This window comes from Chryseobacterium sp. MHB01 (assembly GCF_034651565.1).
Lineage (GTDB): Bacteria > Bacteroidota > Bacteroidia > Flavobacteriales > Weeksellaceae > Chryseobacterium > Chryseobacterium nepalense.
The window spans coordinates 173,015-230,685 of record NZ_JAYEDA010000006.1 but is presented as its reverse complement, the minus strand read 5'-3'; the positions used below and the strand labels follow the sequence as shown (position 1 = coordinate 230,685).

The following is a 57,671-nucleotide window of genomic DNA, read 5'->3' as shown; positions in this document are numbered from 1 at the left end:
TCAGCATGACAGACCCTAATACTAAATGTTCTATTTAATAGAAGTTTTAACGCCGAAGCATTTACAATAAAAAATCCTCATCGTTTGATGAGGATTTCACATTTATTTAATTGTCTGTGTCTGCAGTTGAGGTCCTGAAGCGACTAATTTCTTAGCTTCTTCAGAATTGCAGTACTGTTCAAAGTTTTTGATGTATTTTGCAGCAAGATCTTTTGCTTTTTCTTCCCACTCTTCAGCATTGCTGTAAGTGTCTCTCGGATCAAGGATTCCTTCAGAAACATTTGGCAATGATGTAGGTACTTCCAGGTTCATAATCGGAATTCTTGTCTTTGGAGCATCTTCAATAGAACTGTCAATAATAGCATCAATAATTGCTCTTGTATCTTTTAAGGAGATTCTTTTTCCGGTTCCGTTCCATCCTGTATTTACCAGATAGGCTTTCGCGCCGTGCTCTTTCATTTTACCAATCAGTGTTTTGGAATACATGGTAGGGTGCAATGTTAAGAATGCTTCTCCGAATGCCGGTGAGAAAGATGGTTCCGGTTCTGTAATCCCCCTTTCCGTTCCTGCTAATTTTGAAGTATATCCGCAAAGGAAATGGTATTGCGCCTGATCTTCATCCAATACTGAAACCGGAGGCAATACTCCGAAAGCATCAGCAGAAAGGTAAACAATCTTCTTGGCATGTCCTGCCTTTGAAGGTAAAACAATCTTATTGATATGGTAAATAGGATATGATACTCTTGTATTTTCCGTAATAGAATTATCCGTATAATCTGAAACACCGTTGTTTACAACTACATTTTCAAGAAGTGCATCTCTTTTGATAGCCGCAAAAATATCCGGTTCTTTTTCTTCAGAAAGATCAATCACTTTTGCATAACATCCGCCTTCATAGTTGAAAACGCCATTGTTGTCCCAGCCGTGTTCATCATCTCCGATAAGATATCTTTTCGGGTCTGCAGATAAGGTTGTTTTCCCTGTTCCGGAAAGTCCGAAGAAAAGAGCAACATCTCCTTCTTCGCCTACATTTGCCGAACAGTGCATAGAAGCCATACCTTTTAACGGAAGGTAATAATTCATCATGGCAAACATTCCTTTTTTCATTTCACCGCCGTACCATGTTCCTCCGATGATCTGAAGTTTTTCGGTAAGGTTAAACATGATAAAGTTTTCAGAATGTAATCCCTGCTCTTCCCAGTTCGGGTTTGTTGTTTTCGATCCGTTGATTACCGTGAAATCCGGTTCTCCGAAATTTTGCAGTTCATAATGAGAAGGACGGATAAACATATTCGTAACGAAATGTGCCTGCCACGCCACTTCCATAATGAATCTCACTTTTAACCTAGTATCTGCATTGGTTCCGCAAAAAGCATCCACCACATAGATTTTTTTGGAGGTTGAAAGCTGATCGAGCACTAATTCTTTACAAGACTGAAAAATTCCCGGTGTTGTTGGCAGGTTTACTTTACCGTCCCAGAAAATTGTATCTCTCGTAACATCATCCTGAACAATGTATCTGTCTTTAGGTGAACGACCTGTGAAAATTCCTGTTTTTACTGATACTGCACCAGATTCCGTAAGCTCAGCTTTCTCAAAGCCCTGATTTTCAGGAGAAACTTCCGCCTGATACAATTCTTCGTAAGAAGGATTGTAAACGACTTCATAGTTTCCTTTAATCCCTAATTTTTCTAAATCCTGGATGATTTTAGCGTTTTTCATTTTACTTATATTTTCTATTTCTTTTTTGGGTTTAACAAAATTAATATTAATTAATTGTTAAAAGTGGTTTAAATATAATGATATAAGTCAGAATGGCAAATAAAAAAACAACTTTATAATCCATTGATTACAAGCTTATTATATCCGACCATTCAAAAATAGTGTTAAAATCTTTTCCCCAAAAATAGTCCTTAAAGCCGTCAAATTTTGAGCTCATTACAAAATCTCCGCCCCATGCGCCCAAACTTTTAACAAAAACAGGACAATCTGCGAAAAAACGGCCTTTAACTGCAGGAATTTCAAGAAAATCCGATATTTTTTGCTCATGAATCAACATTAGTTCAGAAAAATTTTCCAATTCTTTGCATAACAAAATTTTTCTTGTGAGATCCGAAAATTCATCAACGAGTTTTTGTGACTTATTTTTTGACTTGTATAAATCGATTCCTTCCCGGCTGTCCTGCTTCTGATTCAGATGAATAAAAATAAGCTCATTTTTAAATGAAGGATTGAAATTTACCTTTTCATATTTTATCTCCGGTTTATTCTGATAAAGCACCGCAGATCTCTCTTTTGCCACGGCAATATCATAACCGCTTCCGCCAAGACTTATCGTATTTAAGGTAAAAGGATTTATACCCGCCCATTCGGCAAGGTTGTTCATTAAAGTAGAACTGCTTCCCAGTCCGTAGTTTGCCGGAAACTGAAGATTCGTTGTAAGGTAATAGGTAAAATTACTTTTAAATTTAGTTTGAGAAAGTAACTGAACATTTTTTAATGTTTTTAAAATGAATTCAGCACTTGCGGGAATATTGGTTTCCACGATCTGCCAGTTTTTATAATCGATGACCGCTTTTAACCAAGGTTTGTTCTGATGGTAAGCTTCCCAGAAAACAAGGCATTTCCCATCTTTTTCTTCTTTAAAAGAAAACTCTTGTCCCAGCCTGGTAGGTACCGCTAAGACAAGAGCTCCGTCCATTGCGAAATATTCTGAAGTAAGCATCAGCTTTCCCGGTGAAAATATCTCGCCCATGATTGTATTTTTTAGACTGCAGACGCAACATCAACAGTGCTGTCTATTTTTTTGATCAGTCCCTGCAACGTTTTTCCCGGGCCTACTTCTACAAAGTTAGTGGCACCATCTTTAATCATATGCTGTACCGACTGTGTCCATTTTACGGGACCTGTAAGCTGCGCAATCAGGTTTTTCTTAATTTCATCCGGATCAGAAACTGCTGTTGTAGTAATATTCTGATACACAGGAATGGTGGCTTTTCTGAATTTTGTCTGCTCAATCGCAGCGGCAAGCCTTTCTTGTGCAGGCTGCATCAAAGGAGAGTGGAAAGCTCCGTTTACAGGCAATAATAATGCTCTTTTTGCTCCTGCTTCTTTTAATTTTGCACATGCTTCTTCAACGGATGCTGTTTCACCTGAGATCACCAATTGTCCGGGACAATTGTAATTGGCAGGCACAACGATCCCGTTGATCTGGGAACATATTTCTTCTACTTTGGCATCTTCAAGACCAAGGATTGCAGCCATAGAACTCGGATTGGCATCACAAGCTGCCTGCATGGCTTTTGCTCTTTCAGAAACCAGTTTCAAACCGTCGTCAAAAGATAAAACACCATTGGCAACCAATGCGGAAAACTCTCCTAAGGAGTGCCCTGCAACCATTTCTGCTCCAAGACCGTTCACTGCTTTTAATGCAGCTACGGAATGTATAAAAATTGAGGGTTGGGTAACTTCGGTTTTCTTAAGATCATCATCCGTTCCGCTGAACATGATAGAAAGGATATCGAATCCTAAAATTTCGTTGGCAGATTCCATCAGATCTTTGATGTCTTTTCTAGAATCATACAATTCTTTTCCCATTCCTACGAACTGAGAACCCTGCCCGGGAAACACAAGTGCTTTCATCTATTAATTTAAATATTTTTGCAAATATAAATATAATGTTAATAATATTCTCCAGAAGTAATCAGATGATTTACGGAACCAGTCTGATGACACGATATCCCGTATTCACATAAGCTCCGTTTGCTTTTGATTTCACAAACTCAAACTTGGTCGCCAGCTGTGTCTGAACTTTATTTATTTGTTTAAAAATCTCACCTTTTTTGTTTTCACGGGTCAGCATATCGTTAACGACATCAAAACCGATGATGGCATATTTTGGAGGCGTTTTGCAATATTTGCTTTTATAGGCTGCCAGAATTTCCTTTTCAAAATTTCCTTCCGTATTGATTTTTCTGTCCATGAGATAAACCAGGTTTGCCAGAGCGAGATCATCTACTTTTTTCTCAAATGCAGGAACAGAATGCATACTGAACGCTTTTACGCCCTGAACTTCTTTAGACAATGCAATAACCCTGTTGGCAAAAGCTTCACCGGTTGCATCGTTTTCACTTGCAAGAATAGCAATTACGGGAGCCGACTGTCCGGTCATCATATTCTGGTCAAGCTGAATATCCGAAGCGGAAGTTACAATAGTAACGTTAGGGTTCTTCAACATTTTCTCAAGGCCTGCTTTTATGTAGTTGGCATTTTCCTTTTTAGAATCAGCAAGGACATATATTTTCTGATCAGAATAAGCGGCTTTAACCTCTTCTACAATTTTATCAGCATAGGTCTGATCGTTTGTCTCAATGATAATAAGATTGCTGTAATTGTATAATTCCGGAGAATTGGCAAAAGGCGCTACAATCGGAATTTTTTGATTTTTTGTAAAGTCAAGGACATCTACCACATTCGACTTAAAGAATGGGCCGATAATAAGATCGGTATTATCCGGATTTATCTGTGTCAATGAATTCCTGAAAGATGCTTCATTTCCGGAATCTACGATTTTCACATCCAATTTTTGCCCGTTTCCGGCATTTCTTTCAATGGCAAGTTTTGCTCCGGTAAGGAAGTCAAGAGCCATTGTTCTGTATTGGGTTTCTCCGGTACTGTATCCGAAAGGTAACATTACGACAACGCTTAATGCATCTCCGTTTTTCTTCACATACGCAGGATCAAGCTTTTTAATTTTTAAAACCATTCCTGCTTTTAATCCACGGGATAATTCAGGATTTAATGCAATTAATTCATCAATAGAGATTCCGAATTTATTGACAATAGAAAATACCGTATCTCCCTGTTGGACAGTGTAGGTCACATAATCATCAGCGGCAGTAGTGCTGTTTTTTGAGGAGATTTCGTTTCCGGAATCCATTTTTGCTTTTGAATTTTTTGTTTCTTCAAAAACATCTGCACCGGATGCATTTCCGTTTCCTGATTTTTTAACTAAAATTTTCTCGCCAGGTTTCAGACCTTTCTCTTCAAGTCCCGGATTTAAGGCGAAAAGCTCTTCTCTGGTAAGATTGAACTGCTTAGCAATTTTATAATAATTATCTTTCTGCTGAACAGTATATTCCCCTTCTGAAACTGTAACAGCAGGTTTTTCCACTGTCTTTTCATCAGATTTCGCTATTGAAGCAGAAGCTGTGGTCTGCTGGCCGGTTCCGTATTTTTTTATACTTTCAAGAGGCAGGGTAATTTCATCACCGATCTTCATATGAGATTCAAGATCGGGATTCAGTTTTCTGAGATCGGTTTCTGAAATCCTGTATTGTTTTGTAATTCCGTAAATGGTCTGTTTCGGCTGTAGAACAATTTTCCCCAGCTGTCCGCCAGCGGCAGGTTTTGTAGGAACATTCATTTTTGATGAAGATCCCGTTTTATCGTTTTTAACCGTTAAAACTTCTCCGATTGCGATCTTACCATCCTTTACAGAAGGATTAAGCTTCAGCAATTCATCAACAGTAAGTCCGTATTTTTTAGCAATATTATAAGGAGTATCGCCTTTTACAACGGTGTGCGATTTCTGAGCAGACACCCCCAAAACCATGCATAAACTGGACAGAATAAAAAACCTCTTTATCATATTGGATCATTATATTTACAAAAATACTTCTTTAAAATTAAATGGCAAGAATTATTAATTTAGACTCGTCAATTTGCATTTCTTCTAAACAAGTCTCAAGCCATGCATTGCCGTGATCTGCAAAAAAGACACTGAAATTATATACTCTTTCCTGCCAGTTTTTGGAAGGATGTACATCCAGAAACAGATTTTCGAGTCTTTCAAGCATTTCTCTCTGCTTAATTTTTTCAGCATGAAGGAGTCTTTTTTTCATTCTTTTAAAAGATTTCATCTGGCGCACTTCTTCTGCTTTTACCATATTTCCAAAAGACTTTTCGGTGGTTTCCGCAACTGCTTTCAAGTCTGAAAACTGAAGCATTAGCTGGCTTTCTTTTTCTTCCAGAAATCTTAAGATCTTATTATCATCTAAGATTTTATTGTTGGTAATTGCCGTAAAATTCTGAAAAAAATCTTCTGTTTTTAATGCAAGCTTTTCAATTTTCCCTAATGTCTTTTGGTTTAGAAATAACATTGAATTCCTTGGAATCAGGATTGGAAACGGCAGATTAATTTTTTTGAAATAATCCTTCAGTTCCAGCCAGTACATGATTTCAGCATTACCTCCGATGTAAGCAAGATTGGGCAAAATCGTTTCCTGATAAACGGGACGCATTACCGCATTTGGGCTGAATTTCTCCGGGTTATTTTCAAGTTCTTCGAGAATTTCTTCTTTTGTAAACGTTCTATTTTTATCAACAATGATATATTGATTCCCGTCAAAATCAATCCTATCTCTGGTATCTGTAAGATAGAAAAGATTAATTTCCCGGGGATTGACCTGAACTTTACCGTATTTTTCAGTTAAGAAATCTATTTTTTCCTTTGATTCTTTATACAAACTGAAATTCAAAAGCTCATCTTTAAATGTTTCTTTCATTTGTGTCTTCAGCTCCTTCGAATCTCCGTCAAGGATCAGCAGGCCAAATTCTGAAAACAGGCGATTGACCAATATCTGAATAGCCTGTGTTAAAGTATTGCCTGCTTTATAGGCTTCTTTCAGCATTAAAATCAATTCGGTTCCAAAAACAAAGTCTTTGAATTCTTTCTCAAATTCTGAAATGAAAAACGTATCACTTAAAGGAATTCTTCCTACCGCTCCACCGGATTTTTCATTAATTTCATAATAGTTGTTCTCCGTTTTAAAATGATTGATTTCTGCAAAATCGTGATCTTCTGAAGCCATCCAATATACAGGAACGAAATTGAATTCCGGAAAACTGTCTTTTAAAAAAGAGCAAGTTTTAATAGTCTGCAAAATTTTATACACAAAAAAAACAGGTCCTGAAAAGAGATTCAGCTGATGTCCTGTGGTAATTGTAAATGTTTTTGTATGCCTTAGACTCTCTATATTTTGTTTTTGCTTCGGTGAAAGAGTAAGATCTGAAAGCTGTTTTTCCAATGCTGCAACAAGAATTTCTCTTTGCCCTGAAGTAAAGGAGCTCTGTTTTTCATGGATCTTCTTTTCAAAGTGAGATAAAGAAAATGTATTCTCTTCAAAACCTTCAATATTGTGATTTAAAAAATCCTTTACCAATTTCGGGATACTGACGATATCCTGAAAAGATATTTTGTTAATTGTTTTCAACCTGACTGAATTTTAGTTGAACAAATACCATACTATCCCGATATTCAACCTGAAATCATAAGTTGGATAACTTGGGAATGCATATGCTTTATTATGTGAAATTACGGTTCCTATTTGCTGGCCTTCGATGAAAAAGAACATTTTTTTAACTTTCATATTAAAATAAAGGTCAGCAATTGGCTGTCCACCAATCGAAAAAGAGCCTGCTCCCGGCAGAATATATTCATTAAGAATCGGGAAATATTCTCTGGACGCAAATTTTGAGAAATAATAGACTTTTATACCGGTCTGTATTTCGGCTGCATTTTTAAATGCTTTCGCCTGATAAAAGAAATTGGCACGTCCGATAAATCCCGGCAACGGCAGAAGATCTTTGTTTGTGAGCACGTTCTGGAACTGCAATCTTGTATTTAAATGAAAATTTCGGTAGCTGAATGTTGCATCACCTCCGATCTGGGAAATATTCACGGAGCTTCCGCTTTGCTTAGGCATCGCTGCCATATCAAAATAAGTGTAGTTTTCAATTCTGAAATAATTGGCAAATAATTCGGTTTTGAACCATTTCAGATTGAGACTTCCGCCGGCTTCCATTACCGTCTGGTTTTTTGCATCCTGAAAATAGTAATTGAAATTATTATAAATTGAAGTATTCAGAAGATAATTAAACGAGGGGTATGCTGTTTGAAAATTAAGTTTTGCATTAACAAAATAATCTTTTACCGGCTCGAATTTCAGACTGTTTGCCGTTCTCAGATAACTTCCAAACTGGGTTCCGTTGGAAAATTCCAAAAATGAATTGAGCTGAAATTTATCAAACAACCTGATCTGCAAATTTCCTACAGCCCCAATCCTGTTTTCTTTGATTTCCGTAGGAATTTCGAGCAAAGGCAGAACGACCTGGCTTGAACCTAACTTCAGCATTTGATACCGGACTCCCGCATCAAGCTTAAATTTTTCATTATCCCAAACCAAGCTTACTGTATTGCTGAAATTATCTGAATATTTTTTTGAAGACAAAGGACCGTCTGCAACAAGCTGTTGTGGCGCCTCATACCAAAATGCTTCCGGCGTGTTCTGGGTATAGTAGTACTTATTTCCCTGATGAGAAATGGTATGTCTAATTTTAAAAGGAATTTTCTCAGAATTAAAAGGGGCAAACTGATGCGTCAGATAATATCTGCGGTGCGAAAACTGAGAACTGGAGGATGCCAGATTTACCTGCATATTCTGTCTGTTTCTGGAGTCACTGTTGCCATTCTGGAAAAGGCTGTCTACTGCAATCCCCCCATTTTCCTGGTTATTAACATTCTGATGGAGATAATGGGCAAACAATTCATAATTTCCGCTTTTGGAAACATAGTGGCCGGTAAACAGGGTATTGTTATTGGAAGCCAGGGAGTTCCTATATACTCCCTGAGATCTTAACCCACTATATTCCAAAGAAAAATTAAATCTTTTCCCGATATTCTGAGTATAGGTAGATTTTAGAGCCGCCCCGTTTTTCATGGCATTATGGTAAATGAATGTTGCTGTGGGGGTTTTTACATCGTAATAGTGAATATCATTAATGCCCAGTATACCATAAGACTTGTTGGTTGGTAAAAGTGCCAGGTTTTGTTCAGCATTTAGCTCATAAGAGAGTGGGTTGAATCCCGCTCCAATATTAGCAACCTGAACTCTTCCGAAGTTGTCCCTGTTGTTGTATTGCGAAAAGATATAGGTTTTGTCAAAAGTCATTACCGTATCAAATACTTTTTTTTCTGCAAATTGTGTCTGATATAAATAATCATTGATGGTAGGCTTAAATATTTTTAGGGAATCTTTTGTTCCTGAATCAATGACCAGGGTATCTTCTCCATTCTTAGAAAGCTGGTTTGCATCGGTCTTATTTTTGACCTGAGCGTTTATGGTAAGGCTGAAGAAGAGTATGATTGAAAGTATATACTTCATGTGTTGATTTTTATACAAAAATGCAAGTGCAGATTTGGTAAGGCAAAAATAAGAAATAATGGGGAATAAAAAACCCGCACTTAAAGTACGGGTCAAAAAAGAATAATCGTATTAAAATGATATTAATAGCCGGGGTTTTGTTGGATATTGCTATTTGCATTTAACTCACCTTGAGGGATTGGCAATGCCCATTTATTATTGCCTGCAAAAGGAAAGTTTGCTGGGTCTGCGCCCGGAACATTCCAATATTGCGAACCATAATCTAGAATACTTCTATCAAATTGTGACACACCAGCTAATGAATAAAGACGTTTCAAATCAATAAATCTATGCCCTTCAAAAGCTAAATCCTTTCTACGCTCATCTAAAATAGCTTTGAAGGCTTGCGTTTGTGAAGTCGGTATCGGAACAACAGGAGCGGTGGTAAATCTATTATTAACAACTGTTTGTAATGCATTTTTAACGCCTGTAAAATCATTTGCATTGGCTCTTGCTTCTGCCTTTATAAAATACATTTCAGACAACCTTATCTGTATAAAATCCGGATTAAATCCGCTTGTTGCTGTACTGGCAGAAGCTCCTCCTGCTTTAAACGGAACTAAAATATCTGTATTTCTAATATCCGCAGAAGCGGTAGGATTAGCATCTATCAAAGAACCTAGCGTTGAGGTATTGGGTCTTACAATTATACCTAATCTCGCATCATTTGGCGTCGCTATTAAAAACTGATATAAACTTCTACTGACTTCATAGAAAGGTGAACCATTCCTAGCATTAGCAACAGAAACCCAACCATTATGAAGATTTGTAGCTTGAGAATTCTGTTGAGCAGTTCTTCTTAATTTAAATATCACTTCTGTATTACCACTGGAAGTGTTTGTATGATAAACAGTAGTTAACTGAGCAGCTGTAGCTAAACTAATTCCGGATGAACTAATAACCTGATCTGCCCAGATTTCTGCATTTGTATAATCGCCTTTATAGGCATAAGCCCTAGCTTTTAAAGCTCTAGCTAAATTTGCAGATGGATACCACGAAGCATTAGAATATGCTGTAGCAGTATTTGTTGAATAAATTGAAAGTGCAGTATTTAAATCTGAGTGTATTAAAGAATAGAATTGAGCGTTAGTAGCCCTGTTTGGAGTTTCGGTGGTGGCAATCACTTTGTCCGCTAAAATACCAGCTAAAGCATTGTCATCTTTTAGATTAGGAGAAAAATATGCCATAATTTTAAGATGCGCCAATGCTCTTAATACATAAGCTTCAGCCTTGCTTCTATTTAAAACCTGTTGATCAGCCGCAGATAAAGCTACCACTTTATCCACATTTTCAATTACTCTATTAACTCTTGCCAGTGCAAAATAGTTTGCATCCCATATATTATCTGGTGCAGATGAAGATGGATTTAAAGCAAAAACAAAATATCCATCAGAACCAGTCCTTCCTTGCCCTCCATTATTGGAACCTAATGCAGCTTCATCCGTAAAAATTGAAACGAAAGAATATTCATCTCGATTCATCATCAAGTTCATGGAAGAATTAATTAACCTTTGCACATCCGTACTGCTCTGTATTGCTACATCTTCTGTAACAGCTCCTGGTGTAAATGGTTCAAGTTTATCATCAGTTGCACAAGAATTTAAACCAATGATGGTTATTGAAATATAAAAAAATATCTTTTTCATCTTATTTAATTAATATTATTAAAATTTAACATCAAATCCCAAAGTGAATAATCTTGCAGTAGGATATTGATAATAATCTGATAATCTAGAGCTTTCAGGATCATAGCCTTTCCATTTAGTGATATTAAATAGATTCTCTCCCTGTAACGTGATACTCATATCTTTTATAAAGGTTCCCGAAAGAAAAGATTTTGGTAATCTGTACCCTATTTGAGCATTTCTAAGTCGTATATAAGATGCATCTCTTAAAAATCTATCAGAATTAGCAGCAGCAGCATAGTTTGTTGCATTTAGTGAGGGTATATCTGTAATTTGCCCAGGTGTAGTCCATGCATTTTGTAAATCAGTACCTACAACATATTGCCCAATATTACCCACATCATATAGATTCTCTTCATCAACATCAAATCTCCAAACTTTAAATGCGTATGTAAATGTTGTGGATGCAAAAAAACCTTTATAACTTACGTCAAATCCGAAGCCACCAGTATAGCGAGGATATCTGTTTTTACCTTGTGCAGATCTGTCGGATGCTAATGGATTTTCTGTAACATTGCCATTAATATCTTTAAATAACAAATTTCCATTTGTTGAATTAACACCTACATAATTATATACAAATGGCTCGTATAAAGACCCCCCATTTTGAGTTACGTATGTATAACCTGCACCATCAGTAAAGAATAACTTACCATCATTTGCCACAATACCATCTACGACATTCTTATTATAAGCCCCATTTCCTCGTAATGTTAAAGTAAAATCATTATTCTTAATCAGATCATACGCTATGTTTATCTCATATCCTTTGTTAGTAATTGTAGCTTCCGAATTTCTTGTTAATACACTATTACCAGATGCAGAAGTAATAGGAGCATCAATAAAGAGCTTTTCAGTCTTTCTATTATAATATTCAAATGTCCCTCTCAATCTATTCTTCAACAATTCAAAATCTAATCCTATATTATACTGCTTTGTAGGTTCCCATTGCAAATCCGGATATCCTAAGTTCAAAGCATATCCTTGTCCCCCATTGTATGTATTATTTGTAATTGCATAGGTATCTAGATAAGCAGGAGGAATCAATCCTGCATAAATTGTTCCGTCTACAAGTCTCTCATTTCCAGTAACTCCATAAGAACCTCTTATTTTCAAAAGGTTTATCCAGTCAACCTCCTTCATAAAAGATTCCTCATTAATATTCCATCTTGCCCCAACAGACCAAAAAGTACCCCATTGTTTGCTATCACTAAATCTATTGGATCCATCTCTTCTAATAGTAGCCATCAAGCCATATTTGCCGGCAAAATCATAATCTGCAATTGCAAAGTATGAAATAAGTGTCCTTCTTAACCTTGTGGCTGTTGTTGTGGGACCATAAAAATCATTTGCAGTAACATCCGCAACATAGCCTGCTCCAGTATTTGGAATAAATGTTTTTGGATCTAATCCTCTTTGTCTTGTATTATTTGCTTCAACAGTAGAGTAGTTATATTCAAAATTACCACTAACACCAATCGTATGATCTCCTAATTTTTTGTTATAGTCTAACTGCCATAGATTATTATAAATGAATTCTCTTCTATTATTAATATCTTCAAATCCGTTAAAATTTCCCCCTTTAGTAGAAGATATACCTGGCGTAGAGGAAAATAACAATCCATTAAAAGAATCTGGGTATTCAGACTGATAGAATCTAGTACTTAAATATTGTCCATTTAATCTTGTTCTAAGTACTAAATCTTTCATTATATCATATGAAAACTCTGTTGCTACATCTACTCTTGTTTCATCAGTTAGGTTATCATAAGTATTTAATTTATCTATCAGCATAAAAGGTGTTGCTGATAATCCTGGCGAATTATTATAGAAATCATAGGTCCATTCAGAACCTGCATAATCATTTGGATTTAAATATGGAGCCCCTAGAAATGCACCCGTTACATAATTTCTGTTAATTGCTCCAGATCCTAAACTTGTTGCTTCGTTATTTTTAGAAAAACCAACTGAAGTATTAATCTGATATCTAAAACGATTATCTATTGATTTTCCATTGATATTATTTCTTACCGTAAACCTTTTAAGACCTGTCGTTCTCAAAATACCATCCTGTTCCAAATAACCTAATGAAGTGTATGAATTTATTTTTTCACCTGAGCTCTGAATAGCTAAATCATGTGATTGCATTATAGAAGGTCTGAAAAAGTATTTAACCCAATCCGTATCAATATTCCAAGAATTAATTTCCGCATCTGTTAAGCTTGCACCCAATCCTGCTCCAAATTGTTGCTCTATTTTAAGTAACTCTTTTGCATTCATGTAACTATATTTCGGCTGTTGCATAAATCCAACGCCAAATTGATTAGTATACCTAAAACTGGTTTTACCTTCTCCAAATCTTCCTTTTTTTGTTTTAATAACAATAACTCCGTTTGTACCCCTATTTCCATATTGAGAAATTGCAATAGCATCTTTCAAAACTTCTAAACTTTCAATATCATTAGAGTTAATTGATCTAAAATTATCACTGTTGGAAGGAAAACCATCTATTACATATAGTGGATCACTACTTCCATTATAAGTAGCAACCCCTCTTATTACAACTGCAGGCTTTGCACCGGGTTGACCAGAACTTGCCGTAATATTAACTCCTGCTAGTTGCCCTTGTACAACATTTAAAAGATTCGGATTGGGTCTTTTTTCAATAGTTTCGTTCGTAACAGCTGAAACAGCTGAAACAGCTTTCTTCTTTGTTGTTTGTTTGTAGCCCACAATCACAACCTCGTCAATTTGTTTTTCTTGGGGGATAGTATCCTTTTTAGTTTTTTGCGCCAAAAGCATCTGCCCTCCTATAAAGGACAAAACACCTGCACTTAATACACGTAATTTCACATTCATATTAACAAATTTTAATATTTAATGGGACAAATATGTTAATAAATATTAAAATCACCAAACCAAATAAAGTTACAACTAATTGAATTACAGTATTTTAAATTAACCTAAATACAATGTTTTAATTCAAAATATCAACCCATAATAATTTTTTAAGAAAAAAATTTTCATGAAAAAAAATTATGAGTGTACTAATTTTTAGGAAAAAAATTATTTAGAATAATTCTAAATTTAAAATAGCTATTAAAATCCATATAATATCTTCAATTGAAATCAGAGAAATTTATACGGATCTAAAAATAATCTCAGCCATATTAAAACTTTACTTCAATATTTTTCGTAAATGAAATTGTTATAATATGCTTGCCTATCTATATATGAGAAAATTATTTAGCATTAGATATCGCTTGCATTTTATAATAGAAGAATAATTATCAGTTTTCATTACAATAATATTTATTGCCATGTAAAATCGAAATCAATTAACAGATTGCTATCTATAAAATAATATATACGCATATTTTTAAAAAAACTGTAAAATATATTCATAATTTATTATATATTAGCTCATTTAATTTAATTTCATAATCTATGAAAAGTAGAAAACTATTATTTGCTTATGTATTTTCCTCAGCATCGTTCTTTTTAGTACATGCTCAAAGTACAGAAGATCGAGAAAAAATTGCAACTTATTCTAATAAAGAGGCTAATGCCCTATTAGAGAAAAAAATAAAAGATGAGAAAATTCAGCGTGATCTTAGACTGTCTCGGTATTTAAGTCAAAATCCCGGATTTTCAAAAAAAATCAGTCTGCCTAATGATGGAATCAAAGAACTGATTGATGTTTTACCAAATGGAGAATTGATTTACGCTCAAACAGATAATTCAGGCGCCGCCACTACAGCCAGAGCTACCAGGCTTTATAACGGAGGAAGCCTTGGAATTAACATTCAAGGACAGAATATGGTTGCAGGAGTTTGGGACGGAGGAAGCGCTCGCACTACCCATCAGGAGTTCGTGGTAGGTGGAAATTCAAAGCTTATTAATATGGATGGCGCTGCTATGGCAAATCATGCCACTCACGTTACCGGGACAATTTGCGCACAGGGTATCGTTGCTGATGTTCGCGGAATAGCATTCAATGCTTCAGTTCGTAATTATGACTGGGATAATGATTTTGCCGAAATCCTTTCCGAAGCTTCTGGTGGCCTGTTGGTTTCCAACCATTCGTATGGTACTGGTTCTTTGGGTAGTTTATGGTTCTTTGGTGCTTATGATTCCAGAGCTCGAACTTTTGATGAAATCTGTTTTAACAATCCTTATTATCTTCCGGTAGTTTCAGCAGGAAACAGCCGAAACGAAATTGATGCTCCGGCATCGACACAGCTTGGAATTAAAGGAGGATATGATATGATATTCGGACATGGAAATGCAAAAAATGTTATGACTGTTGCGGCAGTTGGGCAAGTATCAAATTATGTTAATGCAACCAGTGTTATCATGTCCACTTTTAGCAGCTATGGACCATCAGATGATGGAAGAATAAAGCCGGATATCTCCATGAAAGGAGTTAATGTGGCTTCTACTCTTTTTACATCAGATACAGCTCTAGGATACATGTCTGGAACGTCTATGGCATCTCCCGGAGTAACAGGCGTTGTATTATTATTACAACAATATTATAATCAACTGTATTCAAGCTATATGAAATCTGCTACCGTAAAAGGGCTGATCTTGCACACTGCAGACGAAGCAGGAGCATGGCAAGGGCCAGATTATGAGTATGGATGGGGCTTAATAAATGCAGAAAGAGCAGCAATTGCCATACGAGACAAAAACTCTACCACTTCTACAAAAAGTGTAATAGAAGAACTTTCTCTAAACAACGGGGCTACTTATACCAAAAGCATCACAGCAAGTGGCACAGGCCCATTAAAGGTTTCCATATCCTGGACAGATCCTCAATCAACGTTGATTAATACAAACACTGTGGATCCAACTACAAAATACCTGGTAAATGACTTGGATATAAAAATTACTAAAGACGGTGTTACCTATTATCCTTGGAAAATGCAGGGGATGTCTGCACCTTCGGACGTTGCGACCAACACCGGTACTAATAACGCCGATAATTTCGAGAGAATTGATATTAACAATCCATCAGGAACCTATACCATCACGGTTACCCACAAAGGTAGTCTGGTAAATGGAAGTCAGAATTTTTCTTTAATTGCAACGGCACCTACCCTTTCTACCTTAGGGACTGGTGAAGTTAAAGAAGGTGAAAAAGTGAACTTTTATCCAAATCCGGCCAAAGATTACATTTACATCAATGAAAAGGAAAACAACATAATGGTAACTATCCATGATATTTCCGGAAAAATTATATCAAGATCTGCTTTGGTAAACAATAAACTAAACATCAGCAGTTTAACAACCGGAAATTATATTGTTACGTATACTACTAAAAACGGAACAAAGAAAAGTTTCAAATTCATAAAAGAATAAAAAGAAATAATTTTCTTTTAAAAAGACTGTCTCTTTCGGACAGTCTTTTTTTTGTGACAAACATCATTGCACTATAGTTCTGTTTAATATGTTATACAGACCCAAATAATGGATCAGTATACTTATCTATGTCTTATCTATAGAGATCAGTTTAAGCAGTTAAAAAAGAGCCAAAAGTCATACAACTTATGATAAATACCTGGATCAATATTATTATAAGAATGTTTTATAGAAGCTCTAAATGCATTTAATATAGATTAAATTTAGGTATATGTGCTGGAAGGATTTTATACATATTCAGCTGATCAGAAGGAAGGATAATTCATTTTATAGAACCGTAATGTACTATAAAATATTTACACCTGTACAGAAAAATTACACATACACAAATTCAACAGATTACGAAGCTATTAAATCAGTCATCTACAGCATGGGACAAATGTTTGTAACGGGAGAATATGTAAATTAAAGGCTTTTAAACAAAAAAAAATCATTCCCGGACAAGCCGGGAATGATTTCTAAATTATATTATTTACCTAATTAATTAGGAACAAATTTTACAATCCTGAAAATTTCTCTGTTTGGTTACCATAAGATCCAACTCCTTGGATATAGTAATTAATATACAATGTCATCTGTCTTGTACAAGGATTGAATGTAGAAACCTGTGTAGCATCAGTAGATGGTTTTGCAAATATATATCCGTTATACTGTGGAACAAGATATCCTGTACTTTGATCCGGAACGGAAACAACATACGTAGTTGGATTATAGTTTAGTACTAAATCGATTCCGAAATCCCAGAAATCTTTAACCAAAAGCTGGTTAGCCACTGCCGGATTTTCTACAATCTCATATGCTCCACCAGGTCCTGCATTCCACCATGTTGCCGTATTTGAGAAATCTCCAACGAAATAAGAGATAGGACAAGTTAATGAAACATTTAATGTAAATTCATTATTAAATGCTGCAACTGGAAGAGATGAAGATTCTAGTCTGAAAACAGCTTTCTTACCACTCTGAGTTGCTCCTGTTTCTAAAAGTTTAACAACGAATTTACCCATTGTTTCACCGTTAGAAATCTCATCAGTTCCATTTACAATCTGGAAGTCTGTTCCTAATACTGCAGTTGATTTAGACTGATCAAATACCAGTTTTACCTGATGGCTTCCTTCAACACCTTTAAGAACCCCGTAGTTAATATCATAGTTTAATGAATTAGTCCCTGCTACTACGAAAGCACTTGAACTTGTTCCTTTATTAAACTGTACAAATGAATCTCCGTCATAGTACATCTCTTCTTCTTCTTTACAAGAAGCAAAAAGGACTGCTATAAAAAGAAATATTATTTTTGAAAGATTTTTCATAACATTATTATTTTAAAGATTAATACCCAGGGTTTTGCTGAATAGATGGATTACCTAAAATTTCAGCAGACGGGATAGGCAATGTAAATCTGTAGTCTGTGATATTTAAAGTAAGTGGAGTATTAGGATTGAAATCGTCATTAGCATTTCTATCAATACTTACACCTGCTTCACCTCCAAGTCTTTTTAAGTCAATATAACGGTGACCTTCAAAAGCAAGTTCTGCACGTCTTTCTGTTAAGATATCTCTAAGAGCATCTGTTTTTGTAGCATATACCGGAAGTGGTGCAGTAGTATTAAATCTTCTTGCATCTCTTACCGCTTTGATGTAATTAGCAGCTGCTACATAACCCGCAGGAGTCTGTGCTTCACATTCAGCAAGGATAAAATACATTTCTGATAATCTGAACACTTTAATATCGTTTCTCAAAGGAGCGTTCGTTTTACCAGGATATTTGTCAATAATATAAACTCCTTGCGCAGGTACTGATGTAGGATCAATAAACGCATATCTTCTGATATCAGCTGAAGTTCCGGCAATTGCAGGGTTTGGTACATTAAGTACATTGAATAAATTTAATCCTACAGTCCATAGTGGAGAACCTGATAAGTTCGTAGTATTGGTAGTATAAATACCAGCAATATTACCTCCAGTTCCGTTTACCGGTCTGCTTAACGTGAATAGATTTTCACCGTTATTAAGATCTGCCCACAATCTTCTGTATGGGTTGGTAGGAGCAGCTGCATAAAATGCAGTATTCCATGTTGCACTTCCCGGAGTTCCAGTTGGTACCGGCGTAGAAGTTGTTAATGACACCCCTGAAGTAGACAATACATTTTGAGCATATTGTTTAGCCAATGTATAGTTCTTTCTGTATAAATACATTCTTGCTCTGATCGCATTAACCAATGTTTTGCTTACAAAGAAAGGGAAATTGTGTGATGAAGGTGGTGCTAAATTAGCTTCAGCAAACTGTAAGTCACCTTCAACAAAAGACCAGATAGCACCATTATTGCTTCTTGGTAACTGCTCCTGAATTTGAGGAACTCTGTCGATTAAAATTACCCCTGTAGCATTATTATCAGCCATATTTGGAGAGAAATAAGTCTCAAGGTTCAAATAAGCAAGCGCTCTGATTGTTCTTGCTTCTGCAAGGATGTTATTATACTGAGCCGTTTCTGAAGCAGCAGGAGTAATCTTCTGAGCAGCTTCTATTAAACGGTTTACTCTGTTGATACTTGTATAATTTTGTTGCCAGATAGCTGTTGCATATCCATCTCCCGGAGTCAATACATATCTGTAAAGTCCCTGATCCTGCCCTGTATTACTAGGTCCTACTTTTAATTCGTCTGTGAAAACAGAAGAAAATTTAATCTGGTTTGTGATATCCACACTCGTATATACTGATCCCAGTAAATACTTCTCCAGATCTCCTGTAGTTTTAAAAACAGTCGCATCATTAAGCTCCCCTTCCTGTACAATGTCAATAGCATCTTTACATGATACTAAAACAGTGCAAGCGAAACATACTGTTAAAAATTTATAAAAAATATTTTTCATTTTAATTTTATTAATTACTGTTAATTAAAAGTCAATATTAGCTCCTAAAGAAACGGTTTTCATGTTAGGATAAACTGACGTTGAAGTTGCGAAAGTTGGTTCCGGATCAAATCCTTTCCATTTTGTAAGTGTTAACAAGTTTTCAGCCTGTAAGAATACTCTAACCCCTCTGATTCCGCTGTTAGTAAACATTTCACTAGGAACTTTGTAGCCTAACACAACATTTTTCAATCTAACAAATGAAGCATCCTTCAAGAATCTGTCTGAGTTTCCGTTATAAGCAAAGTTTGTTGCAAATAAAGAAGGTACATTTGTATTGGTGTTTGTAGCTGTCCAAGCATTCAATAGATCTCTGGATACGTTATATCCGTCAACAGTAGTTGCATCGTATACATAGTCTAACTGGTTGTCATACTTGTATGCTCCCTGCTGATAAGAGAAGTGTACGTCTAAAGTAAATCCTTTATAAGATGAATTTACACCGAAACCTCCGATCCATTTTGGTAAGTAGTTTTTACCGGTTGCTCTTGCATCTCTGTTGATATCAGGAGTTTCAGTAACGTTCCCGTTGATATCTAAGAACAATAAGTTACCATTACTTTGGTTTACCCCTACGTAAGGAACCATATACCACTCGCTAAGTTGTCCTCCTACTACGTTTCTTAGACTTCCTGTAGTGTCATCTTTTAACAAATCAGTAAATTTACTCTTGTTATATGCAGTGTTAGCATATACTGACAATTTGAAATCTGAGTTTCTTAATAAATGATATTTTACACTGAATTCAACCCCTTCGTTTTGAAGTTTACCGTTATTACCGTTGATAGAATATAAACTGGTAATGGCAGAAATATTAATTGGGTTGAAAAGCTTATCAGTCATTTTCTTATAGTAATCTACACTACCTTCCAATCTTCTGTTTAAGAACATGTAATCTAAACCAACGTTGAACTGGCTGATTTCTTCCCACTGGATATCAGGGTTTGCAATTGTTCCTGTGTAGTATACGGCATTAACGTTGTTATATCCTAAACCAATTGTATTTGTATCTCTAACAAGGTTAGTTCCAACAAGTAATGGGTTTGATCCATAAGTAGCAGCAACTACGTTAGCATTACCGTTGGTACCGTAAGAAGCTCTTAACTTCAACATATCGATATTAGAACCTTGCATGAAGTTTTCTTTATCAATATTCCAACGTCCTGCTACTGACCAGAAAGTTGCCCATTTGTTATCTCCTACGAAACGGTAGCTACCATCTCTTCTTACTGTTCCGGATACACCATACTTGCTTGCATAGTCATAATCAAAAGTACCAAAATACGCCAAGGCTCCGGCAGTGATTTTAGAAGCACTGTTAGAAGGATTGTAAATATTTGGTGTCGCAGGGTTAAATGCTACCCAACCTGTACCGGCTCCAAATGACCAGTTTAGTGGGTTTAATCCGTTCTGACGTAAAGAAGTTGCTTCATAGTGAACCTTCATGTAATCTAAATAAGCACCTACTTCAAACGTATGATCTCCGAATGCCTTTTTATAATTCAAATTGGTAATTGAACTGATCGTGAAGTCTGTTGATTTGATGTTATCTTCAACCCCACCGAATTCAGTACCGTTACTGTTTGCAACAACTAATGCCAGGTAAGACCAAGGAGCTCTTGCGAAAATTCTCTGGTTATACTTGTAATCAACCCCTGTTCTGTTACTAACTGTTAAATCATCAGTTAATTTATAAGATACTGAAGCGTTGGTTATAATGCTGGTTTCTGTAAGCTTATTTGGAAGCGTACCTTTCAAGATATCCTGTAAAACGTATACGTTGTTACCGTTGCTGAAGTCTGATCCAATGTTATTCAAAAGATCCTGACCATTAGCATAAAGACCCGGCGCCAACGTCGGCAATCCTACGATAGAACCTAATAACGGGTTCTGGATTACGTTAGAAGTAATATCTGTTCTTGTTTCTTCTTCCAACTGATGTCTTCTTGAATATCCTAAACCGATATTTACTGAGTAATTAAATCTGTTATCTTTTGATTTACCCATTAAGTTGTTTCTTAATGTAAATCTTTGGAAATCAGTTGTAGGTACAATACCATCCTGCTGCATGTATCCAACAGATGTATAGTTGCTCAGGTTTTGTCCTCCTGCAGAGATCTGAACGTCATGACTCTGAGTAATACCTGTTCTGAAGAACTGTTTTCTCCAGTTGGTGTTGATTCCGTAATTAGCAATCTCTTGAGGCGTCATACCGGCACCCATTCCGATTCCTGCACGATTCTGAATCGTTAGCAACTCCTGAGAGCTTGCCATATCGTATTTTGTCTGCGGCAGGAAGCTTGTTCCAATAGTTGTATTATATGAAATATCGAATCTGCTTCCGTATCTTCCTCTTTTAGTATTGATAATAACTACCCCATTCGCACCTCTGTTACCATAGATTGATGTTGCAGCAGCATCTTTAAGAACAGAAGAACTCTCAATATCATTAGGGTTTAAGTTACGGAATTGAGTTGCATTGGAAATCATACCATCAATAACATATAATGGATCAGATTGAGATGTAATAGAACTTACCCCTCTAATAATAAGGTCCATTTTTGCAGAACCCGGAGATCCTGAAGTAGAGCTTACACTAAGACCAGCAACCTCCCCCTGCATTGATTGTAGAAAAGAAACATTGGGTCTGTTTTCCAATCTTTCTCCAGAAATCGTTACCGTAGCGGTTGAGTTTAGTGGTTTAGTTTGTGTTTTACTATACCCTAATACTACTACTTCTTCAATATCCGAAGTCCTTGGAACAGTATCAGTTACCTTTTTGGTTGATTGTGCCATTGTTAGTTGCCCTCCTATGAAGAACAATACTCCTGCACTTAGCACTTTTAGTTTACCATTCATTATTAACAATATTTATATTATGGTTGCAAATATGTTAATAAATTTTAACAACTGCAATATTTTAATATTTAATATTTTTTTTAAATATCTTTACATATATCGCAAAGATAACAACTTATTAACACAAATGATAATAATACATAATTGATTACCGATTAAAAATAAATGAACATTATTATAATGGAATTTAACACATCCAGGATAAGAGAAATAAAATTATTTAGAACTATTCTAAATTTTATTTAACATAAAAAAAGCCCGCTCTTTTTCAAAAGCGGGCTTTTTATCTCTATTGGGTGATTTTTATTTTAGCTTCTTTTTAACAGCTACTTCTTCGTAAACCTCCAGAATATCACCGGTTTCTATGTCATTATATCCTTTAAGATTTAATCCACATTCGTATCCTTTTGTGACTTCTTTCACATCGTCCTTGAAACGTTTTAAACTTTCAAGCTCACCATCGAATTTCACAATACCATCTCTCAGTAAACGTACTTTGGACTGTCTCGTAACTTTTCCTGTAAGAACCATACATCCTGCAATAGTTCCCACTTTGGAAATTTTGAATACTTCACGTATTTCTACATTACCGATTACCTGCTCCTGAATTTCCGGAGAAAGCATTCCTTCCATTGCTTCTTTTACCTCATCGATAGCTTTATAGATTACAGAATAGGTTCTGATCTCGATTTCTTCTCTGTCTGCAAGATCTTTGGCATTAGCACCGGCTCTTACGTTGAATCCGATAATAATCGCATCAGATGCTGCCGCTAAGTTAATATCAGATTCTGTGATCTGACCAACCCCTGAGTGAAGAATTTTAACACTGATCTCTTCTGTAGATAATCTCTGTAACTGGTCAGAAAGTGCTTCTACCGAACCGTCCACATCACCTTTAAGGATAATATTCAATTCTTTGAATTCTCCTAGAGCAATACGTCTGCCTAATTCTTCAAGAGTCGTATGTTTTTTAGTTCTGATTGATAGTTCTCTCTGTAGTTGTTCTCTCTTGTTGGCAATTGCTTTACCCTCACTTTCATCAGCATAAACCCGGAATTTATCACCTGCTGTAGGTGCTCCATCCAGACCTAAAATAGTTGCCGGAATGGAAGGACCTGCTTCAGAAAGATTTTTACCCCTTTCATCAAGCAAAGCTTTTACTTTACCGTGATTTTTACCTGCAACTACATAATCTCCAACTCTTAAAGTTCCGGTTTGCACCAACATCGTTGCCACATAACCTCTACCCTTATCAAGAGAAGCTTCAATAACAACTCCGTTTGCAGAACGATCAGGATTTGCTTTTAATTCAAGTAATTCGGCCTGTAATAAAACTTTCTCAAGCAATACATCCACATTGTTACCAAATTTAGCTGAAATTTCCTGTGCCTGAACATTTCCCCCCCATTCTTCTACCAGGATATTCATCCCCGAAAGCTGCTGACGGATATTATCAGGATTTGCATTCGGCTTATCAACTTTGTTGATGGCAATAATCATTGGCACCCCTGCAGCCTGTGCATGGGAGATTGCTTCTTTTGTCTGAGGCATTACATCATCATCAGCAGCAATTACGATAATTGCAATATCAGTAACCTGTGCACCTCTCGCTCTCATCGCCGTAAACGCTTCGTGACCCGGTGTATCTAAGAATGTAATTCTTTGTCCGTTTTCCAGTTTCACATTATAAGCACCGATGTGCTGTGTAATTCCTCCGGATTCACCGGCAATTACGTTGGTTTTTCTGATATAGTCAAGTAAAGATGTTTTACCGTGGTCAACGTGACCCATTACGGTTACAATCGGAGCTCTTGGAAGAAGATCTTCTTCAGAGTCGATTTCCTCTTCTGCATCAGATTCTCCAAGATCAGCATCTGAGAATTCAATTTTATAACCGAATTCGTCTGCTACTAATAATAAGGTATCAGCTTCCAGTCTCTGGTTCATCGTAACCATAACTCCTAATGAGAAACATGCAGAGATTACTTCTGTAGGAGACACGTTCATTAAACTTGCCAATTCACCAACCGTGATGAATTCAGTTACCTTTAATGTTCTGTCTGCTGCATCAATTTCCTGCTGACGTTCGTCCTGCTCTCTACGGAAGTTCCTTTTATCTTTTCTGTGTTTTGCAGATTTGGATTTACCTCCTTTATTCGTAAGTTTTTCAAGGGTTTCCTTGATTTGGTTTTTTACTTGTTCGTCAGTTAATTCAACAGGCATCGTTCTTTGACCAGGTCTGTTTCCGCCTTGTCCGCCTCTGTTGAATCCACCTCTGTTTCCTCCTTGGCCGCCTTGTCCTTGAGGACGGTTTTGACCACCTTGATTATTGTTTCCAAAACGGTTTCCACCTTGGCCACCTTGTCCCTGAGGACGGTTTCCTTGTCCGCCACCCTGGTTATTGTTTCCAAAACGGTTACCGCCTTGTCCACCCTGACCCTGGTTACGGTTTCCACCTTGACCCTGGCCTTGTCCTTGCGGACGGTTTCCCTGACCCTGGTTATTACCTCCCTGTTGGTTATTGTTTCCACCTTGTGGGTTTTGTCCCGGCTTCTCAATTCTTTTTCTCTTCTTTTTAGCACCTGCGCCTTGTTTAGGAGCAAACTGCGTTAAGTCGATTTTTTCCCCAACGATTTTAGGTCCGTCAAGCTTTTGGTAAACGGTTTCAATTTTTTGAGGTTCCTGGGATTCCTCCTCTGCTTTTGCAGGTTCTGTAGGTTTTTCCTGAACTGGTTTTTCTACAGGCTTTTCAGCAACAGGTTGCGGAACTTCTTTTACAGGTTCTGCAGGTTTAGCTACAGGTTTTTCCTCTTCTTTTTTATCTTCTGTTTTCGGTTTGTCTTTTTTCACGGGTCTGTTTCGGGACTCGATCTGAGACAAATCTATTTTATCCAGAACTTTGAATTCCTGCTTTTCAGGTGTTGCTTTAACTTCAGGAGCAACTTCTTTTTTCTCTTCAGCCACAGGTTCCGGCTTTGGAGCAGGAGTTTCTTCCACTTCAGGTTTTTTAGCCTCTAAGTCTATTTTCCCTAAAATTTTAGTTTCCGGTTTATTAGCTTTAGCTCTTATTACTTCAGGGGTTTTCTTTTCTTCAATTTCCAGTTTTTCTTCCGGAACTTTTGTGATCACCACCTCATGGGAAGCCTTGCGCTGTTCGCCGTCCTTGGCAAACTCAGCCTCCAATGCAGAATATGCCGCTTCTTCTAATTGAGCGTTAGGATTGCTTTCAACCTCAATGCCTTTTGACTGTAAAAATTCTACTAATCTGGACATGGAAATGTTGAATTCCTTAACCGCTTTATTTAATCTAATTTTTGGCATCTATATTATTTACTGTTTTTTAATTCTTAAAATTAAAGTATTTCTTTTTTACTGTTTATTAAAATTTATTTACAAATCTTAATCTTCAAATTCTTCTCTCAGAATACGTTTCACTTCTTCAATGGTTTCCTCCTCAAGATCTACCATATTCAATAAACTTTCAGTTTCTTTATCCAAAACCGATTTTGCAGTGGTAAGACCCACTTTCTTGAATTCATCAATAATCCACTGATCAATATCGTCATTGAATTCTTTCAGTTCAACATCATCATCTTCACTGGCTTCTCTGTGTACATCGATCTCATAACCTGTCAGCCAAGAAGCAAGTCTGATATTCTGACCTTGTTTTCCGATTACTTTGGAAATCTCTTCAACCGGAGTGTATACTAACGCATACTGTTGTTCCTCGTTGATGTCAATTTTATTGATGGTAACATTTCCTAAAGCTCTCTTTACCAAAATTTCAGGGTTTTTAGACCACTGGATCACATCGATATTTTCATTTCTCAATTCTCTTACCACACCGTGAATTCTTGATCCCTTCACCCCTACACAAGCTCCTACCGGATCAATTCTGTCGTCGTAAGCATCTACTGCAATTTTTGCTTTCTCACCAGGAATTCTCACTACTTTTTTCAAAATAATCGTTCCGTCCTGGATTTCAGGAATTTCCAGTTCTAATAATTTCTCAAGAAATTTAGGTGCAGTTCTGGAAATAATAATCTGTGGTTTTGACCCTTTGAAATCTACTGTTTCTACAATAGCTCTGATATTTTCTCCTTTTTTAAAGAAATCGGAAGGAATCTGATTTTCTTTGGGAAGTATAAATTCATTTCCTTCATCATCAAGCAGAATTACGTGCTTGTGGCGAATATGGTGAATTTCTCCTACAACAATCTCTCCGATTCTGTCTTTGAACTGCTCATACAGCATAGCATTGTTGTGCTCCTGCAATTTCGTAGCCAAAATCTGCTTCAGGGTAAGAATATTTCTTCTTCCCAGCTGTGCAACAGGAATTTCCATGGTAAAATCTTCCCCTACTTCAAATGTTGGATCGATCTTTTTAGCTTCGGAAATTTCTATTTCAAGATCATCGTCTTCAGACATCTCGTCTTCTACAATGGTTTTATTTAAAAATATCTGAAAATCTCCTTTATCAGGATTCACAATCACATCAAAATGATCATCCGAATCGTATCTCTTTCTTAAAAGAGTTTTCAGTGAATCTTCAATAATTGCCATAAGATCAATCTTACTGATTCCCTTTTCGTCTTTAAAATCACCAAAGGATTCAATCAACGCTATATTGTCCATGTATTCTTTTTTCTTTTAAAATTTAATTGTTACTAATGCTTTTTTAATGTCTGAGTATGGAATTTCCTTTTCCTCCTCTACATCTACTTTACCTTTACCAATATCTTTTGGTTTGCGATACCGCAGGATAAGTGTAATCTTTTCTTCGTCTGCTTTTACCAGCTCCCCTTCAATTTTTGAAGAGTCATTCATTAAAACTTCAATCTCTCTTCCGATATTTTTGGCAAACTGCCTCTGAGTGGCAAGCGGCTCACTCAGACCGGCAGACATTACCTGAAGACTGAAATCATGTTCTTCACGGTCCATATTGAATTCTATTGCACGGCTTGCATCAAGGCAATCCTGCAGAGAGACTCCGTTGTCGCCATCCAAAATCACTGTAATATCATCTCCGGCAGAAATTTTCAGATCTATAAGAAATAAATCTTTTCTGGTTTCCAGAAAATCATTTAATAATTCTTCAATTCTTTTTCTAAACTCCATATGTTATTTAAAATGATGATTTACCCGTACGAAAAAAGGCTTTCTTCCGAAGGCCTTCCCATTTTTTTCCGTAAATCCAATGCAAATATACGAATATTTCTCAGAAATGCAAAATATCTTATTATCAATACAATAAGTTAATTATTATTTAAAACATTACCATGATGGTATTTTTATTACTTTTGTACTAATTTTAAAAATACATTTACTTTGAATATTACTATTGTAGGAACAGGTTATGTAGGATTAGTCACAGGAACGACTTTAGCAGAACTTGGAAATTCAGTATACTGTGTAGATATTGATGAAAAAAAAGTTGAGGGGATGAAAAACGGCATAGTTCCCATTTATGAGCCGAATCTTGAGGAGATGTTTTTAAGAAATATTCAGTCCGAAAGATTATTTTTCACAACCAATTTAAAAAAAGCGTTAGACAAAAGCGAAGTAATCTACCTTGCTTTACCAACCCCGCCGGGAGAAGACGGATCTGCAGACCTTTCTTACGTTCTGAAAGTTGCTTCCGATATCGGAGACATGATGACCGATTATAAAGTTATTGTAAATAAAAGTACCGTTCCTGTAGGTACTGCCGATAAAGTAAGGGAGGTTATTGAATCTAAAACCCAAATTCCTTTTGACGTGGTTTCCAATCCGGAGTTCCTGAGAGAAGGTTTTGCCGTTGAAGATTCTATGAATCCTTCAAGAGTGGTTGTAGGCTCCAGTTCGGAAAAAGCAAAGGATATTATGGCAAAAATCTATCAGCCATTTACCAACACCGGGATTCCTATTATATTTATGGATGAAAAATCATCCGAACTCACAAAATATGCAGCCAATTCATTTCTTGCCGTAAAAATTACCTTCATGAATGAAATTGCCAACTACTGTGAAAAGGTGGGAGCAGATGTAGATAAAGTTCGTCTGGGAATGGGAAGTGATGATAGAATAGGCCACAGATTCCTGTTTCCGGGGATCGGGTATGGTGGCAGCTGTTTTCCAAAAGATGTAAAGGCTCTGATAAAATCAGGAAAAAATGAAGAGTTTGACTTTCAGATTCTGGAGGCCACTGAAAAAGTGAATGCCGCACAAAAAGTAATCCTGGTTGGAGAAATTGAAAAATATTTCGGCGGAAGCATTGAAGGAAAAACAATTGCAATGTGGGGCTTGGCTTTTAAAGCAAATACCGACGACATCCGCGAGGCGTCTTCACTTGATAATATTTCCATTTTATTGCAAAAAGGCGCAAAAATTGTTGCGTATGATTCCGTTGCAGAAAATAATGTAAAAAAACTTCTTGGGAATAAAATTCATTTTGCCAAAACCATGTATGAAGCAGTGGAAAATGCAGATGCCTTATTCATCGCAACAGAATGGCCCGAATTCAAAAATCCTAATTTTGAACTCATGGCTAAAAAAATGAAAAACAAAGCTGTTTTTGACGGAAGAAATATGTATCCTTTGGAAATTCCCGAACAAAACGGATTCTATTATAAAAGCATTGGCCGCAAAACCATTATAAATTAAAAAAATGAAAAATATAATCATTACAGGCGGTGCCGGATTCATCGGTTCGCATGTGGTAAGAGAATTTGTAAAAAATAATCCTGAGGTTAACATTATCAATCTGGATGCGCTTACTTATGCAGGAAATCTTGAAAACTTAAAGGATATTGAAAATGAGCCTAATTATGTTTTCGAAAAAGCAGATATTACCAATCCTGAAGAATTAAGAACAGTTTTTGAAAAATATAATCCTGATGCGGTTGTACATCTGGCAGCAGAAAGCCATGTAGACAGAAGCATCACGGACCCGATGGCATTCATCAATACCAACGTAAACGGTACGGCGAATCTTTTAAATTTATGTAAAGAATTCTGGACACTTAATCCCGACCACACCCATGGAAGATTCCCGAATGAACAAAGAAAAAATCTTTTTTATCATATTTCTACCGACGAAGTGTATGGAAGTTTAGGTGAAACCGGATTCTTTTTAGAAACAACGCCGTACGATCCACAGTCTCCTTATTCAGCTTCAAAAGCAGCATCCGACCATCTGGTGAGAGCTTATGGAAACACCTACGGAATGCCTTTTATCGTATCAAACTGTTCAAACAATTATGGTCCCAACCATTTTCCTGAAAAGCTTATTCCACTTTGTATCTCAAATATTATCAATGAAAAACCTTTGCCAATTTACGGTGACGGTAAATATACCAGAGACTGGCTTTTTGTAATTGATCACGCAAAAGCAATCCACCAGATTTTCAATGAAGCCAAAACGGGAGAAACCTACAATATCGGAGGATTCAACGAATGGCAGAATATTGATCTGGTAAAAGAACTTATCCGACAAATGGATGCAAAACTGAACAGACCGGAAGGTTATTCTGAAAAGCTGATCACGTTTGTAAAAGACAGGCCGGGCCACGATAAACGCTATGCTATCGATGCTACGAAACTGAATAAAGATCTGGGGTGGAAACCGTCGGTAACTTTTGAAGAAGGATTGGCCAAAACCATCGACTGGTATCTGGAAAATAAAGAGTGGCTGGAAAATGTAACAAGCGGAGACTATCAGAAATACTACGAAAAACAATATCACTAAACACAATACAATGAAAGGTATTATTTTAGCAGGAGGTTCAGGAACCAGACTTTATCCTCTTACCATTGCAGTCAGTAAACAACTGATGCCTATTTATGACAAGCCGATGATTTATTACCCGCTGTCTACTTTATTATTAGCTGGGATAAAGGATATCCTGATTATTACAACACCCCATGATCAGGAAGGTTTTATCAAGCTTTTGGGTGACGGTTCACAAATAGGATGTAACATCCAATATGTAGTGCAGCCAAGCCCGGACGGACTGGCACAGGCATTTATTCTGGGAGATAAGTTCATCGGAAATGATTCAGCAGCATTGGTTTTGGGTGATAATATTTTCTATGGCTCCGAGATGGGAACTTTGCTTAAAAATAAAACCAACCCGGAAGGCGGGGTTGTTTTCGCATACCACGTTTCAGATCCTGAACGGTATGGAGTGGTAGAATTTGATGATGATTTTAAAGCGGTTTCCATCGAAGAAAAACCGCTGAAACCAAAATCCAATTATGCTGTTCCTGGATTATATTTTTATGACAATGAGGTTGTTGAAATTGCAAAAAACATACAGCCTTCCACTAGAGGTGAACTTGAAATCACCGATGTAAATAACGTTTATCTTAATAAAGGAAAGCTTGAAGTAGGCGTTTTAGACAGAGGCACTGCATGGCTTGATACCGGAACTTTTGAGTCTCTGAATGATGCTTCGGAATTTGTTCGGGTAATTGAAAAAAGGCAGGGATTTAAAATCGGGTGCATTGAAGAAATTGCCTTCAGAAACAAATTCATCAATGAAGAAAAGCTGTTGGAAACAGCGGTAAAATATGGAAAAAGCGGCTACGGCGAGTATTTAAAACAGCTGGTAAATAAATAAACGGAATAAGCCACACCAAAAACAGCATTTTAAATTGGTTTTCACAATATATGTTCCCATATTGGAGATAACCTTTAATTTTTTTAACCTAATAATAAATTTTTAAGAATAAATATACTACATATAAGAAAATAATATAAATTTGCAATAAACATAACACAAATGAATGAACCACAAAAAAAGTGGACCGAAATAATTGAAGCCCGGCATTCTCTGCTCGATTTAAAATTAAAAGAGGTATGGAATTACAAAGATCTCGTTTACATGTTTGTAAAAAGAGATTTCATATCTGGTTTTAAACAGACAATTTTAGGTCCCATCTGGTTTTTTATAAACCCTATCTTTACGACAATTACTTTTCTCATTGTTTTTGGCAAAATAGCACGGCTGCCTACAGATGGCGCACCACCTTTGTTATTTTATCTTTCGGGGGTCACCCTCTGGAATTATTTTTCTTCGTGTCTTCTGGGTACATCTTCCACTTTCGTAGGAAACGCAGGCATTTTCGGAAAAGTATATTTCCCAAGACTTGTAACGCCTGTATCTATTGTTATTTCAAATCTTATGCGTTTCGGGGTACAGTTTCTGTTATTCCTTATGGTCTGGATATATTATTTATTTAAGGGAGCAATTCATCCCAATATATGGATGCTGGCAACACCATTCCTTATTATTCTTATGGCGTTTTTTGCATTAGGCACAGGAATGATATTCTCTTCCCTGACCACAAAATACAAAGACCTCAGCATGCTTTTGGTATTTGGAGTGAGCCTGTACATGTATGCAACTCCTGTAATCTATCCTACGTCATCCTTACCCGGATTTTTTAAAAAGCTGGCTTTTTACAATCCATTAACAGGAATTTTTGAGTGTTTTAAACATGCATGGCTGGGAACAGGAGACTTTTCTCCTCTAATGCTTGCAGTAAGCACATGTATTATTCTTTTACTTTTGATGGCGGGAACCCTTATATTCAATAAGGTGGAGAAAACTTTTATGGACACCGTTTAAAAAAATTTATTAACATTCCCAATACTATTATTATGCTGGCTTTAAAAGCAGAAAATATATCGAAACAATACAGATTAGGACAGGTAGGCACCGGGACTCTATCTCATGACCTCAACCGTATGTGGTATAAAATCAGAGGAAAGGAAGATCCTTATCTAAAGATCGGCGAGGCAAATGACAGAACTGTACAAGGTGAATCTGACTATGTATGGTCTCTGCAGGACATCAATTTTGAAATTGAGCAGGGCGACGCTGTAGGGATTATCGGAAGAAACGGTGCCGGTAAATCTACTCTTTTGAAATTATTAAGCAAAGTCACCAAACCTACAACAGGAAAAATATATACCTGTGGTCGAATTGCATCGCTGTTAGAAGTAGGAACAGGTTTCCATCCTGAAATGACAGGCAGAGAGAATGTATTTCTGAACGGCGCCATCCTCGGAATGACCCGAAAAGAGATTAGTAGAAAATTTGATGAAATAGTGGATTTCTCCGGAGTGGAAAGATATATTGATACTCCCGTAAAAAGATATTCGTCCGGGATGTATGTACGCCTTGCTTTCGCAGTTGCTGCACATCTGGAATCTGAAATTCTAATTGTAGATGAAGTTCTGGCAGTAGGAGATGCAGAGTTTCAAAAAAAATGCCTGGGGAAAATGGGAAATGTAACGAAAGGAGAAGGAAGAACCGTACTTTTTGTAAGCCATAACATGACGGCCGTGAAGCAGCTTTGCACATCCGGAATATTGATGAAAAACGGCAAGATAGCTCATCGGGGAGACATCAACAGTGTATTAGAAAATTATATTATCAATGAACTGTCCCCTAATATTGAATTTAGATACATAGAAGACCTTAGCAAAAAAGCCCAGATTAAAAGAGTTAGGATATATAATAATAAATCTGTAGAGACAACGGAGTTTGGCCATAATGAAGATATTAATCTTGATATAAGCTTCATTAACAGGGATGTAAATAAAGGCATTAGAGTAAATATTGCCATTTTAGATAAATTTGAAAATGTAATATTCATTACAAGAAAGGTTTTCGAAGAAAAAAATGAAAACAATTTTACTGTAAAAATAGAAGGCGGCAAATTAATCCCAAATACTTATCTGCTTTCCTTGGCAATAGATACCCCTTCAGTAGAACTTTACGATGTTTTAGAGGGAGGTATCCAGCTTAATATCATCGAAACAGGACATGAAAATTTTCTTGCCGGAGACACAGACAATGGCATTATAACTCCCCCTGTAATATGGATGTAATAGCAATGGATAAAAAAAATATATTAATACTTTCAACAGGTGATGTAAATGGCGCATATGAAGCCGCTTATAAAGTTGCCCATATTATCAAAAATATGGGACATGATGTCGTCATGTGTGTAAAGCATAAAACAAAGAATGAAAATTTCATAAAGCAATACAGGCATTTATCTCTTTCATCAGCGAAGGCCAATCTTGTTATGAGAATTGTGAATAAAATCAAAAATAAGATCAGTCCTGTAGAGCCATCAAAAGTCATCAGTACAGATATGAAATACTCCTTTTTGAGCAAAAATGAAGCATCAGAAAATATACATATTGAAAGTATGCTGAAAATTGTAGGTTTTACACCTGATTTTGTCTTTACAGGAATGACAATTGATTTTCTCAACAGTACAGATATGCTTAATATATATAATGCGACCAAAGCGAAAATATACAATATTACGGTAGATATGAATCATTTTACAGGAGGATGCCACTATTCCTGGGGATGTGAAGGCTACATCAAAGGATGTGATAAGTATTGCCCTGCAATTACAAAAGAACATGAAAAAATAACAGCCAAAAATAATTTTGAAAGAAAATATGAAAATGCTCAAAAAGCCAATTTTCAAATTATCGCTGGTTCAGGGCTAACCTTACTCCAAGCCCAAAATTCAAAAATATATAAAAGCCAGAAAAAAATTCATAACATTAATAGCCTGATTGATACAAAACTACTTAACAGTAAAAATAAATCCATTGCCAAAAAAGTATTTTCTCTATCCAATGATTGCTTTTATATTTTAACAGGAGCTCAAAATATGGAAGATCCAAGAAAAGGATTTTCTTATCTTCTTCAGGCGCTTGAAATGCTAGACATAGAACTGCCAATGCAAAAGAAAGAAAAAATAGTGCTTTTGGTGGTTTCCAATAGTGTAAATGAAGAATTTGGCAGAGTTACCTTTAAAAAACAGAAAATAGATTATATAAAAGATTACAGACTATTATCCTTATTATATCAGGCTGCTGACCTTTTTATTAACACATCTATTGAAGATTCAGGCCCTATGATGGTATCTGAAGCTCTCGCCTGTGGAACACCTGTAGTAGGCTTTGATACAGGAATTCTTACCAACATGGTGATAGATGATTATAACGGGTATAAAGCTCCTGTAATGGACAGCAGAAAATTAGCAGAAGGAATAAGAAAAGTCTTTGAACTCAATAAAGATGATTATGAAAATTTTTCTAAAAATGCTGTAAGGCAGGTTGAAGAATTCTCTTCTTACGAATATGCCGAAGAAATTTTCAAGCAAATTCTTGAACAATAAAAGATGAAAAAGGTATTAATTTTCGGAGCTAACAGTTTGCTTACAGCCCATCTTCTAAAACAACATTCGGAAGATCATGTTTCTATTGTTTATCATAGTCAGCCATCTCGATTGACAGATAAAAACCATCCACTTTCTGATTTTAAAAAAATTGATCAGAATCAAGATGTTGTATACATTTTAAGCGCGTTGATATCCAATGATCCTGAACAGCTGGATAACATATTAAATATTAACATTCTTCTCATTAAAAACATTACAGAACATTTTGCGAATTCTAAAATAGTGTATTTTTCGAGCGTTGCTATATATGATGGAATACATAGTGGCACCATAAATAACGGTACTACTCCATCACCGTCATCATTATATGGCTTAAGTAAGCTTTTTGCCGAAAAAATAGTTGAAAAATGTTCAAAATATGCTATTCTCAGAATTTCATCGATATATGGCTTATCCATGAAAGAAAATACTTTTTTACCAAAAATTGTTATTTCCGCAATAGAAAACAATAAAATTGAACTTTTAGGTAAAGGCGACAGAAAGCAAAACTATATTCACGCAGAGGATGTTGCTCGTTTGGCAAAAAAACTATCGCTTGAAAATAAAAATAAAATCATATTGGCAATATCACCCGATAATTATACGAATCTTGAAATTGCTGACTTTATCAAGGAATTAACAGGATGTGAAATTACCTTTCATGGTAAAGACTTTTCAAGATCTATAGAATATTTTGAAAATGACCTCAGTGTCAGCAGTCATGCATTTATACCAATAAAACAAGGATTAAAGGAATTAATTGAATGGAAAAGAAAATAGTTTTAGTTACAGGGATCGGAGGAAATGTTGGCCAGGGAATTTTGAGAAACATTAAAAAAACTCAATTTCCCATAAAGATTATTGGCTGTAACGTCACTGATTTTTCTGCCGGCAATTATCTTTGTGATACCTTCTATAAAGTACCTTATGCAATGGATGAGGATTATATATCCGTCATTAACGCCATTGTAGAAAATGAAAAAATTGACCTGATCATTCCTTCCACGGATTATGAGGTTTATTATCTTTCTTTATACCAAAATAAGCTAAAGACTAATGTGGTTGTAAGCGGCCTAGAAACTTCAAAAAATTATTTAGATAAGTATTTAACATTTCTGCATCATAAAAAAAACAATCTCCCTTTTGCGCAGTCATATCTGCCTGGTGATTATGAAAAAGGAAAATTTGAAAATTATATTGTAAAGCCCCGAGAAGGCAGAGGTTCAAGAGGAATCCACATCAATCCTTCTGATATCAAATCTTTTGATGACAGTTACGTTGTGCAAGAATTAATAACAGGGAGAGAGATTACCACCGCTTTTTATGTTTCAAAAGAAAAAACTTTACATGGATTTATTACTCTTGAAAGAAAATTGGAAAACGGTGCTACAAATGAATGCTTTGTAAACCGGATGTATGATAAGCAACTTCAGGATATTTTAGAAAAAATGATTTCCTGCAATAACTTTATAGGGAGCGCAAATCTTCAGTCTATGGTAAGGGAAAACGGAGAAATTGTTCCTTTTGAGATTAATTGCAGAATATCCGGAACCAATTCTATCCGTTCTAATTTTGGCTTCGAAGACGTGAAATATACTTTAGAAGAGCATTTGTATCAGATTCCCCCTTCTGAACCAAATATTACCGATGGTAGTGCCATAAGAATCATGTTGGATATCATTTATCCTCACAACAGTAATATTAGCGAATTAAAAGACAATTCATCACAACATTATATTTTTTAAATGAACAAAATAACCCGAATAATTCTTTTTGATGCAGCCAATACGCTAATTTACAAACCTACCCTGTATTATAAAATACAAAGCGTTCTGGCAAAGTATTCATATGAAATTGAAGAAGCAAAACTTCAGTATCATCATAAGCTTTTATCGGAAATTATAAACTTTCCCGACAGAACGTCAAAAGAATTTTATAAAGACTTCAACACAGAACTTTTGTTATCGTTAGGTATTATTCCTTCAGAAGAAATATTAAATGAGATTTTTACTGCGTGTTCATATTTAGAATGGAAAGCTTTTGATGATTTATCCATATTGAATGAGCTTCCGATAGAAAAAGCCGTTTTATCCAATTTCAACAGTAATTTAGGCAGTATACTTGATCAGTTGATAGGCCGGAACATCTTTTCTGAAATAATAATTTCTGAGAATGAAAATTATAGAAAGCCTTCTTTAGAGTTTTACGAATTAGCTCTAAAAAAGTTAAATGTGAATCCAGAAGAAGTTCTTTATATCGGAGACTCTTTAAAATTGGATATTATTCCTCCCAAAAAACTGGGTTTCAAAACCTTATTAATTGACAGACAACATATATTTTCCAACTTTACGGATAGAATAAGCAATATGAAAGATATTATTAATTATTTATGAAACAGATCGCAATCATAGGTTCAGGGCATTTAGGCCAGCAGATTCTGTATCACATACATTCTGATACAGACCATAAAGTTGTTGGCTTTTTTGATGATTTTCAGGAAAAAGGAAACACCATAAAGAATATCCAAATATTAGGAAATACCAATGATGTTGAAGAGCTTTTTAAACAGAATATTTTTGATGAGCTGATTATTGCCATTGGTTATAAACATTTAGAATTTAAGAAACAACTTTTTGAAAATTTTAAAAATAAAATCCCTTTCCACACTTTTATCCACTCAACAAGTATCGTTGACCCGACAGCCAAAATAGGTCAGGGAACTGTTATATATCCTAATTGCATGATTGATCAGGATGTTGAAATAGGTGACAATGTCATGATCAACATTTCATGCTCTGTTGCCCATGATTCGGTGATAAACAAACATTGCTTCTTATCTCCGTCAGTAAGCATCGCCGGTTTTGTAAATATCTCAGAACTTTGCATTCTTGGGATCAACAGCACCATTATCGACAATATAAACATCTCAGAAAAAACCCAACTGGGAGGAGGCACCGTAGTAATAAAAAATTTAGATACACCAGGATTGTATGTTGGTAATCCTGCAAGATTTATAAGATAGATATGATCCCATTCAATAAGCCATTTATTATAGGCAAGGAGCTTTCGTATATAGAAGAAGCGGTAAAAAGCGGTAAAATATCCGGTGACGGAATATTTACAAAAAAATGCCAAAATTTTTTTGAACAGAAATATGGCTTCCCGAAAGTGCTGATGACGACATCCTGTACAGATGCACTGGAAATGGCCGCTATTTTATGTGATATAAAGCCGGGTGACGAGGTAATTGTGCCCAGCTATACATTCGTCTCTTCAGCCAATGCTTTTGCCCTTCGTGGAGCCAAAATCGTTTTTGTAGACTCTTACCCAAACAATCCTAATATAGATCCTACAGAAATAGAAAAGCATATCACCGAAAAAACCAAAGTGATAGTGCCCGTACATTATGCAGGGATAGCCTGTAATATGGAAAAAATTATGACTCTTGCGCATAAATATAATTTATTTGTAGTGGAAGATGCAGCACAGGCAATTGATAGCTACTATACATTTTCGGATGGAACCAGAAAAGCTTTAGGCTCTATAGGTCATTTTGCCGCTTTTTCTTTTCATGAGACCAAAAACATCATTGCGGGCGAAGGAGGAATGCTCGTCATTAATGATTCCCAATATTTTAACCGTGCTGAGATCATTCGGGAAAAAGGCACCAACAGAAGTGCATTCTTTCGGGGAGAAGTTAATAAATATGGCTGGGTAGATCTTGGTTCATCATTTTTACCATCCGAAATTATTTCTGCTTTTTTATATGCTCAGCTTGAAAATCTGGAGATTATCCAGAAAAAAAGATTAGAGATATGGAATAGATACAAATCCGGGCTCATTTCTTTACAGCAAAAAGGATTTATTTCATTACCTGACTTGCCTTCTTATGCAACAAATAATGCTCATATGTTCTATATTGTTTTTAACAATTACGAAGAGAGAACCCGTGTGATTCAGTATTTAAAAGAAAAAGATATTCATCCCGTATTCCATTATTTAAGTTTAAATAAAAGCGACTTTTTCCTAGCCGATAACCCTGAAATGGACATTCCTCATTCGGATCATTTTACAGATTGTCTTCTGAGGCTTCCCTTTTATTATGAATTATCGGAAACTGAGCAGGATAGAATTATAGAACTGATAAACAGCTATTTTATAAGATAATCGAAAAAAGCATCATTACAATATCATAAATATGAATTTATTAAAAAAACATATTATCAATTTTTTATTTGATGTACTGAATTCTGGTGCATATAAAAGGCATGCACAAAACAAAATAAATGAGTGGGCAAAGAAAAGCTTTAAAAGTTTCGGAGCAAATTCCATATTACCGGAAGAGCATTGGATAAAAAACCCAAAATACATTTCAATAGGTAAAAATTTCAGTTCATTATATCATCTGAGGCTTGAAGCCTGGGATCGATTTATGGGAGAAACTTTTACTCCAGAAATAACCATTGGTGATGATGTAATTTTCAATTCTGATGTTCATATTGGAGCTATAAATAAGATTGTTATCGGAAATAATGTTCTTATGGCAAGCAGAATATATATCTCCGATCATTCCCACGGAGATATAACCGTAAATGACCTTGAAAACTTCCCGGCACAAAGACCTTTATATTCTAAAGGTCCTGTCGTTATCGAAGACAATGTATGGATAGGTGAAGGCGTATGTATTCTTCCAGGCATTACCATTGGCGAAAACAGCATTATCGGGGCCAACTCGGTCGTCAATAAAAGTTTTCCGAAAAATTCAGTCATCGCAGGGATTCCTGCAAGACTTATTAAAACACTTTAAAAAACAATGATGAAAAAAATAAAACCCCTTGCTTTTTACCTCCCTCAATACCATCCTGTTCCCGAAAATGACGAATGGTGGTGTAAAGGTTTTACAGAATGGACCAATGTCACAAAAGCGAAACCTCTTTTTAACGGCCACGAACAACCCATATATCCGGCAGATCTGGGATATTATGACCTGCGTGTTCCGGAAGTAAGAGAACATCAGGCGCAGATTGCAAAAGAACATGGAGTTTATGGGTTTATCTACTATCATTACTGGTTTGGCAACGGAAAACAATTACTGGAACGTATTGCTAATGACGTCCTTACATCCAAAAAACCAGATTTTCCTTTCTGTTTCTGCTGGGCAAACGAAACCTGGTCCGGTATATGGCATGGTCTTGCAGAGAAGATTCTGGTAGAGCAAGTCTATCCGGATGAACAGGATTTAATAGATCATTTCAACTACCTTCTTCCATTCTTTAAAGACGAAAGATATATCAAGGTAGACAATAAGCCTCTTTTTATAATTTACCATCCGAACCATTTAAATGAAGGAGATCCTCACTACATTTCAAAATTTAGGGAGTTAGCAAAAAAGAACGGATTTGATGACTTATATATCATGGCATCCAATAAACTCCGTGATGATACTGATTTAAAATCAATGGGGTATGACGGCAAAATATCCAATGCATTTCAGAAAGCATGGATCCCATATATTAAGAAAGGAGAATATATTTCCCATTACCAATATTATAAAAACAGAATAACAGAGCTACTCGGATTTAAGAAAAAAATTAAACCGAAAGTCCTGACTCAGGATGCCAAAGCTATTGTTAATGATCTACAGTTTGTAGAAAGTAATGTTGCTACTTACCCATGTATTCTACCTAATTGGGACAACACTCCCAGAAGTGGCTATAGAGGAGTTGTACTTACTGATACATCACCGGAATTATTTGAAAAGCAGATTGAAAAAGCGATTGATTATCTTGAGGATAAAAATGATTATCCCGAACAGTTATTAATTATCAAATCATGGAATGAATGGGCAGAAGGTAATATTCTGGAGCCAGACAGAAAGTATGGCTTCGGATACTTGAATACATTAAAAAGTATATTGGATAAATATAATAAATAAGAACATATTTTAGGTCTTACTAATTATGTATAAAATAAAAACCCTGAGGAATGATAAGTAAAATTTCAATTATAGTTCCCTGCTTTAACCATGCTCTGTATTTAGAAGAATGCATCGCCTCTATTATGGCTCAATCCTATACAAATTGGGAATGTATTATTATAGATGATGGCTCTACAGATAATTCATCAGAGGTCGTTCAAAGACTCATTAATCATAAAATACGATATATATACCAGAAGAACAAAGGAGTATCCTGTGCCAGAAACAATGGAATAAAGCACGCAACAGGAGACTATATTTTGCCTCTTGATGCAGATGATACGCTAAACCCTTTGGCACTAGAGAAAATGTTAGAAGTGTTTACTAAAAATAAGGAAACAATGATTGTTTTTTCAGATACGATAATGTTTGGTCATATCAATAATAAATCAAAAGTAGAGGAAAGATTCAGTATCAAAGAATTATTACTGCAAAACAAATTATTTTGTACTTCCATGTTTCCAAAAAAATATTTCGATCAGGGTATAATGTATGACGAAAAACTTAAACATGGTCTTGAAGACTGGGAGTTTTGGATACAGCTTATTTCTTCTCATCGCAATCTTCCTGTTATTAAAATAGAATACCCGGTTTTCAATTATAGATCTCATCCCGGTAGTTCAAGAAACAATGATGTTTTTAGGGATGATCATAAAAAAGAAATTATCTATCAAATGATTTACGAAAAGCACAAAGCTCTTTTTCATGAATTTTACCCAAGCTACATCTCACTTTTAAAAAGAAAAACCTTTTATGAAAAAAAACTAGAGAATATATACAACAGTAAACTATACAGGATATATGACTTTTTAATCAATTTATTTAGATAAATCTGTTTATACAGGCAAAGTGGCCCTGTCTAATGAATTTTGTGAAGGATATTGAAAAATTAAAAAAAACAAAGACTCAAATTAAAGGTTGAAAAATGGTTAAAATAATTATTGTAAATTATAATTCCACCAAATGGATTGATGGCTGTTTATCATCCATTGATCAGGCAGGATTAATTGAGCACACTATTATCGTTGATAATGCTTCTACCGATGATAGTATTCTTATCATTGAGCAAAAATTCCCACAGGTAGAGCTTATTAAGCTTCCTGCCAATTCAGGTTTCGGACAGGCAAATAATATCGGAATTAAAAAAGCGTACGAACAGGGTTTTGATTATATATTTTTAATGAATCAGGATGTTTATATAACAGCCGGTACTATTAACTATTTGGTTAAAATCGCAAAAAAAAATCCTGATTTCGGCATTCTGAGCCCGATGCACCTTAATGGAAATGGCTCCGAGCTGGACTTTAGTTTTTCAAATTACATCATTCCTTTAAAATGTGAAAAATTATATTCGGATATATTTTTACAAAATTTAGCGCCACTGTATGAATTACCTTTTGTAAATGCCGCTGCCTGGTTGTTGACAAGACGTTGTATTGAAAAGGTTGGCGGTTTCAGTCCTTCATTTTACCATTATGCAGAAGATGATAATTACTGTCAGAGGGTATTATTTCATAATCTGAAAATAGGCGTTGTACCGGAAGCAGTTATCTTCCATGACAGAGAAAAAAGAACTGAAAATAAATATTTTGATAATACCGCTCTGCTTTATGAAAGAAAATTAATTATGATGCTTTCAGATCCTTTTAATAATAAACAGTCGATAAGGGAAATATATATTAATTCTTGTAAAATGATGATAAAATCTCTATTAACATTCAGGCTGAAATCCCTTAAAGAGCATTACATCAAAATTAAGATCTGTCATTCATTGAACTGGAAAATGATTCTTCATAACAAAAAACAATCTCTTAAAGAAGGAAAAAGTTTTTTATAAACAATCGGGTTATCCAGAAGCTGATCTGGTGTAATCAGATTATAGGTGTGATAATCTTAGGGGGTTAAAAGAACTGGAAAAAACAGAACTGGATTATTTAAATTTAAAAGTATCCTGCCTTTTTTAAGTCTTAAATAACAAATGATGAAAAAAAATTATGATTATAGGTAATGGAATTATGGCAAATGCCTTACAATTTTATGATAAAGAAGATGTTGTTTTCTTTGCGTCAGGAGTTTCCAATTCTCTTGAGAAGAAACTGTCTGAATTTGAGAGAGAAACTTCACTTCTGAAATCTGTTATCAGCCAGAATACTGACAAAAAACTTGTCTATTTTTCTACCTGCAGTATTTATGATCCTACGAAAACTGAAAGCTATTACGTAATTCATAAATTAAATATTGAAAAACTGATTGCAGAACTCTGCAGCAACTTTATCATCTTCAGAGTAGGAAATGCAGTAGGACATGGCGGCAATCCTAATACATTAATCAATTTTCTGAAAAAATCAATCCTTTCAGAAAATAAGCTTATGCTGCACAACAATGCAAGACGAATCCTGATCGGCACAGAGGATATTGCATCATTTATCAATCGGTATTTGAAAGATTTTAATAATGAGATTGTTAATCTGGCATATCCCTATCAATTTACATTGTATGAAATTTTATCACAACTGGAAAAGTATCTGGGCAAAAAGGCATGTTATGAAATAATAGAAGAAGGTTCTTTTTATAGAATAGAATTCAACAGGTATACTGAAGATTTTTTCTCAGAAATACCGCCGGGAGAATATCTAAAAAAACTGTGTTCATCTTATCTATAAATGAATTGCCAATACCTCTTTTTATTAATTAAAACACATATCAAATGAAAATATCAGTCATTATTCCCGTATATAACGCAGAGAAATATGTTTCCCAGGCTGTAGAGTCTGCACTTCAGTTCGAAGAAGTATTTGAAGTCATATTGGTAGAAGACAAATCTCCCGACAATGCACTGCAGGTATGCCGGGAACTTACTAAAAAATACAGCCGGGTAAAGCTTTATCAGCATCTTGACAAAGGAAATCATGGAGCAGGAGCCACCAGAAACGTAGGAATAACTATGGCAGAAGGTGATTTCATTGCTTTTCTCGACGCGGATGATTATTATCTCCCGAATCGTTTTGAAGCAGAAAAGAAGCTATTGGTGAACGAAGACGTAGAGGGAGTTTATGGAGCAATAGGTGTTCATTATTATTCAGAAAAAGCAAAAAAACAATACTATAAAATATTCGGTGACCGACTGACTACCGTTTACCAAAAACATCCGCCGGAAGATGTTTTTCCCGGGCTGCTGAACATGAAAGGAACATTCGGATTGTTCAGCATTGATGCACTTACCATACGGAGGAGCGCGCTAAAGAAGGTAGATTGCTTTTTTAAAACTCATTTAAAACTTCATCAGGACACCGAATTTTTATTCCGTATTTCCTATTATCTTAATCTCTATCCCGGAATACTCGACAAGGCAGTTGCCGTACGTGGCGTTCATGAGAACAACAGGATCACCAAAATAGATGCAAGAGAAATCAGGCCCTCCTCAACAAGGGTTATTTTATGGGAGGAAGTTAACAATTGGGCAAAGACCGAAAGCAGCATTCCCGATGATGTCAAACTGCATATTACAAGAGTATACCGAAGCTTCCGTATTGCAAATTCGCATTTTCTGAAAAAATGGGGAATGATCGTAAGGTATCTCTTTACCGACTACCAAAGCATCCGATCCGGATTGTACAATATAAATTTCCGGAAGGATCTTTTTTGATATTCCGGTTTAATTGAATTTATTTTTAAACTAAATTTATCGGTAAGCTGATTTATCGCTTTAAAAAACTTGCTTTCCTCAGATAATCACGCATTGGCTTTTCAATAAACTGATAAAAGCCAGCCGAAACGATCATTAAAACCGGCATGTAGATCCAAAACAATGTATTGCTTTTAGATATTTGGAAATAATCCCATAAAACCGATCTTATAATATACAAAACAGGGATATGGATAATATAAATGGCATAACTAATTTCTCCAAGAAATTCCAGTGGCTTAAGGGCAAAAAATTTAGTTATAAGACCGTTATTACAGGAAATTAGGTAAATTACAGGAACAAAGAAAACAGCCATTAGCCCATTATGAAAATTCAACGGAATGAAAATTAAAGACAGGATAATTGCAGTAAAAAATACAACAATTGCCAGATCATAATTCTTTTCTTTACGGTTTTTCACAAAGAGTAAACCTGCTATATTTCCTATTAAGAACTCGTTGATATGCCAAAGCGGGAAATAATGACTGAATTCATGACTCTCAGTATGCGGACCTTTATACGCAGGAGAATTAATATACAAATTGGAGAATACCTGAGTCCCGATCCAGATCAAAACGGCAATAATCCAAATGCTTTTATTTCCTTTAGAATATAAATAATTATACAGCCAGGGAAAAATCAGATAAAACAAAAACTCTACAGAAATAGACCAGCCCGGAAAATTCAGAATTAGGGCTTTTCCGGGAATCCAGCTCTGAATGCCGAAAAGATATAAAAAAGTTTTATAAAAACTGACGTCAGAATATCTGGTAAAAAAATAAAGCAGCAGGCCGACAATATATAAGGGATAAATCCTGGCTACCCTGTTCCGGTAAAAATCCAGATACCCTATTTTTTCCTTTCTGTGATAGGCGACAATCATTATAAAACCGGAAAGAATAAAAAAATAACTCACCCCCACGTTGGCGCGGAGAAAAATATCCGAAATAAACCTGATCTTATATAGAAACAAATCTTTATTAAAATGAGAAATAACAATCGCCATTGCAGCGATAAAACGGGTAAATGTAATCTGACTAATCTTCACAGAATCGCAACATGCTTTACTTTACTCAAAAGCGCTTCCATATTCGAAAACTTGATATAAAGTGTTAATTTTAAGGCACAAAAATAAGATTTATTCTTATAATTATGTAAAACAAATTATATTTGTATGATACAAATGAGAAAAAATTATTATGCTTAATGAAATTTTAGCAAAAATCCAGAGAAGGAATCAGATTTCTCTCCTCAAAAGACATCCTAATGTTTCTTTCAAAGAAATAAGGCTGGGAATCAATGACCATTTCATACTCCATGAAAATTTAAATAAAGTTACCATAGGAAGCGATGCAAACTTTAGAAATTATGTACATATCCTTGTAGAAAAGAATTCCACATTAGAAATCGGGGATCATTTTTTCATGAATAACTTCTGTTCCATCAATTGCCTGGAACATATTTCCATAGGCGATCATACGTTGTTCGGAGAGAATGTAAAGCTGTATGATCATAACCACCTTTATCAGGCTCAACCGGAATTTAAACTGTTTCATTCAGAGTTTACCAAAGCGCCGATCAGAATTGGCAGCAATTGCTGGCTCGGCAGTAATGTTACGGTATTGAAAGGAGTCACCATTGGTGATAACAGTATTATTGGAGCAGGATGTGTTATTTACAAGGATATTCCAGCCAATACAACTGTAGTCAATCATCAGGATTTAATGTTAAAAGAACAGTCATGAAGTTTTCCATTCTTATTGCACATTATAACAATTCCCATTTCTTCAGGGATTGTTACGAAAGTATAATTCAGCAGACATACACAGATTGGGAGGCGGTTATTCTGGATGATGCTTCTTCAGAAAACGAGAAAAATAAAATACGGGAAATCATTTCAGGAGATTCCAGATTTAAGTTTTTTGAAAATGATAAAAATTCCGGCGTAGGCGTCACTAAAAGTAAGCTTATTGATCTGGCTGAAGGAGAAATCTGCGGATTTGTAGATCCCGATGATGCCATTACCCCCACTGCTATCCAAAGATCGATAGAATTGTTTCAGAAACAAGATACCGTACTTACTTATTCTAGGTTTATGACCTGTGATCAACATCTTAACCCAATTGCACCCTTCAGATCTGCCATGCAGGTACCGAATGGCAACCCCTATTTTTTTAACTTTCCCATTCAGATTGCACATTTTGTAGCATTCAGGAAAACAATTTATAACAAAACGGAGAAAATGAATCCGGAATTAAAAATAGGTGAAGATCAGGATCTGTACCTGAAAATGTATGAAAAAGGAAAAGTACGGTTCATTGATGAAACCAATTATCTTTACAGAACCCATGAGGGAGGAATTTCACAAAATGAGAACAAAAAGAAATCTCACGAATATTTTGCAAGGGTCATTTTCAATACGATGAAAAGAAGAGGACTTACAACCATCAACGGAAAAAAAATCCCTGAATTTTACAACAGTGCCGACGAAATATTTGATCTGCTTCAATATCAGCATCAAATGCCTTTCAGAATCAGAAAAAAAATACAGCTTACCTTACAATCAATCTTCGGATAATGTCAGAAAAAAAAATTAAAATATTGTTCAGGCACCGTTCCATGGAAATGGGAGGGGTAGAAAAAGTATTGCTGAGCTTACTTAACAATCTTGATCCTGATAAATTTGAAATGACTGTATGTCTTACACTCAACCAGGGTAAACTGCGTGATGAAATTCCCGGGCACGTAAGAAAAATACATCTTACCCCGGGAAAAGAAGATTTCTCCCGCAATTCCCTGCTGAAAAAAATCCAGCTTGCAGGAAGAAGATTAAAACTGAAAAAGCTGAAAAACAATCCCGTCATTGCAGACAGAATTATCAATGATATTTTTGACGTGGAAATCGGCATGGATTATCGAGATTATGATGCAATACTTAATTCAACCAACAAAAATTCAAAGAAAATAGGATGGTTTCATTCCGAAATCAATGTTCCTAAATTTCAGCCTTTGGTACCGGAAATATTAAAAAGTTTCCCCAAGTTTGATCATATGGTCTATTGTTCTCATAAAATTAAGGATATGATGCATCATTACTATCCCAATCTCAAGTATCCGGCCGAAAGTGTAATTATCAATCCTATCCCTGTTGAGGAAATTAAACATAAGGCAAAAGAAGAACCTGATGTATTTCCGGAAGGCCTCGTTTTTGTTTCGATCGGCAGGCTGCATTCAAGAAAAGGATACCATAAACTTATTGAAGCCCATAAAAAACTTATTGATGAAGGATTTCAACACAGTATCATTATCATAGGTGATGGCGATGAAATGAAGAACCTGACTTCACAGGCAGCAAAATACAATGTTGAAAAAACCTTTATTTTAAAAGGAAATCAGATGAATCCTTATCCTTACATCAGGAAATCAGATTACTTTATTCTTCCCTCAGAATCTGAAGCCTGGCCTCTTGTAATCGCGGAAGCATTAATCCTCAGGAAACCTATTATTGCTACCAATGTTGGCGATGTGGGACTCATGATCAAAGACCGGAAAACAGGATACCTCATCAGTTATGAAACGGATGAAATGTATTCTGCAATAAAAACGTTCCTTACTGATCCTAAAATTGTTGCTGAGATCAGAGCAAATCTTACAGATATTGAAAGCCAGTTTGATAATCAAAGAATATTTAACATGATTGAAGAAATGATCACTACAGTCTGTAAAAGCTGATTACTGAACAGAATAACCTCCGTCAACCACCATATTTGTTCCGGTGACCCACTTTGAAGCATCAGAAAGCAGGAAAATACAGGCGTTTGCCACGTCTTCAGGATTCCCTATTCCCAAAGGATGTTTCCTGATAATTTCCGACGAGGCTTCTTCGCCGATCTCTTGAAACATCTTTTCCAAAATCGGGGTATTTACCATCGCAGGGCTTATACTGTTGACACGTATATTGCTTCTGCAAAGCTCCATCGCCAAAGAGCGTACACCTGAAATTACCGCTCCTTTACTTGCCGAATAGGCTGCTTTTCCCGGCTCTCCCACTATTCCGGCAACCGAAGAAATAAATACAAAGCTGGAAATTTCATCTTTATACTTTTTTAGGGATAAAATTTTAGCAATTTCAAAGCCGGCTATAACATTGATCTCAAATATATCGCGATATAGTGTCGCACTGTGCTTTTTTAGCGGCAATGTCTTTTCAATCCCCGCGCAATGTATAAATCCTGATATTTTGCCTAAGTCTGCAACCTTATCTGCTATCATCGCTTCCAGATTTCCAGTTTGTGTAATATCTGCAGTAATAATCTCGGCTTTAGTTTCGGGAGCAAGCAGGGATACCGTTATCATCAGTTCGTTATGGTTTCTTCCCACAAGAATAAGATCCGCTCCTCTTTTGCTGCATTCCACAGAGCAGCTTCTTCCAATGCCGGAAGAAGCTCCTGTAATAAGAATTACTTTGTTTTTTAATGAAAAAGGATCCATTAATCTTCAAAATTTTCTTTCCCGATAACATTCATAAGATCCGAAACCGTTTCTATATCTTTAAAATGTTTGGTATCAATTTTCTTATTGAAATTTTCATCCACAAAAGCAATAATGGAAAGCAGGCTTATTGAATCGTAGCTTTCTAAAGATTTAAGGTTGGTCTCTGTAGTTAAGGTTTCATCTTCTTCGAGTTCCTCCTGTAGTTTTTCTAAAAAAACAGATGTTTTCATTGGGTATAATTTAAAATTTGTTTTACATTTCCATGACGGTGGCTCCCCAGGAATATCCTACACCAAAACCAGCCATAAGGATTTTATCTCCTTCTTTTAAGATTCCTTTATCCATCATATTTTTCAGGGCAATCGGAATAGTAGCAGATACGGTGTTTCCTGTTTTTTCCATATCAATGTAGAATTTATCCGCCGGAATTTTCGTTTTTTTCCGTAAATAATTCAGCATAAAAGAATTCGCCTGATGAAAAACAAAATGGTCAATATCATCCATGTCCATTCCGTTTACCATCAAGGTCTCTTTTACCAGCCCCGGAATATTTTCAATCGTAAAATTAAAAATTTCAGGACCATTCATGTATATATTTTCAGGATTAAATTCATGTTCGGGGTTGAGTTCAAAATCTTTTTTAAACGCTCCTTTTTTTACAATAAGATTTTCAGCACCGCTTCCGTCCGTGCCCAGGCAAAACTGGTAATCACGGGAATTTTCTGCCTTTTCTACAATAACCGATGCGGAGGCGTCCCCGAATATGCTCCGATTTCCCTTATCTTCCGGATGAATATGTTTACTGTAGGTTTCTGAGGTTACCAGGAGAATACTTTTGGCAATTCCTGCTGAGATCAGGCCTTTGGCAAAAGCCAGTCCGTAAACAAAACCTGAGCAGCCGAGATTAAAATCAATAGCGCCAATATTTTTTCTCAGTTTCAGGCGGTCCTGAAGAAGGCACGCGGTTGTTGGAAGAAAATAATCAGGGCTTTGGGTACAGAATAAAATAAAATCTACCTTGCTGCGGTCGTAATTCTCAAAAATTTTTTCAGAAGACTTTACGGCCATATCCAAAACCGTTTCATTATCAGAAGAGATGTGGCGTTGCGAAATTCCTACTTTTTCGTGGATTCTTTCCGAACTCCATTCCGGAAACAGTTTTTCAAGATCATCATTAGTCAACACAGACTGAGGAAGATAATATTCTATTTTAGAAATTTTTATCATGTTAATAAATTTTCTTTCTTTGCAAAAGTAACAAAACAAATGTACACTTGTGATGATTTTTTTATTTAGAGTTTTAATAAAAACGCATGCACTCTGCCATTCCCTCCTCAATAGAGCCAGTCTTGCGGTTGCCAGATATAAAGGGATGAAGGTGGGCCGGAATTTCAATATGCCCGATAAAGTTTTTTTCGGAACCGAACCCTACCTTATTGAAATTGGAGACCATGTAAATATTGCTGCCGGCGTCAGGTTTGTGAATCATGGCGGAACCACTACCTTACTGAGAAAACTTCCCGGCTATGAAGACGCCAGAATCCTGGGAAGGATAAAAATAGGAAACAACTGCACCATCGGCCTGAACTGTGTGATTATGCAGGATGTGCAAATTGGAAACAACTGTATTCTGGGAGCCAATTCCGTCTTGTCGCAATCGATGCCTGATAACACGGTATTTATCGGAAATCCTGCACAGTTTCTCTGCACAATAGAAGATTACGGAGACATCGTTTTAAAAAACAATCCGGAATATCCCAGGGAACTGGAAAAGGACAGAAAAAAACTTGATGCTTACATCAAAGAAAATCTTCCTCATAAGTACAAGAAAGCGAGAAAAATTAAATAACTTAGTTCTTGTAAACACAAAAGAAAAAAAACAAATTGAAAAAGAAAAAAATCCTCATTCGAATAGGCTCGCTGCGTCATGGCGGCGCAGAAAAAGTATTGGTTAATTTCCTGAAAAACCTTCCCCCGGATAAATACGAAATTGATCTTCTCCTGAATCTATACTCGGGACTGTACATACAGGAAATTCCTTCATGGATAACGCTGCACTACCTCATAAAAGGAGAGATGATTACTACCAACAGACCGAAAGATATTCCCGTAAAAGTATTCAGGGTACTTTATGAGAAAATGTTTCTTTGGTTTCCTGTTCTGCTCTACCGGTTTATTTTGAAAAATAAAAAATATGATGTAGAAATTGCAGCCATCCATGCGATGTACAGGGAAATACTTTCAAGTCCGCAGAAAAATTCAAAGAAAATTATCTGGGTACAGAATGATATTTTCAACGTAAAAGGCTACACATCAAAGGTAATCCGTGAATTTTTCAGGTTTGACAAAATCCTCGTAATTTCCAATAAACTCCGTGACGGAATGTGCGACCTGGCAGAAAATGAAACAGAAAAAGCTTCTGTTATCAAAATATTCAATCCGATCGACAGAAATGATACGCTGAAAAAAGCAGACGCTGAAATCAATGATTACCCTTTTACTGAAAATCTTCCAACATTTGTCACCGTAGGTACGGTATATCCGCAGAAAGGCTATGACCGGCTGCTGAATGTTCATAAAAAACTTATTGATGAAGGATTGAAACACCAGCTGCTAATCATTGGTGACGGTTATGATTTTAATAATATTAAGGATCAGCTAAACGAGCTTGGCCTTCAGGAAACGGCAAAAATGTATGGTTTCAGCAGTAACCCTTATCCTTATCTGAAAAAAGCAGATTTTTATATTATGTCATCGAGGCATGAAGGGTTCCCTACCATTATTGCAGAAGCGCTTATCCTCAACAAACCTGTTTCAGCAACCGATATTTCAGGGATACGGGATCTTCTTCAGGACGGCAGGCTGGGAACCATCACTCCAAACTCCGAAGAAGGAATTTATGAGGGAATGAAAAAATTTCTTACCGATACAAACATTGCTGAAGAATATAAAAACAGAATTGCAAAGACTGAGCTTCCGTTTGTTTTGGAAAAATCGGTGGAACATCTTCAAAAAATTATTGACGAAGTCTAAAAAGCACATATCATGGCAGATCACTCCATCATTCAGAAAGATTTTTACCGGGAAAGCGGAAAGTGGCTCTCCAGAATTGAAATATGGAAAAAATGCATCAATCCCAATCTTCACTTTATTTATATTTTGAGGATGGCTCAGAAATATCAGAAAATAAGATTTTTAAATATATTTTGGAGAATGGTTTTACGGCATTACCAGATTAAGTATGGTTTTCAGATTTATCCTGAAACACAAATTGGGGAAGGTTTCTATCTTTGCCATTGGGGAAGCCTGGTCATCAATCCGGATACGATTATCGGAAAAAACTGCAATATTGCCCAAGGTGTTACCATCGGGCAGCAGAACCGCGGTAAGAATGAAGGCTCTCCCGTTATCGGCAATGAAGTGTGGATCGGTACTAATGCGGTTATTGTAGGAGCAGTGACGATTGGAAATAATGTATTGATTGTTCCCAATTCTTATGTCAATTTTGATGTTCCTTCCAACTCCGTTGTTCTTGGAAACCCCGCTAAAATCATTCCGGCAGAAAATGCTACAGAAGAGTATATCAACCGGAAAGTATAGTATTTGAAAACTTACCAAACAAAAGAAAACACAATATCATGCTAAAAAAAATAATTCCCGCACTTATCATTTTACTTTACCTTACAGGTCTTTTACTTTCTTTTCAGTTTATTTTTCAAAAACTTTTCGATAAGGAAAGGTTTGAAAGCATCCGGAATATTCTGGAATATGGAATCATGTTCTTATCTTTTCTTATCTTTAACGCTCTTTTATTCAAAAATAAATATAGTGCTGTATTATCAGTCATATTATGCTTATTGCTAAGTGTTAACTTTCTTATTTCCGTATCCTGTTTTTTTGTTTATCATTCAGGCTTCAATGTGGGAATGGCCATAAGTATCCTGGAAACGAATATGCACGAGGCTTTCAGTATGTCTTACATGTTTATTCTTCCAGGTATCCTTTTTATCATTTTTTTCGGATTGTTATTGTATTCTGTTATTTATCTTAAAAACAATACCGTCAGATTCAACGGTAAATTTATTTTTATTGCTTCGTTATGGATCATAATGCCATTTGCTTTTTATCTTAAACACCGATATATAAGCAATAAGGGAGGCGGAAAAATGATTAAGAACGTGTATTATCATCTATCTGATTTTAATGTGGCAATGAAATTACAGCAGGATATTGATGCCATTAAAAAAAATACTCCTGTATTTAACAGCAAGAAAATACAGCAGGGAGTAAAAAATGTAATTCTCATCATAGGAGAATCCGAAAGAAAACAGAATATGTCTTTATATGGATACGGAAAAAAAACGACTCCAAATGCAGAACGGCAGGCCAAAGATATGATGATTTTTGACCATGCCGTTTCCCCCGCGGGAATAACCAACCTTAGTGTTCCGCTGATGCTCTCCAGTATTCATCCGGATGAATTTAAACAACGCTATGACAAGCTTTCATATAATGTTATTAATCTTGCCAATCAAAGCGGATACAATTCTTTCTGGCTTAGTACACAGGCCAGCTCCAGAGGAATAACGGCAATTGCTTCACTCTCTAAAAATAAAAAATGGATCAACGGATATGATGAGGTTATTATTCCGGAACTTAAGAAAGTTATTCACGGTTCAGAAGATAAATTTGTGGTTCTGCATATCATGGGAAGCCACCCTAATCCGTGCAACAGATTACCTTCAACTTGGAATTCCGAAGGATTGAACTGCTATGACAGCTCTGTAAAATATACGGATTACGTTCTCGGAAGTATTTTCAACATGCTAAAAAATACAAATTCAGTTGTCATTTATGTTGCCGATCATGGGCTGAAAGTACAGGGCAATAAGCTGTTGCACATAGACTCTAAAGAATCTACCCAGGTTCCTTTTTTTATCTGGTTCGGTGATAAAGTACCTTCGGTTTACAAAATTACAGGCCGGGAAGCTTTGCAGACGCAAACCACCTATATTTATCCGTTAATTATGAAATATATGGGATTGGAAGCACCTTCCACTTATAAAAACCAAGAAAATAAATATTTAAATCTGGAAATGGAAAGCATCAATTACAGTAAACTTCCGGAGTAACAAAAATTAATTTATGATTGAATTTTTTAAAATGATTTAAGCTTAAACATTTTTCAACTTTAGTACTAATTTTCTGATTTTTACTTTGTAATTTTATTTAATCTAAATTATTTGTATGAATCGTGGTAATGTCACATGATTTTAAGCATATTTTAATATTAAACTTTGTTAAAAATCGTTGATTTTTCACTAAAAATTCTATTTTTGTAGCATTATTGATTTAGTCTATTGATTTTAAAAATAATTTACACGAAATAAATAATTATACCAATAAAATTATGTCACAATCGTACGAAGTTATTTTTGAAAACAACAAAAAATGGGTAGCGTCTAAACTGTCAGACAATCCGGAATTCTTTCATGATCTTGCAAAGACCCAGAATCCAGATTATCTGTACATAGGATGTTCAGACAGCAGGGCAACCGCTGAAGAGCTGATGGGAGCTAAACCCGGCGAAGTTTTTGTCCACAGAAATATTGCCAATATTGTTAATACGTTGGATATGAGTTCAACAGCTGTTATTCAATACGCTGTAGAACATCTGAAAGTAAAACACATTATTGTCTGCGGCCATTATAACTGCGGTGGAGTAAAAGCAGCCATGACACCTGAAGATCTCGGATTACTGAATCCATGGCTCAGAAATATCCGTGATGTTTACAGACTTCATCAAAGCGAGCTGGACTCTATTGAAGATGAGAGCCGACGTTATGACAGGCTGGTTGAACTGAATGTTCAGGAGCAGTGCATCAACGTTATCAAAATGGCCTGTGTACAGGAAAGATACATTCTTGAGGAGTATCCTGTTGTCCACGGCTGGGTGTTTGACCTTAGGACAGGTAAGATTATTGATCTGGAAATTGATTTTGAGAAAATCCTCAAAGACATCCAGAAAATTTACAACCTTACGAGTTCCGACTGGGTTATGAGCAGAAAAACCAAATAGTTTTTCTTAAAAAAAATGTGAAATGAAACTTTGGAGTATTATTACATTACTGTTTTTTCTGAACTTCACGGCTTTACCGGGTATAGCTTCGGTATTGGGCTGGGATCTCACGAGAACCAATGTTGTAATTAATGAAGAAGAACCACATTCTCATCCTTCATCTTTTATTGTTTACGAAAAGACCCTTCCCAAAACTCTGGATGTATTTGATTATCTGAAGTTTTTCGAGCCTTCTCTGGAAGAAAAATCTTTTGTACCGGTAGATGATTCCTTTCATCTGTCGCCTTTATTATCTATATTTTCTCCGCCTCCGGAAGCTTAATTTTAGTCAGTCTTTTTTATCACTATTCATATCATTTGATATTGAACAGGATGTACTATTTATAAAATTAAATTTCCAATTTTTTGTAATTGATTATTAAAGAATAATAATCAGTTCTATTCACAGCAGTTTATCATGAAAAAAACATCATTAATAGGAGGAATAAAGGAGAATTTCCCTTCAGGACTCGTAGTATTTTTAGTAGCGCTTCCCCTTTGTTTAGGGATTGCTCTTGCTTCAGGAGCACCCCCTTTATCCGGAGTCATTGCGGGTATCGTGGGAGGCCTGGTTATAGGATCAATCAGTAATTCCAATATTTCTGTATCGGGTCCGGCAGCCGGATTAACAGCCATTGTACTTACCGCGATCACAGACCTTGGTGCATTTAATATTTTTCTTTGTGCCGGAATCATTGCCGGAATTATTCAATTAGTTTTAGGATTTATACGAGCAGGAAGTATTTCAAATTATTTCCCCAATAACGTTATTGAAGGAATGCTTGCAGCCATCGGGATCATTATTATTTTAAAGCAGATCCCGCATGCTTTAGGATTTGATAAAGATTACGAAGGTCATCAGTCGATTTTTGATAACGGACTGAACTTCGGATATTTTTCAGAGTTATTCGGAGCCATTCATCCGGGAGCCATTATTGTAACGCTTGTTTCTATATCTATATTAATCACCTGGGATAAAGTTCATTTTTTAAAAAGAATAAAAATGCTACCTGGAGCGCTTGTAGCAGTAGTTGCAGGTATAGTCCTGAATGAAATTTTTAAAATGACAGGCAGCTCACTGGCAATACAAACCCAGCATCTGGTGTCTCTTCCGGTACCACAGTCGCTGGATGATTTTAAAAACCTTATTACCACTCCTGATTTCAATGGCTTTATGAATCCGAAAGTCTGGATTGCCGGAGCAACAATTGCTATCGTAGCTTCTATCGAAACGCTGCTTTGTATTGAAGCTTCCGACAGACTGGATGTACAGCGAAGAATTACAGATACCAATCTGGAATTAAAGGCCCAGGGAATAGGAAATCTGGTAAGTTCATTTATCGGCGGACTTCCAATGACCTCGGTAGTAGTCCGAAGCTCTGCGAATGCCAATGCAGGAGCAACTTCGAAAATGTCAACCATTATCCACGGGATCCTACTGTTAATTTGTGTTTTATCAATTCCTGTTATTTTAAATCTTATTCCTTTATCAACATTGGCAGCGGTATTGATTATGGTTGGATACAAGCTTGCTAAACCGGCCACTTTCAAACATTTCTGGCAATTGGGAAAATTCCAGTTTATTCCTTTCGTAGCAACTGTAATTGCCGTTGTGGCAACGGATTTGCTGAAAGGAGTAGGAATAGGTCTTGCGATCTCCGTTTTCTATATTCTGCAGGGAAATATGAAACGAGCTTATTACCTGAGCAGAGAGAAGCTTGATGATGCAGATGAAATAACGATTAAACTTGCCGAGGAAGTTTCATTTTTGAATAAAGCAGCCATTAAAAAAACATTGAAAAATATAAAGCCGAATTCTACCGTTACCATTGATGCAAGAGGAACCTCTTATATTGCCACCGATGTTTTGGAGATGATTCAGGATTTTGCTAATATCAGAGCCAAAGAAGAAGACATTAATGTAGAACTTTTAGGATTCAAAACTTCATACAGAGACTATGAAAGAGACGAAAATTCTCATATTGTAGTCACTCATAAAAGAGCTATGTAAGCTCAATTTAATAATTTTTTTAACTTTAAAATATAAACAGATTATATGAAAGCACACACTCACGAAACTCAGTCTACCATCACCCCTGAAAAAGCATTAGAGTTTTTAAAGGAAGGAAACCAGAGATTTGTAAATAACCTTAAAGCCAACAGAGACCTTCTGGAACAGGTAAATGCTACCCGTGAAGGACAGTGGCCATTTGCCGTAGTGTTAAGCTGCATAGACAGCCGTACTTCCGCCGAACTTATTTTTGATCAGGGTCTTGGGGATATTTTCAGCATCAGAATTGCCGGAAATTTTGTAAATCAGGATATTCTGGGTTCTATGGAGTTCGGATGTAACGTAGCGGGTTCCAAACTGGTGGTTGTATTGGGACACACCAAATGCGGAGCATTGAAAGGCGGACTTGATGCAGCACAAATTGAAGGTCTTGGAATGGATAACCTAAACCATCTTATCAATCACTTCGACCCGATCATTAAACAGGTAATAGAAGACGGCGAAGAGCGTTCTTCAAAAAACAGCGATCTTTTAGAAAGATTAAATCATCAGAACGTAAAAAGCGCTATTGAAGATATCCGCAAACAGAGTTCAACACTCAGAAAACTTGAGGAAGAAGGCAAGATTAAAATTGTAGGCGCTAATTATGATGTGGAAACCGGAGCCGTAAGCTGGTTGTAAGCATCTCTATCTTTCAGTCGCTTGGCGGAAAGACAATCAATCAATATGTTATAGTTAGATAGATCGGAAATTAAATTTTAAAAGTACATCAGAAGGCCATCAAATTCGATGGCCTTTTTATTGTGGATTACCAGAAGTAAATATCTTTAATAATAAAACATACATAGATCAGTCAGATTACTCCGGAAATTCTTACTTTTGAACAGTAAAATCCTGAAATCAATCATGCCTGCATCAATAAAACTGCTTCTTTGTGTATTTCTCTGCCTCCTTAATGGTTTCATTAAATCTCAGGAAACGTCCGGGAAAAAGGCGGTAGCGGATACGCTG

The 57,671-nt window shown here is 35.9% G+C and carries 49 protein-coding genes (1 of these 49 cut by a window edge); 31 read left to right on the top strand and 18 right to left on the bottom strand.

Going from position 1 to position 57,671, the window contains the following annotated elements:
* Positions 1-102: 102 nt before the first annotated feature.
* From pckA to U9K52_RS11970, 8 genes are all read right to left on the bottom strand, one after another.
* The gene (pckA, locus tag U9K52_RS12005) at positions 103-1,722 is read right to left on the bottom strand and encodes a phosphoenolpyruvate carboxykinase (ATP) (protein WP_263601688.1); all 1,620 of its coding nucleotides are present in this window, start codon (positions 1,720-1,722) and stop codon (positions 103-105) included.
* 127 nt (positions 1,723-1,849) lie between these two features.
* Entirely contained in the window at positions 1,850-2,755 is a 906-nt protein-coding gene (locus U9K52_RS12000) for a GYDIA family GHMP kinase (RefSeq protein WP_322926691.1), read from the bottom strand.
* Between the two features lie 11 nt (positions 2,756-2,766).
* The gene (gene fabD, locus U9K52_RS11995) at positions 2,767-3,642 is read right to left on the bottom strand and encodes an ACP S-malonyltransferase (RefSeq protein ID WP_312170899.1); all 876 of its coding nucleotides are present in this window, start codon (positions 3,640-3,642) and stop codon (positions 2,767-2,769) included.
* A gap of 70 nt (positions 3,643-3,712) precedes the next feature.
* Positions 3,713-5,650 (bottom strand): LysM peptidoglycan-binding domain-containing protein, encoded by a 1,938-nt coding sequence (locus tag U9K52_RS11990; RefSeq protein WP_322926687.1) that lies wholly within the window; start codon positions 5,648-5,650, stop codon positions 3,713-3,715.
* 37 nt (positions 5,651-5,687) lie between these two features.
* Positions 5,688-7,274, bottom strand: coding sequence for a bacillithiol biosynthesis cysteine-adding enzyme BshC (bshC, locus tag U9K52_RS11985; protein WP_322926684.1), 1,587 nt, complete (start codon positions 7,272-7,274; stop codon positions 5,688-5,690).
* A gap of 12 nt (positions 7,275-7,286) precedes the next feature.
* Positions 7,287-9,224, bottom strand: a complete 1,938-nt coding sequence (locus tag U9K52_RS11980; RefSeq protein ID WP_322926681.1) for a putative porin — start codon at positions 9,222-9,224, stop codon at positions 7,287-7,289.
* A 122-nt stretch (positions 9,225-9,346) separates the two neighbouring features.
* Entirely contained in the window at positions 9,347-10,909 is a 1,563-nt protein-coding gene (locus tag U9K52_RS11975) for a RagB/SusD family nutrient uptake outer membrane protein (RefSeq protein ID WP_263601693.1), read from the bottom strand.
* Between the two features lie 18 nt (positions 10,910-10,927).
* Positions 10,928-13,807 (bottom strand): SusC/RagA family TonB-linked outer membrane protein, encoded by a 2,880-nt coding sequence (locus U9K52_RS11970; RefSeq protein WP_322926678.1) that lies wholly within the window; start codon positions 13,805-13,807, stop codon positions 10,928-10,930.
* A gap of 588 nt (positions 13,808-14,395) precedes the next feature.
* On the opposite strand from U9K52_RS11970, the gene U9K52_RS11965 reads away from it, so the two are divergent.
* Both U9K52_RS11965 and U9K52_RS11960 read left to right on the top strand, forming a co-directional pair.
* Entirely contained in the window at positions 14,396-16,312 is a 1,917-nt protein-coding gene (locus U9K52_RS11965; protein ID WP_322926676.1) for a S8 family serine peptidase, read from the top strand.
* 271 nt (positions 16,313-16,583) lie between these two features.
* Positions 16,584-16,781, top strand: coding sequence for a hypothetical protein (locus U9K52_RS11960; RefSeq protein WP_322926675.1), 198 nt, complete (start codon positions 16,584-16,586; stop codon positions 16,779-16,781).
* Between the two features lie 88 nt (positions 16,782-16,869).
* Here U9K52_RS11960 and U9K52_RS11955 read toward each other — a convergent pair whose 3' ends face one another.
* From U9K52_RS11955 to rimP, 6 genes are all read right to left on the bottom strand, one after another.
* Positions 16,870-17,679 (bottom strand): hypothetical protein, encoded by an 810-nt coding sequence (locus U9K52_RS11955; protein WP_322926674.1) that lies wholly within the window; start codon positions 17,677-17,679, stop codon positions 16,870-16,872.
* A gap of 19 nt (positions 17,680-17,698) precedes the next feature.
* A complete protein-coding gene (locus U9K52_RS11950) occupies positions 17,699-19,240 on the bottom strand; it encodes a RagB/SusD family nutrient uptake outer membrane protein (RefSeq protein WP_263601698.1) in 1,542 nt (513 codons plus the stop codon).
* Positions 19,241-19,264: 24 nt separating this feature from the next.
* Entirely contained in the window at positions 19,265-22,138 is a 2,874-nt protein-coding gene (locus tag U9K52_RS11945) for a SusC/RagA family TonB-linked outer membrane protein (protein ID WP_263601699.1), read from the bottom strand.
* A 303-nt stretch (positions 22,139-22,441) separates the two neighbouring features.
* The gene (infB, locus tag U9K52_RS11940) at positions 22,442-25,459 is read right to left on the bottom strand and encodes a translation initiation factor IF-2 (protein ID WP_263601700.1); all 3,018 of its coding nucleotides are present in this window, start codon (positions 25,457-25,459) and stop codon (positions 22,442-22,444) included.
* A 78-nt stretch (positions 25,460-25,537) separates the two neighbouring features.
* Positions 25,538-26,773: a transcription termination factor NusA gene (gene nusA / locus U9K52_RS11935; RefSeq protein WP_248389991.1), complete on the bottom strand. Its 1,236-nt coding sequence runs from the start codon at positions 26,771-26,773 to the stop codon at positions 25,538-25,540.
* A 15-nt stretch (positions 26,774-26,788) separates the two neighbouring features.
* Entirely contained in the window at positions 26,789-27,256 is a 468-nt protein-coding gene (rimP, locus tag U9K52_RS11930; protein WP_322926673.1) for a ribosome assembly cofactor RimP, read from the bottom strand.
* A 210-nt stretch (positions 27,257-27,466) separates the two neighbouring features.
* Between rimP and U9K52_RS11925 the strand changes: the two genes are divergently transcribed.
* From U9K52_RS11925 to U9K52_RS11845, 17 genes are all read left to right on the top strand, one after another.
* A complete protein-coding gene (locus U9K52_RS11925; RefSeq protein WP_263601702.1) occupies positions 27,467-28,780 on the top strand; it encodes a UDP-glucose dehydrogenase family protein in 1,314 nt (437 codons plus the stop codon).
* A gap of 4 nt (positions 28,781-28,784) precedes the next feature.
* Positions 28,785-29,864: a dTDP-glucose 4,6-dehydratase gene (gene rfbB, locus U9K52_RS11920; RefSeq protein ID WP_263601703.1), complete on the top strand. Its 1,080-nt coding sequence runs from the start codon at positions 28,785-28,787 to the stop codon at positions 29,862-29,864.
* Positions 29,865-29,874: 10 nt separating this feature from the next.
* Positions 29,875-30,738: a glucose-1-phosphate thymidylyltransferase RfbA gene (gene rfbA, locus U9K52_RS11915; protein WP_322926671.1), complete on the top strand. Its 864-nt coding sequence runs from the start codon at positions 29,875-29,877 to the stop codon at positions 30,736-30,738.
* Positions 30,739-30,900: 162 nt separating this feature from the next.
* Entirely contained in the window at positions 30,901-31,749 is an 849-nt protein-coding gene (locus tag U9K52_RS11910) for an ABC transporter permease (protein ID WP_248389975.1), read from the top strand.
* Positions 31,750-31,781: 32 nt separating this feature from the next.
* On the top strand, positions 31,782-33,017 hold the full coding sequence (locus U9K52_RS11905) for an ABC transporter ATP-binding protein (RefSeq protein WP_322926669.1): 1,236 nt from the start codon (positions 31,782-31,784) through the stop codon (positions 33,015-33,017).
* A complete protein-coding gene (locus U9K52_RS11900; protein WP_322926668.1) occupies positions 33,008-34,333 on the top strand; it encodes a glycosyltransferase in 1,326 nt (441 codons plus the stop codon). The genes U9K52_RS11905 and U9K52_RS11900 overlap by 10 nt, the downstream gene beginning before the upstream one ends.
* 3 nt (positions 34,334-34,336) lie before the next feature.
* Positions 34,337-35,155 carry an NAD(P)-dependent oxidoreductase gene (locus U9K52_RS11895; RefSeq protein WP_322926666.1) on the top strand — a complete coding sequence of 273 codons (819 nt, stop codon included), beginning with the start codon at positions 34,337-34,339 and terminating at the stop codon, positions 35,153-35,155.
* The gene (locus U9K52_RS11890; protein ID WP_322926664.1) at positions 35,140-36,120 is read left to right on the top strand and encodes an ATP-grasp domain-containing protein; all 981 of its coding nucleotides are present in this window, start codon (positions 35,140-35,142) and stop codon (positions 36,118-36,120) included. The genes U9K52_RS11895 and U9K52_RS11890 overlap by 16 nt, the downstream gene beginning before the upstream one ends.
* Positions 36,121-36,768 (top strand): HAD family hydrolase, encoded by a 648-nt coding sequence (locus tag U9K52_RS11885; protein ID WP_322926662.1) that lies wholly within the window; start codon positions 36,121-36,123, stop codon positions 36,766-36,768. It begins immediately after the preceding gene.
* The gene (locus tag U9K52_RS11880) at positions 36,765-37,397 is read left to right on the top strand and encodes a NeuD/PglB/VioB family sugar acetyltransferase (protein WP_322926661.1); all 633 of its coding nucleotides are present in this window, start codon (positions 36,765-36,767) and stop codon (positions 37,395-37,397) included. The genes U9K52_RS11885 and U9K52_RS11880 overlap by 4 nt, the downstream gene beginning before the upstream one ends.
* Before the next feature lie 2 nt (positions 37,398-37,399).
* A complete protein-coding gene (gene rffA / locus U9K52_RS11875; RefSeq protein ID WP_322926659.1) occupies positions 37,400-38,542 on the top strand; it encodes a dTDP-4-amino-4,6-dideoxygalactose transaminase in 1,143 nt (380 codons plus the stop codon).
* 31 nt (positions 38,543-38,573) lie between these two features.
* A complete protein-coding gene (locus U9K52_RS11870) occupies positions 38,574-39,182 on the top strand; it encodes a DapH/DapD/GlmU-related protein (protein WP_322926658.1) in 609 nt (202 codons plus the stop codon).
* Between the two features lie 6 nt (positions 39,183-39,188).
* Entirely contained in the window at positions 39,189-40,310 is a 1,122-nt protein-coding gene (locus U9K52_RS11865) for a glycoside hydrolase family 99-like domain-containing protein (RefSeq protein ID WP_322926656.1), read from the top strand.
* A gap of 50 nt (positions 40,311-40,360) precedes the next feature.
* Complete coding sequence (locus tag U9K52_RS11860; RefSeq protein WP_322926654.1) at positions 40,361-41,182, top strand: glycosyltransferase family 2 protein; 822 nt, start codon at positions 40,361-40,363, stop codon at positions 41,180-41,182.
* Positions 41,183-41,277: 95 nt separating this feature from the next.
* Positions 41,278-42,189 (top strand): glycosyltransferase family 2 protein, encoded by a 912-nt coding sequence (locus U9K52_RS11855; protein ID WP_322926652.1) that lies wholly within the window; start codon positions 41,278-41,280, stop codon positions 42,187-42,189.
* 157 nt (positions 42,190-42,346) lie between these two features.
* Entirely contained in the window at positions 42,347-43,015 is a 669-nt protein-coding gene (locus U9K52_RS11850; protein WP_263601716.1) for an NAD-dependent epimerase/dehydratase family protein, read from the top strand.
* 44 nt (positions 43,016-43,059) lie between these two features.
* The gene (locus U9K52_RS11845; RefSeq protein ID WP_322926650.1) at positions 43,060-43,998 is read left to right on the top strand and encodes a glycosyltransferase family 2 protein; all 939 of its coding nucleotides are present in this window, start codon (positions 43,060-43,062) and stop codon (positions 43,996-43,998) included.
* A 52-nt stretch (positions 43,999-44,050) separates the two neighbouring features.
* Here the strand turns inward: U9K52_RS11845 and U9K52_RS11840 are convergent, their stop codons facing one another.
* Positions 44,051-45,085, bottom strand: a complete 1,035-nt coding sequence (locus U9K52_RS11840) for an acyltransferase (protein ID WP_322926649.1) — start codon at positions 45,083-45,085, stop codon at positions 44,051-44,053.
* Between the two features lie 151 nt (positions 45,086-45,236).
* Between U9K52_RS11840 and U9K52_RS11835 the strand changes: the two genes are divergently transcribed.
* Genes U9K52_RS11835 through U9K52_RS11825 form a run of 3 tightly spaced genes read left to right on the top strand, consistent with a single transcriptional unit; the run spans position 45,237 to position 47,769 of the window.
* A complete protein-coding gene (locus U9K52_RS11835) occupies positions 45,237-45,782 on the top strand; it encodes an acyltransferase (RefSeq protein WP_248389907.1) in 546 nt (181 codons plus the stop codon).
* Positions 45,779-46,615 carry a glycosyltransferase family 2 protein gene (locus U9K52_RS11830; RefSeq protein WP_322926647.1) on the top strand — a complete coding sequence of 279 codons (837 nt, stop codon included), beginning with the start codon at positions 45,779-45,781 and terminating at the stop codon, positions 46,613-46,615. The genes U9K52_RS11835 and U9K52_RS11830 overlap by 4 nt, the downstream gene beginning before the upstream one ends.
* Entirely contained in the window at positions 46,615-47,769 is a 1,155-nt protein-coding gene (locus U9K52_RS11825; RefSeq protein ID WP_322926645.1) for a glycosyltransferase, read from the top strand. Before U9K52_RS11830 ends, U9K52_RS11825 begins: the two co-directional genes overlap by 1 nt.
* Here U9K52_RS11825 and U9K52_RS11820 read toward each other — a convergent pair whose 3' ends face one another.
* From U9K52_RS11820 to U9K52_RS11810, 3 genes are read right to left on the bottom strand one after another with little or no spacing between them, the layout of a single operon-like run.
* The gene (locus tag U9K52_RS11820; RefSeq protein WP_322926643.1) at positions 47,770-48,528 is read right to left on the bottom strand and encodes an SDR family oxidoreductase; all 759 of its coding nucleotides are present in this window, start codon (positions 48,526-48,528) and stop codon (positions 47,770-47,772) included.
* Positions 48,528-48,761 carry a phosphopantetheine-binding protein gene (locus U9K52_RS11815; RefSeq protein WP_263601723.1) on the bottom strand — a complete coding sequence of 78 codons (234 nt, stop codon included), beginning with the start codon at positions 48,759-48,761 and terminating at the stop codon, positions 48,528-48,530. Before U9K52_RS11815 ends, U9K52_RS11820 begins: the two co-directional genes overlap by 1 nt.
* 22 nt (positions 48,762-48,783) lie before the next feature.
* Complete coding sequence (locus U9K52_RS11810) at positions 48,784-49,758, bottom strand: ketoacyl-ACP synthase III (RefSeq protein ID WP_322926640.1); 975 nt, start codon at positions 49,756-49,758, stop codon at positions 48,784-48,786.
* 52 nt (positions 49,759-49,810) lie between these two features.
* On the opposite strand from U9K52_RS11810, the gene U9K52_RS11805 reads away from it, so the two are divergent.
* From U9K52_RS11805 to U9K52_RS11765, 9 genes are all read left to right on the top strand, one after another.
* A complete protein-coding gene (locus U9K52_RS11805) occupies positions 49,811-50,380 on the top strand; it encodes an acyltransferase (RefSeq protein WP_248389891.1) in 570 nt (189 codons plus the stop codon).
* 35 nt (positions 50,381-50,415) lie between these two features.
* Positions 50,416-51,564: a glycosyltransferase gene (locus U9K52_RS11800; protein WP_322926636.1), complete on the top strand. Its 1,149-nt coding sequence runs from the start codon at positions 50,416-50,418 to the stop codon at positions 51,562-51,564.
* A 12-nt stretch (positions 51,565-51,576) separates the two neighbouring features.
* Positions 51,577-52,131, top strand: coding sequence for a serine O-acetyltransferase (locus tag U9K52_RS11795; protein ID WP_263601726.1), 555 nt, complete (start codon positions 51,577-51,579; stop codon positions 52,129-52,131).
* A gap of 38 nt (positions 52,132-52,169) precedes the next feature.
* Entirely contained in the window at positions 52,170-53,663 is a 1,494-nt protein-coding gene (locus U9K52_RS11790; protein ID WP_263601727.1) for a phosphoethanolamine transferase, read from the top strand.
* A 278-nt stretch (positions 53,664-53,941) separates the two neighbouring features.
* Positions 53,942-54,610, top strand: a complete 669-nt coding sequence (locus U9K52_RS11785; protein WP_248389881.1) for a carbonic anhydrase — start codon at positions 53,942-53,944, stop codon at positions 54,608-54,610.
* A 22-nt stretch (positions 54,611-54,632) separates the two neighbouring features.
* Positions 54,633-54,932, top strand: coding sequence for a hypothetical protein (locus U9K52_RS11780; RefSeq protein ID WP_072883846.1), 300 nt, complete (start codon positions 54,633-54,635; stop codon positions 54,930-54,932).
* A 135-nt stretch (positions 54,933-55,067) separates the two neighbouring features.
* A complete protein-coding gene (locus tag U9K52_RS11775; protein WP_322926634.1) occupies positions 55,068-56,660 on the top strand; it encodes a SulP family inorganic anion transporter in 1,593 nt (530 codons plus the stop codon).
* A 45-nt stretch (positions 56,661-56,705) separates the two neighbouring features.
* Entirely contained in the window at positions 56,706-57,341 is a 636-nt protein-coding gene (locus U9K52_RS11770; protein WP_072883844.1) for a carbonic anhydrase family protein, read from the top strand.
* A gap of 225 nt (positions 57,342-57,566) precedes the next feature.
* Positions 57,567-57,671, top strand: the beginning of a protein-coding gene (locus U9K52_RS11765; RefSeq protein WP_322926632.1) for a hypothetical protein. Its footprint extends 336 nt past the window's final position; the window shows 105 of its 441 coding nt (coding positions 1-105); it begins with the start codon at positions 57,567-57,569; its stop codon lies off the right edge, out of view.

Bases quoted from the DNA above. Each gene is read 5' to 3' on its own strand.
- pckA (WP_263601688.1), bottom strand. From the start codon at position 1,722: ATGAAAAACGCTAAAATCATCCAGGATTTAGAAAAATTAGGGATTAAA.
- U9K52_RS12000 (WP_322926691.1), bottom strand. From the start codon at position 2,755: ATGGGCGAGATATTTTCACCGGGAAAGCTGATGCTTACTTCAGAATAT.
- fabD (WP_312170899.1), bottom strand. From the start codon at position 3,642: ATGAAAGCACTTGTGTTTCCCGGGCAGGGTTCTCAGTTCGTAGGAATG.
- U9K52_RS11990 (WP_322926687.1), bottom strand. From the start codon at position 5,650: ATGATAAAGAGGTTTTTTATTCTGTCCAGTTTATGCATGGTTTTGGGG.
- U9K52_RS11980 (WP_322926681.1), bottom strand. From the start codon at position 9,224: ATGAAGTATATACTTTCAATCATACTCTTCTTCAGCCTTACCATAAAC.
- U9K52_RS11975 (WP_263601693.1), bottom strand. From the start codon at position 10,909: ATGAAAAAGATATTTTTTTATATTTCAATAACCATCATTGGTTTAAAT.
- U9K52_RS11970 (WP_322926678.1), bottom strand. From the start codon at position 13,807: ATGAATGTGAAATTACGTGTATTAAGTGCAGGTGTTTTGTCCTTTATA.
- U9K52_RS11965 (WP_322926676.1), top strand. From the start codon at position 14,396: ATGAAAAGTAGAAAACTATTATTTGCTTATGTATTTTCCTCAGCATCG.
- U9K52_RS11960 (WP_322926675.1), top strand. From the start codon at position 16,584: ATGTGCTGGAAGGATTTTATACATATTCAGCTGATCAGAAGGAAGGAT.
- U9K52_RS11955 (WP_322926674.1), bottom strand. From the start codon at position 17,679: ATGAAAAATCTTTCAAAAATAATATTTCTTTTTATAGCAGTCCTTTTT.
- U9K52_RS11950 (WP_263601698.1), bottom strand. From the start codon at position 19,240: ATGAAAAATATTTTTTATAAATTTTTAACAGTATGTTTCGCTTGCACT.
- U9K52_RS11945 (WP_263601699.1), bottom strand. From the start codon at position 22,138: ATGAATGGTAAACTAAAAGTGCTAAGTGCAGGAGTATTGTTCTTCATA.
- infB (WP_263601700.1), bottom strand. From the start codon at position 25,459: ATGCCAAAAATTAGATTAAATAAAGCGGTTAAGGAATTCAACATTTCC.
- nusA (WP_248389991.1), bottom strand. From the start codon at position 26,773: ATGGACAATATAGCGTTGATTGAATCCTTTGGTGATTTTAAAGACGAA.
- rimP (WP_322926673.1), bottom strand. From the start codon at position 27,256: ATGGAGTTTAGAAAAAGAATTGAAGAATTATTAAATGATTTTCTGGAA.
- rfbB (WP_263601703.1), top strand. From the start codon at position 28,785: ATGAAAAATATAATCATTACAGGCGGTGCCGGATTCATCGGTTCGCAT.
- rfbA (WP_322926671.1), top strand. From the start codon at position 29,875: ATGAAAGGTATTATTTTAGCAGGAGGTTCAGGAACCAGACTTTATCCT.
- U9K52_RS11910 (WP_248389975.1), top strand. From the start codon at position 30,901: ATGAATGAACCACAAAAAAAGTGGACCGAAATAATTGAAGCCCGGCAT.
- U9K52_RS11905 (WP_322926669.1), top strand. From the start codon at position 31,782: ATGCTGGCTTTAAAAGCAGAAAATATATCGAAACAATACAGATTAGGA.
- U9K52_RS11900 (WP_322926668.1), top strand. From the start codon at position 33,008: ATGGATGTAATAGCAATGGATAAAAAAAATATATTAATACTTTCAACA.
- U9K52_RS11895 (WP_322926666.1), top strand. From the start codon at position 34,337: ATGAAAAAGGTATTAATTTTCGGAGCTAACAGTTTGCTTACAGCCCAT.
- U9K52_RS11890 (WP_322926664.1), top strand. From the start codon at position 35,140: ATGGAAAAGAAAATAGTTTTAGTTACAGGGATCGGAGGAAATGTTGGC.
- U9K52_RS11885 (WP_322926662.1), top strand. From the start codon at position 36,121: ATGAACAAAATAACCCGAATAATTCTTTTTGATGCAGCCAATACGCTA.
- U9K52_RS11880 (WP_322926661.1), top strand. From the start codon at position 36,765: ATGAAACAGATCGCAATCATAGGTTCAGGGCATTTAGGCCAGCAGATT.
- rffA (WP_322926659.1), top strand. From the start codon at position 37,400: ATGATCCCATTCAATAAGCCATTTATTATAGGCAAGGAGCTTTCGTAT.
- U9K52_RS11870 (WP_322926658.1), top strand. From the start codon at position 38,574: ATGAATTTATTAAAAAAACATATTATCAATTTTTTATTTGATGTACTG.
- U9K52_RS11865 (WP_322926656.1), top strand. From the start codon at position 39,189: ATGATGAAAAAAATAAAACCCCTTGCTTTTTACCTCCCTCAATACCAT.
- U9K52_RS11860 (WP_322926654.1), top strand. From the start codon at position 40,361: ATGATAAGTAAAATTTCAATTATAGTTCCCTGCTTTAACCATGCTCTG.
- U9K52_RS11855 (WP_322926652.1), top strand. From the start codon at position 41,278: ATGGTTAAAATAATTATTGTAAATTATAATTCCACCAAATGGATTGAT.
- U9K52_RS11850 (WP_263601716.1), top strand. From the start codon at position 42,347: ATGATTATAGGTAATGGAATTATGGCAAATGCCTTACAATTTTATGAT.
- U9K52_RS11845 (WP_322926650.1), top strand. From the start codon at position 43,060: ATGAAAATATCAGTCATTATTCCCGTATATAACGCAGAGAAATATGTT.
- U9K52_RS11835 (WP_248389907.1), top strand. From the start codon at position 45,237: ATGCTTAATGAAATTTTAGCAAAAATCCAGAGAAGGAATCAGATTTCT.
- U9K52_RS11830 (WP_322926647.1), top strand. From the start codon at position 45,779: ATGAAGTTTTCCATTCTTATTGCACATTATAACAATTCCCATTTCTTC.
- U9K52_RS11825 (WP_322926645.1), top strand. From the start codon at position 46,615: ATGTCAGAAAAAAAAATTAAAATATTGTTCAGGCACCGTTCCATGGAA.
- U9K52_RS11820 (WP_322926643.1), bottom strand. From the start codon at position 48,528: ATGGATCCTTTTTCATTAAAAAACAAAGTAATTCTTATTACAGGAGCT.
- U9K52_RS11815 (WP_263601723.1), bottom strand. From the start codon at position 48,761: ATGAAAACATCTGTTTTTTTAGAAAAACTACAGGAGGAACTCGAAGAA.
- U9K52_RS11810 (WP_322926640.1), bottom strand. From the start codon at position 49,758: ATGATAAAAATTTCTAAAATAGAATATTATCTTCCTCAGTCTGTGTTG.
- U9K52_RS11805 (WP_248389891.1), top strand. From the start codon at position 49,811: ATGATTTTTTTATTTAGAGTTTTAATAAAAACGCATGCACTCTGCCAT.
- U9K52_RS11795 (WP_263601726.1), top strand. From the start codon at position 51,577: ATGGCAGATCACTCCATCATTCAGAAAGATTTTTACCGGGAAAGCGGA.
- U9K52_RS11790 (WP_263601727.1), top strand. From the start codon at position 52,170: ATGCTAAAAAAAATAATTCCCGCACTTATCATTTTACTTTACCTTACA.
- U9K52_RS11785 (WP_248389881.1), top strand. From the start codon at position 53,942: ATGTCACAATCGTACGAAGTTATTTTTGAAAACAACAAAAAATGGGTA.
- U9K52_RS11780 (WP_072883846.1), top strand. From the start codon at position 54,633: ATGAAACTTTGGAGTATTATTACATTACTGTTTTTTCTGAACTTCACG.
- U9K52_RS11775 (WP_322926634.1), top strand. From the start codon at position 55,068: ATGAAAAAAACATCATTAATAGGAGGAATAAAGGAGAATTTCCCTTCA.
- U9K52_RS11770 (WP_072883844.1), top strand. From the start codon at position 56,706: ATGAAAGCACACACTCACGAAACTCAGTCTACCATCACCCCTGAAAAA.